This window comes from Amycolatopsis sp. H20-H5 (assembly GCF_035828755.1).
Lineage (GTDB): Bacteria > Actinomycetota > Actinomycetes > Mycobacteriales > Pseudonocardiaceae > Amycolatopsis.
The window spans coordinates 1-55726 of record NZ_JAYMZS010000017.1 but is presented as its reverse complement, the minus strand read 5'-3'; the positions used below and the strand labels follow the sequence as shown (position 1 = coordinate 55726).

The window sequence follows — 55726 nt, the reverse complement described above, 5'->3', positions numbered from 1 at the left end:
TTCGCCTCGAACGCACCGTCGACCACGGTCCCGGCGGACAAGGTGCCGGTGGTCGCCCAGTGGCAGCAGTGGAAGTCCCAGCAGCGGCTGACCGGCCCGAACGCCACGGCCGACTACGCCAACCCCGCGCAGATGAACCACTTCACGTGGTACGAGGCGCATGGGTGGACGCAGCCCTACCCGGGTGAGGACCAGGTCCACACCCCGGATCAGGTGCCGGGCGCCTACCTCCCGTCGGCGGCGTCCGACGGCTGACCGTTCGACCCCTGACAGGGCCCCTGGTCGCGTCACCGCGGCCAGGGGCCCTGTCTTTTCCCTGACGGCGTAACAAGGTCAGCCGAGGTCCGGCGGCACGTCCGGGTCGAGCATCGGCGCTCCGCCGTGTCGCCGCTCCCAGGAAACGCCCAGAAAAGACGGCCAGGCTGGCGGGATGCCCGGCAACCTCGACCAGCGTCCGCTGAGCGGCGAGACCACAATGACGACCACAATGACGACCACGATGACGACCACAATGACCCCCATGCTGCCGGTGAACGCGACCTCGCCCAGGGTGTTGCTGATCGAGGACGAGTCGCGGCTCGCGGACCTGCTCGCGAAGCTGCTGGCCGAGGAGGGCTACGACGTCGAGATCGCCGGAGACGGCCAGCGCGGGCTGCACCTCGGACTCACCCGTGCCTACGACGTGCTCGTGCTCGACCGGGGCCTGCCCGTGCTCGACGGGCTGGACCTGCTGACACGGCTGCGGCTCAAGGGCGTCACGACCCCGACGCTGGTGCTCTCCGCGCTGGGCAATCCGGCCGATCGGGTCGCCGGGCTCGACGCGGGCGCCGAAGACTACCTGGCCAAGCCGTTCGACATCGACGAACTCCTGGCCCGGCTGCGCTCACTGCGACGGCGGCACCTCGACACCGCCCGCACACTGCCCCTGCCCGGCGGGAGGCTCGACCTCGACACCCGGCTCGTCCAGACGGGCGCGTACCCGCCGGTGCGACTGTCCGAACGGGAATGCGCCCTGCTGGCGCTGCTGGCCGCCCGGCCGTCGCAGGTGTTCCCGCGCACGAGCCTGCTCAGGCTGGTCTTCGACGACGCCGACAGCAACGCCGTCGTCGACACCTACGTCCACTACCTGCGCCGCAAACTCGGCAAACACGTCATCGACACCGTGCGCGGCCGCGGCTACCAGCTCGGCACTCCGGCGTGAAGACGCCGAAGCGACGCTCGGCCGACGCGGCGATGCTGCGGAGCGCGTCGTTGCGGGTAGGTCTGCAGACCGCGGCCGCGGTCGCGGTGACCGTGCTCGTCCTCGTCGGCATCGCGGTGCTGGTCGTGCTGCGGGACCAGCACCGCCAGCAGGACGAGCTGCTCAGCGACACCGTCACCCGGGCCGACGACGTGACCGACCCGCCCGCCGGGGTGTGGCTGGTGCTCCAGGACGCGAGCGGCAGGCGGGTCAGCCCGGGGGCGCCCGCGGGCTTCCCGCTGGAAGCCGACCTGCGTGACACCGCCCAAGACGGCGTGACCCGCAACCACCACGTCAAGGTGGGGCCGGTGGAGTACCAGGTACTGACCCAGCGCGGGTCCGCGATCCTGGTGCAGGGCGTGCTCAGCCTCAGCGACGCGCACCGCGAACGCGGCAGGCTCATCACCGCGCTGTTGCTGTGCGGGGCGGCCGGGTTGCTCGTCGCCGCGCTCGCCGGTGCCTGGCTGGGCCGTCGCGCGGTCATCCCGCTCGCCCGCGCCCTCGCGCTGCAGCACCGCTTCGTCGCCGACGCCGGGCACGAGCTGCGCACACCGCTGACGCTGCTGAGCACCCGCGCGCAGCTCGTGCGTCGCGGCCTGCGCCGCAACGCCGACCCCGCCACCCTGCAGTCCGAAGTGGACGGACTCGTCGCGGACGCCGACCAGCTCGCCGCGATCCTCGAAGACCTCCTGCTGGCCGCCGATCCCCGCACCGGCGACGCCCACCGGCCCGTCGAGCTGCCGTTGCTGGTGGACCAGGAGATCGCGGCGGCCCGGCCACTCGCGCGCCAGCGGGATGTCACGGTCGACGTCGTCGCTTCGGGGACCGGTCCGCTCGTCGTCGACGGCTCCGAGACGGCCTTGCGCCGCGCGGTGAACGCCTTGGTGGACAACGCGGTCCGGCACGCGAACGGCGCGGTCCTGGTCACGATCGCCGGGGTGGGCAAGCAGGTGCGCCTGGACGTGGCCGACGACGGGCCCGGCATCGACCCCGCGATGCTGCCCACCCTGTTCGAACGGTTCGCGTCCGGTTCGGACGGACGCCGGGGCCACGGCCACCGCCGGTACGGGCTCGGGCTCGCCCTCGTCGCCGAAATCGCCGCCCGCCACGGTGGCACGGTGTCCGCTCGCACCGAGCGGGACGGGGCGGTGCTCAGCGTCTCGCTCCCCCGCGCCACCCCGTGAGTTCCCAGAAAACTCCCAAGATCCCCCGCCAGACTCACCCGGGACAGCAGACCACAGAAGCGGAGTCCTGCCATGCCCGTATTCCTCACCGGCCTGCCGGTGCACGTCCTGATCGTGCACGCGGTGGTGGTGCTGGTCCCCCTCGCCGTCGTGGGCGCCACGATCGTCGCGGTCTGGCCCGCCGCGCGCCGCCGGTACGGCTGGCTCACCGTCGGGCTCACCGCGCTGGCCGCCGCCTGCGTCCCGATCGCCACCGGCAGCGGCGAGGACCTGCGCGACCGGCTGGTCCCGACCGACCTGATCCGCACCCACGCCCAACTCGGCGACGAACTGCTCGTCTTCGTCCTCGCGCTGCTGATCCTGCTCGCCGCGCTCGTCACCGTCGATCACCGCCGCGGCCGGAACGCGGCGAAAGCCGCACTGGAGCAGGCCGAGCCCACGCGGGGCCCGCGCGCCATCGTGCTCGGCCTCGCCCTGCTCACCGTCGGCTTCGCGGTCACCTCCGGTGTCCAGGTGGTGCGTATCGGCGACTCCGGTGCGCGCGCCGCCTGGGCCGAGACACACTATGTCGCACCCGCGCCGCACAAGGGCCAGGGCTGACACCGCGTTTCCCACCCCACCCGACGACGAAGGACACCAGCGTTGAGCGTGATCGATATCGGCCAGGCCGTCATCCTCGGGATCGTGGAGGGCCTCACCGAGTTCCTGCCGGTCTCCTCCACCGGGCACCTCAAGATCACCGAGGGCCTCCTGGACATCCCGGTGGAGGACCACGCCGTGGTCGGCTTCACCGCCGTGATCCAGGTCGGTGCGATCGCCGCGGTCCTGGTGTACTTCTTCCGCGACATCGTCCGCTTCGCCGCCGCCTGGGGCCGTGGCGTCGCCCACCCGCAGGCACGGCAGAGCCACGACTACAAGTTCGCCTGGTGGGTCATCTTCGCCACCCTGCCCATCGTCGCCGCGGGCCTGCTGTTCCAGCCGCTCATCAAGGGACCGCTCGCGTCGCTGTGGGTCGTGGCGGGTTCGCTCATCGTGGGCAGCGCGCTGATGTGGGGCGCCGAACGGGTCGGCAAGCTCAACCGCGGCGAAGCGGACATCACGTTCGCCGACTCGATGATCGTCGGCGTGTCCCAGATCCTCGCGCTGCTGTTCCCCGGGTTCTCCCGGTCCGGCGCGACCATCTCCGTCGGCCTGATCCGCGACCTCGACCGCGTCGCCGCGACCCGCTTGTCGTTCTTCCTGTCGATCCCGGCCCTCACCGGCGCCGGGGTCTACGAGCTCAAGGACGCGCTCGGCGGCGGGCTCGACGTGCTCCCGCTGGCCGTGGGCACCGTCGTGTCGTTCCTCGTCGCGTACGCCTCCATCGCCTGGCTGCTGAAGTTCGTCGCGAAGCATTCTTTCAACGCCTTCGTGCTCTACCGCGTCGTCATCGGCGTCGTCCTGTTCGCGCTGCTCGGCACCGGCGTCCTCAACTCCTGACCGCGACGGGAGGGCGCCCGAGTGCCGCTAGTCAATGGGCAGGTGCGTTCCCGGCGTGTGTCCGAAGGTTCGGCGGAACACATCGATGAACGCGCTGGCGGAGGACCAGCCGCACGTGTGTGCCACGGCGGTCACCGGGCTGTTCCCGGCGAGCAGGATCAAGGCGTGGTAGAGCCGTAATTGGGTGCGCCACTGGGGGAAGGTCATGCCGAGATCGGCTTTGAACAGCCGCGACAAAGTGCGGTCGCTGGCACCGATCTGCCTGCCCAATGCGGCCAGGGTGCGACCGTCGGCCGGATCGGCGCGCAGGATCTCGCAGACCTCCTTCAGCCGGGGACTGGTCGGCGTGGGCAGATACAGCGGTTGCTGAGGCGAGGCGCGGAGTTGGTCGAGCAAGACAGTCCGCAGCCGGCCGCGCTCCGGGCTGTCGCCGTACGGAGTGCGCGTGTAGGCGAGGATCAGTTCCCGGAGCAGGGGACCGACGGCCAGCACCGTCGGCTTGGCCAGGTCCAGCGGGTTGTCCCGGGCGGGCAGGCCGACCAGGTGCAGTTCGAGCTCGCCGTAGGCCTGGTGTGCGTGCACGGTGCCGGCCGGTACCCAGATCGCACGGGTGGCCGGAGCGATCCACAAACCGGCGCAAGTCGTCACGACCAGCACTCCCCTGCCCGCGTAGACGATCTGGTGGTCGTCGTGGCGGTGGGCGTCGACGCCGGTTCCGGACGCCAGCGACCGGGCGCGGGTCGGCGCTACTGACTCGTGGCGGATTTCTGTCATTGATTGGCAGTTTATCGGAAGCGCGACAGGTAGCGCCAAGCTGACCATGATGATGTGTCCAGGAAAAAATCAATCATGCTGCTGTCGGCAGGCCATGCCTGCGTGGACATCTACCAGGGCTCGGTCGCGTCGCTCGTCCCGTTCTTCGTCGCCGAGCGGCACTACGGGTACGCGGCGGTCTCGGGCATCGTGCTCGCCGCGTCCCTGCTGTCCTCAGTGGCCCAACCGCTGTTCGGCCTGCTCACCGACCGCCGGGCGATGCCCTGGCTCCTGCCCGTGAGCACCATCCTCGGCGGATCGGGTATCGCGCTGAGCGGCTTGACCGGCTCGTACGCCCTGACGCTGGTGTTCGTGGCGGTGTCCGGCGTCGGGGTCGCCGCCTACCATCCCGAGTCGGCCCGCGTCGCGCGGCTGCTCAGCGAGGGCAGTCACAGCGCGATGGCCTGGTTCTCCCTCGGCGGCAACCTCGGCTTCGCCACCGCGCCGCTCATGGTCACCGCCGTCGTCGCCACCGGCGGTCTGCACCTTTCCCCGCTGCTTGTGGTGCCCGCCGCCGCCGGCAGCGTTCTGTGTCTCCCCGTCCTGCGCGCACTGGCGAAGACGACACCCGGACGATCCGGCACCGCGGTCGCGGTGATCACCGACGACAAGGTCTCGTTCGTTAAGCTGTCGCTGGCCGTCGTTTTCCGGTCCATCGTCTTCGTCGGCCTGAGCACGTTCATTTCGCTCTACGCCCAGCAACGCCTGGGCGGCAGCACGGCGGCGGGCACCGCGGCACTGTTCGTGCTCTATCTCGGTGGCGCGGTGGGGTCCGTGCTGGGCGGCAACCTCGCCAATCGCTGGGACCGGGTCGCCGTGTGCCGCTGGTCGTACCTGCTCACCGTCCTCGCGGTCGCGGGGACGGTGTTCATCCCCGGACCGGCGATCTATGTGTTCGTGGCATTGGCTTCCGTCGGCCTGTACGTCCCCTTCTCCCTGCAGGTCACCCTCGGCCAGGACTACCTGCCCTCGCACGTCGGCACCGCCAGCGGGATCACCCTGGGACTGGCCGTCAGCGTCGGTGGCCTGACCAGTCCGATCATCGGCGCCATCGCGGACGCGACCTCCTTGCGGATCGCCCTGATGCCCCTGATCTTGATGCCCGCGCTGAGCTGGTTGCTGTTCCGCACGCTGCCCGAGCCCGCCTTGCCCAAGCCCGTGGCGCGGGTACCGAGCCGGATCGGAACGTGATCCCTGGCGGCATCGTCAGTGCTGGTAGCCGGGGGGGCCGGGACGATACCCTCCACCCATGGCACCCCAAGAGGACAACGCGCCGACGGCCCCGGCGGGTGTCGACACGGACAAGCCGTCGGCGGCCCGCATCTACGACTGGTACCTCGGCGGGACCCAGAACTGGGCGGTGGACCGGGAATTCGGCCGGAAGGCCGTGCAACTCTGGCCGGGGATGAAGGCGATGGCCCGGCAGAACAGGGCCTTCATGAACCGGGTGGTGGAGGCCGCGCTGGACGCGGGCATCCGCCAGTTCATCGACCTCGGCTCCGGGGTGCCGACGGTCGGCAACGTCCACGAGATCATCCGGCGCCGGGTGCCGGACGACGAGGACGCCACCGTGGTCTACGTCGACTACGAACCGGTCGCGGCCGCTCACTCGACGCTGATCCTGGAGCGCGACGAGGCGACCGACTGGGCCGGGATCGTGCAACGCGACCTGCGCGACCCGGACGGGATCTTCGACGACGACACAACCTGCGCACTGATCGACTTCGAGGAACCCGTCTGCGTGATGCTGGTCGCGGTCATGCATTTCGTCGGCCCCGACGACAGTCCCGGCAAGGTCGTCGAGACCTACCGATCACATGTCGCGCCGGGCAGCTGGCTGGCCATCTCCCACGCCAGCACCGATGACGCACCGGAGAACGACGAAACGGCCGGCGTCCGCAAGATGATCGCCACCTACCAGAACACCAGCAACCCCATGTGGCTGCGGGATCGCGCCGAGTTCACCCCCTGGTTCGGCGACTGGGCCATGCTCGAACCCGGGGTCAGCCGCCTGCCGGACTGGCGGCCCACCAACGAGCCCCAGCCGGACGAACTCGAAGCCAGCTCATTCGGCTGGGGCGGGGTGGCGGAGAAGCCCCAGCCCTGAGGCAGCGTCCGGAAACTGATGTCATGTCGTCCAGTTTGGTGCCTAGTGCCGCGTTGACTGACGGGGACTTTCACGCGGTCTGTTCTGGTGAAGGGGACTTCGCAAGGTTGAGTCGAGGGAAAGTCTGCTTCAGTCGCGACCCCAGGTTTGCCGTGTGCCCTGATGGGAGCCTTCACGGCGTTTAACGCTGTCATGGTGGCCTTCAGGGGCACACATGAAACGGTCGTGGCGGTATGAAACGGGCGAATGGGCCGCTTTTTCATCCTTTGTGGAGGGTAGGCGGCTTCGAAGGACAGGCGCCCGAGGCTTCGAGCGGCGGCTGCTGCGACAGTTCTCAGACGCGTTCTGAGGCAGCTGACGGCCCGTCACCGGACGCGCCGGTTCGGACGCTAGGTGATATTCGTCGCGGTCGACGCGCCCAGAACGGCGCCGTACAAAACAAAAGTGTTGACCACCATGATGAACGACGGCTGGAGCCATCTGACAAAGGCAGGTTGCTGATTGGGCATCGCGTTTCCGTTGTCGTCGAGCGTCGTTTGTCCCGGCTGAGAAGCGAACAACGATACGAGCCCAAAGAAAAGGCACAAAGCGAAGGGGAACCATTGCCCGTGCAACGCACTCCACAATTGCTGGGCTCCGCCCCAGGCGGCGGTGATGGCACCGGTCATGACCGCGAAGTTGGCAAAAGACTGCACGGTGACGAAGTCACTGACACTCTTGGTCCCCTCGGGTGCGGCGCTTCCCAGATGACCACTGGTAGGTTCTGCCGCTAGGGTGGTCGTGGCGAAAATCTGGTCAATGGCCATGACATACCTCCGGCTGGAGCGAGTGCTGGGGTGGGTGTCAGCCGCGCACACGCCTCAGTAGGAATGCATGCCCGGAAGTCGACCAATGCGGAGCGGCCGTTACGACGGACCATCGTTCGTTACCGTTTGGGTGCCGAGCCGAGTCGCGAACTCACCGCTTATGTGCCATTCCCACACGGGCCGAAGACCCGGACCTCGTACCCAGCCGCGGATAGGACGAACATCGCGGCTCAGCGCACCATCTCCGCGGACCTGGTGCTTCGAGCCGCACGTTCGACGATGCGGATTGTTCCTCAGCAGGCCGGGTCCACGTGGGACGCGGCGTAGGACCGGCGGTAGGCGTTGGGGGTGAGTCCGACCGAGCCGCGCAGGTGCTTGCGCAGCAGGACCGGATCGGCGAAGCCCGCCGCGTCCGCCACCTCGTTGATCGGGAGTCCGGTCGCTTCCAGGAGTTGGCGGGCGTAGTCCACGCGGCGCTGGGTGACCCAAACGCGCGGGCTCTGCCCGACCTCGGAGCGGAACCGGCGGGTGAAGGTGCGGACGCTCATGTTCGCGTGCCCGGCCAAGTCGGCCGCGCACCCAGCTCGCCGGAGTCGGTGTGCACGGATGCGTGGCGCGTACGAACACAGGCGAAGTGGTCGTACGGCTGAACAGAAAATGAATACTGTTGCTTGCTTTAGTCCGTTAGATGGGTTTTGCGTGCAGCTTCAGTCATCTAAGGTGGCAGCAGCCTGACGCTCCCCACCACCGCCTGGAGGCTTACGCCATGGCCGACGAACCACGCACCGGACTCACCCGCCGCCGTTTCCTCGGCGGCGTCGCCGCGGCAGGCGCCCTCGGCGCGCTGCCGCCGGGGATGGCCGAAGCGCTGGCGGAACCCCGCCGCAGCGGCAGTCTCGCCGACGTCGAGCACGTGGTGGTCCTGATGCAGGAGAACCGCTCGTTCGACCACTACTACGGCACGATGAGGGGCGTCCGCGGCTTCGGCGACCGGTCCGCGCTCGTCCGGCCGAACGGCCAGGACATCTTCCACCAGCCCGACTCCGGGCGCTCCGACGGGAACTACCTGCTGCCCTTCCACGTCGACACCGCCAAGGTGGACGGCCAGGACCTCGGCGACCTCGGTCACGGCTGGGACGACCAGCACCGAGCGATCGCCGCGGGCGCCAACAACGCCTGGGTCGCGGCCAAGGGCGAGATGACGATGGGCTACTTCACCGACACCGACATCCCGTTCCACCGCGCGCTCGCGGACTCGTTCACCGTGTGCGACCACTACTTCTGCTCGGTGCAGGGGCCCACGACGCCCAACCGGCTCTACCTGTTCACCGGCACCATCGACGCCGACGGCCGCGCCGGTGGCCCCGCCAACTACAACCCGGCGGACTACAAACCGGTGTTCAGCTGGACGACCTATCCCGAACGCCTGCAGGACAACGGCGTCGCGTGGAAGGTCTACGCCAACAAGGAGGTCGGCGACGCGGGCGGCTCGTTCGTCGGCGACTACGGCGACAATCCGCTCTGGCTCTTCCAGGCCTATCACAACGACTACACGAGCGAACTGTCCACACGGGGCAGTGTCTTCAAGACCTGGGGGCCGGATTCGGGCAAGGGCAAGGACGTCGGGCACGTGCTCTCGGAGTTCACCGCCGACTGCGCGAGCGGCTCGCTGCCCCAGGTCTCCTGGATCGTGGCCCCCTACGGCTATTGCGAGCACCCCGAGGCCCGGCCGGTCGACGGCGCCGCGTACACCCAGGGGGTGCTGAACGCCTTGTGGGCCAACCCGAAACTGTGGGAGTCGACCGTCGTTCTGATCAACTACGACGAGAACGACGGCTTCTTCGACCACGTGGCACCGCCGATGGCGAACTCGGGGACGGCGGGCGAATACATCGGCGGCAAGTCGATCGGGCTCGGCGCCCGGGTGCCGATGACCGTCCTCTCGCCGTGGAGCCGGGGCGGCTGGGTCAATTCCCAGGTCGCCGACCACACCTCGGTGATCCGGTTCCTGGAGCAGTGGACCGGGGTGCATGAGCCCAACATCACGGCGTGGCGCCGGTCGATCTGCGGCGACCTGACCGGCTGTTTCGACTTCGGCACGGCCGACGTCAGGATCCCCATGCTGCCCGACACCTCGGCGCTGCGGAAACAGGCCGACGACACCCAGCGCAAGCTGCCGAAGCCGACGACCCCGCCGGTGGGCAAACAGCAGGCGCCCGTGCAGGAAACCGGGACCCGGCCCGCGCGGGCGCTCCCCTACCAGCCGCTGGTCACCACCGCGCTGAGCGCGGACAAGCAGCTACTGACCACCACCTTCGCCAACCAGGGCACCGCGGATCTGCAGCTCGTCGCGTACCGCGCCGACGGGCAGACCGACGGCCCCTGGTTCTACGACGTGGCCGCCGGAAAGCAGGTCAGCGACACCTGGCGGATCCAGGCGTACGGCGGCGGTAAGTACAACGTCGCCATGCACGGGCCCAACCGCTTCCGCTGGCAGTTCGCCGGGGACGCCAACAGCGCGGGCGCCGGGGTGGAGGTGAGCGGTGGCTACACCGCCGAGCACAAGCTGCGCCTGACGATGCGCAACAGCGGCACCACCACCGTCAAGGTCACCGTGAGCGCCGGTCACTACCGCACCGACGGGCCTTGGACGTACCCCCTCACCGCGGGCCAGACGCTCACCGACGACTGGAACGTGCTCGCCTACGGGCAGGGCTGGTACGACCTCAGTGCCACCACCGACGCGGACCCGAAATTCCTGCGCCGCTTCAGCGGGCACGTGGAGAACGGCGGGCCCGGCGTCACCGGCTGAGCGGTAGCGGAAGCCGAACACGCACGGCGGGTCGAGCACGGGGGCAAGGGCTTGGCGAATGCGTGGGCCAGTCGACCAGGCGGTGGTCCTGGAGGTACTCGGTCCGCGCGTTCGCCGCGCCCGGCGCCGGGATTTCGAGCGACACTCCTCCAGGCCGGACACTTACTACCGGGGAGTAGAAATATCCTACGGTAGCGTATGATTGTCCAGCGCAGAGGCGGGATCCCCCGTACGGAGGCGACGTGACGTCAGGGCAGAAACGCCGCGCCTACGCGGCGCGGGTACCGGCGGAACAACGCCGCTCCGAACTGCTCGACGCGGCCCTGCACCTCGTGGTCGCCCAGGGACATCACGCCGCGACCATGGACGCCGTGGCCCGCCAGGCGGGGGTCACGAAGCCGGTGATCTACGGGGTGTTCACGAGCCGGGCCGAACTGCTCGCCACCCTGCTGCGACGCGAGCAGAACGAGGCGCTCAAACAGTTGCTCGCCGCCCTGCCCGACCGGCTCGAACAGCGGCTGCGCGAGGAGCCTGCGGACCTGCTCGCCCACGTCCTCACCGCGTTCCTCGACTCGGTGCGGGAATCGGCCGACCGCTGGCACTGTGTCGTCCTGCCGATGCCGGACATGCCCGCCGAGTTCCACGCCGCCCGCGAACGAGCCAGGGCGCTGGTGCTCAAGCAGGTCGAGAACATGACCCAGACGCTGGTCGACTCCGGCACCGTCCCGGCGGGGCTCGACGCGGGCATCCTGGCCCACACCGTGATCACCCTGTTCGAGATGGCGGCCCGGCTCGTGCTCACCGACCCCGAACACTTCCAGCCGAGCCGGTTCCTCACGACCCTGCGCACCGCCGTCGGCCTCGCGACCGCGTAAGCCGCGAAGGACCGCTCAGTCTCCGACGCAGGGGACGGTGCTCAACCGGCGGACCGCGGCGGCGATCTCCCCTGGAGTCGCCTTGACCAACGACGTCACCAGCACGAACGAGCTGCCGTAGACCCGGAGCCGGGTTTTCGCGCCGAAGGTGGAGGTAGCCGAGCGGGACGGGCCGTACACGACCACGGACGGCACCCGCTGCCCCGGCCGGGGGACGAACACCACGACCCGGTCGCGGCGCGGGATAGTGAGCCAGGACGGCCGAAGTCGGCTGATTCGCACCTCCGCCAGCGCCGACCACGGCACGAGCGGCAGCCCCCGCACGGTCACCCCGTCCACGTCCAGCCGCGCCTGCCAAGGCTTGTTCCAGCTGCGGGCCAGGATGACCACCCCCGCGACCACGAGCCCGGCGAACAGCGAACCGGACGCGATCGCCAGCCAAGACGGGAGCTTGCCGGTCAGACCGGAAACGACGTCGAACACCAGCAATCCGGCAGAGATCGCCAGCGACGGCAGCAATCCGCGCCCCGATGGGACCAGCAGCAACTGTTCTTCCATCCTGTCCCCCACCAGCGAGACACTACCGGCCGTGGCGGGGTTGGGTGGGCGAGTCGCGAAGGGAACTTGTGGGACGCTCTGGTCCCTCAAGGTGGCCTTCAGAGGCACGCGGAACAGGATCTCCGGGCGAGCTTGAGGCCGTAATGGTCACATCACGAAGAGTATTCGGGCCTCCCCCTCTCGAATGACCACCTATACAGGTGGAACTCGCGAAGAAAAGCCCGCCGATTCCGGCAATTGTGACTGTGCGCGATCATTTCTTTCGAGACACGCCAATCGATCATCACGCTTTCGAGTGGTCCCCGGCGAGCGCTGGCTACTGTCGCTGGTCGCTGGGAGGCCCGCCGGACACGAGCCGTTTTGCCGGTGGCCACCTGCTTGATAGCTTCGAATTCGCTCGCTCCCCTTTCGTGGCCCTCCTGGTCAGCCGGAGGGTGCGCGCTTTCCGAAAGGTCTTGTGCGAGCAGCCTTTTCTGACTTTCTCGAAGGGATAATTCATGCGGGTAGACGTGCTGCGTACCGGAGGTGTGGTCAGCCTGGCCGCGACGGCGATGCTGGTCGCGAGCGTCGCTTCGGCTTCGGCGGACACCGCCGCGCCGGGTGAAGGTTCGGCTTACGGTGCGTCGGCCGCCGTTTCGCTGCTCCCCGGAATTCTGGACAACAAGGGGCTGACGGTGGACACCGGCAGACTCGCCCCGTCCACGACCGGCGGCCCGACCACGGCCTCCATCGTCGACGTCCCGCTCAAGGGCCTGGTGACGGCGAAGGTGATCACGAGCTCCGCGAAGCACAACAGCGAGACCGGGACGGTCACCTCGACGGCCTCCATCGTCGACGCGACGCTCCCCGTCCTCGCGGGTCTCGCCGGCAGCACGCCCAAGGCGAAGGTGATCAGCTCGAAGTGCGCCTCCACGGGCAGCGACGTCAGTGGCGTCTCCGAGATCGTCGGCCTGGACCTGGGCCGGATCGGGACGCTCCCGGTGGCCACCTCCCCGAACCAGGAGATCGGCATCCCGGGCGTGCTCCAGGTGATCGTCAACGAGCAGGTCCGCCACGACGACGGCAGCCTGACGGTCAACGCGCTGCACATCAAGCTGCTCGGCGGGAAACTGACCGACGCGCTGGGCTCCGGCGACATCGTGCTCGCCTCGGCGACCTGCGGCAAGGCCACCGGCAACGGCAGCCCGCCGCCCGCCACCACGAACCCGGCCCCCACGACCGGTCCCGGTCAGGTCAAGGTCGTCCCGGCGGGCGCCCCGCAGACCGGCGACGGCAGCCTCGCCATCACGGCCGAGGGCTGAGGCGGATGACGCACCCCGGCGTCCGGCGCGCACCGCGCCGGCTGGTGGCGATCCTGCTGGCACTGGTGGCCACGCTTTCGCTCGCCGCCTGTGGTTCCGATGCCGCGGCACCTTCCGCTCCCGCCGGTCCGGCTCCCGCGGCCACCGCCGTGGGCGCCGGTCTGGCCCGGTCGATCCCCAGCTGGGTCGAGGTGCCCGCCATCGCGGCCCGCTCCACGCTGGTGCAGCTGGGTCTCAACGCGGACAAGACCGTGCAGGTGCCGCCAGTCGACCAGCCGCTGCAAGCGGGCTGGTACCAGCACGGCCCGACACCCGGTGAGGTGGGCCCGTCGGTAGTCCTCGGGCACATCGACGGCAATCACCAGAAGGGCATCTTCTGGCGGCTGCACGAGGTGAAGACCGGGGACAAGGTGCTCGTGGGCCGTCAGGACGGCGGCAGCCTCACCTTCACCGTCACCAAGGTCGACCAGGTGGCCAAGAGCTCGTTCCCGACGGAAGCGGTGTACGGGAACACGGCCGACCCCGAGATCCGGCTGATCACCTGTGGCGGCGCTTTCGACTCCGCGGCGCACAGCTACCTGGACAACATCATCGTGTACGGCAAGCTAGCGAGCTGAACCCGGGTAGTCCTCGAGGTCGATGCGCGTGGCGAACCGGTCGGTCAGGTTGAGCATGGCGCGCAACAGGAACCTGGACTTGAACGTCCAGTTGCGCAGCTTCATCCTGATGCCGGTCGCGGGCGCGAGGAACGCCCCGGCGTTGCCCTGCCGGGAGATCTTGGCATAGTCGCGGAACTTCCGGTGGTAGGCCTCGAAGGCCACCCGGTGGTCCCCGTCCGCGTTCAGCAGCTCCCCGGCCAGCACGTAGGCGCCGACGAGGGCCAGGCCGGTGCCGAAGCCGCCCAAAGGTGCTCGCGTAGGCGGAGTCGCCCAGCAGGACGACCCGGCACCCGCGCCATCAGCTCGGGGATGCGCCACCGGCCACCGCGACAGGCGGCGAGCAGCAGGGCTTTCTGCCGAAGGTGCGTGGCTCCCCGCGCTCGAAGGTGACGTCCACGCCGGTCGCCGTCTCGGTCAGCGAGGTGACGGAGTCGCCGAAGACGTACTCGCAGTCGTCCGCCGTGCACTCGTGGAGCAGCGCGGACAGGTCGCCGCGGGTGATCTCCAGGTCGCCGCCGGTGAACTCGCCGGAGATGACCGCCAGCGGCTTGCCCTCGGAGTCGACGACGGTCTGGTCGTGGCCGCCGGTCTGGCGCCGCTCCACCTCTTCGAGGATGCCCATCCGCCGCAGGACCGTGCGGTGCGTGGTGCCCTTGAAGTCGACGGCCTGGCCGCCGGGACGCAACGCGGGCGCCTTTTCCACGACGGTGACGGTGCAGCCGTAGCGGTTGAGCCAGTAGGCGAGCGCGGGCCCGGCGATGCTGGCGCCGGAGATGAGGACTCGGGTGTTTTCCATGTCCCGCAGCGTCGCCGGGCCCGCTGACCGTCCGCTGGCGCTCCGCTGATGGCGGGTCAGCCGCGCTTGGCCGGTTCGGTCAGCACGCCGTAGGACTCCGGGCGGCGCGTCTCGAGGAACGGGAACAGCCCGAGCCAGTCTCGCCGCTGGTCCAGGTCGAGGGTGGCGACGAGGACGGCGTCGGCGTCGCGGGGCGCCGAGACCAGCACCCGGCCGTACGGGTCGGAGATGAACGACGAGCCGTAGAAGGTGATCGTGCCCTCGTCGCCCCAGCGGTTGGCCACCGCCATGAACGTCCCGTTGGCGATGCCGTTGCCCACGATCACCTGGCGCCACAGGGGTTCGGTGTCGAAGTCGGGGAAGTCGGGCTCGGAGCCGATCGCGGTCGGGTAGGCGAGCACCTCGGCGCCGCGCAGGGAGTACGCCCTGGCGAGCTCGGGGAACCACTGGTCCCAGCAGGTCGGGAGGCCGAGCCGGGCGCGATGCTCGCCGGGCAGGTCGAGCACCGGATGGGGCTCGCCGCCCGCCGGGCCCGGCCGGAAGTAGTGGTCCTCGTAGTACCCGGCGCTGATCGGGATGTGCATCTTGCGGGTGCGGCCGAGCAGCGCGCCGTCGGGCGCGACCAGGATGGCGGTGTTGTAGCCGAGCCCGTCGGGGCCGTCGGCGCGTTCGTAGAGCGAGGCGTGGACCGCGATGCCGTGGTCCGCCGCCGCCTTGGCCGCCATCGTGTACGTGGGCCCGGTGGCCAGGTCCTCGGCGGTGGCCGTCGCGTCGCCGTCGGGCAGCGTGTCCGCCGGATAGCGGGAAAGCGTCAGCTCCGAGAGGACCACGACCTGCGCCCCCCGATCCGCCGCGGTGCGGATCCCGTCGTCCAGCACGGCCGCGTGCTCGGCGGCGTCGGCGTGCCAGCGGGTCTGCACCACGGCCGCGACGAGCGGCGGGCGGGACCCCGGATGGACCCTGGCCGGGGACTGCTGGGGTGCGGAAGTGATGACACGCATGGGTTTCCTTGTCAGCTCGCGGGTTGTTGCTGGGTGATGCAGTGGATTCCACCACCGCGGGCGAAGATCGGCCGGGCGTCGACGAGTTCGACCGTCCGGCCGGGATGGGCACGGCGCAGGAGGTCCGCGGCGACGGCGTCGTTCGGATCGCCGAACACGCCGAGCACGACGACGCCGTTGGCCACGTAGTGGTTGAGGTAGGAGTAGTCGACGAACTCGCCATCGGCCGTGAGCACGGCGGGCGCCGGGATCTCGACGACCTCCAGGCGGCGGCCCCGCGCGTCCCTGCTCGTGGCGAGCACCTCGGCGATCTCCTTCGAGACGTCGTGGTCGGGATGCGCGGGATCGGCCTGGCGGTGCACCGCGACGACGCCCGGCCGCAGGAACGCGGCCACCAGGTCGACGTGGCCGCGGGTGCCGAACTCGCCGTAGTCGCGGGTCAGTCCCCTTGGCAGCCAGATCGCGGTGGTCGTGCCGAGCCGGGCGTGCACCTCGGCCTCGGCCCGCGCCTTCGTCCAGCCGGGGTTGCGGCCGGGGTCGAGCTGGACCGTCTCGGTCAGCAGGACGGTGCCCTCGCCGTCGACGTGCAGCCCGCCGCCCTCCGCGGTCAGCGCCGAGCCGGTGACCGGCTGCCCGGCCAGCCCGGCGACCCGGCGGGCCACGTCCTGGTCGCGGTCCCACGCCGCCCAGTCCTGCGCGCCCCAGCCGTTGAACCGCCAGTCGACGGCGGCGAGTCCGGTCGGGGAAGCGTGGTCGTGGACGAAGGTGGGGCCGATGTCGCGCATCCAAGCGTCGTCGAGCGGCACCTCGACGACGTCGACCCCCGGCCCGGCGAACGACCGCGCGAGCGCGGCCTGGCCGAGCCCGGCCACCAGGGTGACCGGCTCGTACCGAGCGACGGTGTTCGCCACCCGGGCCCAGACGCGGCGGGCCCCGGCCAGCTCGGGTGAGTCCTCGTCCCCGAAGGTGGCGTTCGGCGGCGGGAAGGCCATCCACGTGCGTTCGTGCGCCTCCCACTCGGCGGGCATCCTGATCATGGTGGCCTTCCCTCAGCCGAGCGCGGTCATCACGTGCTTGACCCGGGTGTAGTCCTCGAGCCCGTACATCGACAGGTCCTTGCCGTACCCCGAGCGCTTGAACCCGCCGTGCGGCATCTCCGCGACGATCGGGATGTGGGTGTTGACCCAGACGCAGCCGAAATCCAGCCGCTTCGTCAGGCGCATCGCCCGCGCGTGGTCCCGCGTCCACACCGAGGACGCCAGCCCGTAGTCGACGTCATTGGCCTCGCGCACAGCCTCGGCCTCGCCGGTGAAGCGCTGCACGGTGATGACCGGGCCGAACACCTCGTCACGCACGAGCTCGTCGCCCGGTCGCAGGCCGGAGACGACGGTCGGCGCGTAGAAGAAGCCCCGGTCGCCGACGCGCTCGCCACCGTGGTCCAGCACCGCGTGGTCGGGCAGCCGGTCGACGAACCCGCCGATCCGCGCCAGCTGGCCCGCGTTGTTGACCGGCCCGTACGTGACGTCCGGCTGGTCAAGGCCGCCGGTGCTCGCGGCGCGGGCCTGGTCGACGAGCGCGGCGAGGAATTCGTCGTGTGCGTCGGCGTGCACGAGGACGCGGGTGGCGGCGGTGCAGTCCTGGCCCGCGTTGAAGTAGCCCGCGGCCGCGATGGCCTCGGCGGCGGCGGGGAGGTCGGCGTCGGCGAACACGACGACCGGCGCCTTCCCGCCGAGCTCCAGGTGCACCCGCTTGACGTCCGCGGCCGCGGCGCCCGCCACCTCGATCCCGGCGCGCACCGAACCGGTGATCGACAGCATCGCCGGGGTCCGGTGCGTGGCCAGCGCCCGGCCGGTGTCCCGGTCGCCGCAGAGCACGTTGAACACGCCGGGCGGCAGGAACTCCGCCGCCACCTCGGCCAGCAGGACCGTGCTGGCCGGGGTGGTGTCGGACGGCTTGAGCACCACGGTGTTCCCGGCTGCCAGCGCGGGCGCGATCTTCCAGATCGCCATCATCAGCGGGTAGTTCCACGGCGTCACCTGCCCGCACACGCCGACCGGCTCGCGCCGGACGAACGAGGTGTGCCCGCTCAGGTACTCCCCCGCGGCCCTGCCCTCGAGCAGCCGCGCGGCCCCGGCGAAGAACCGGAGGTGGTCGATCACCATCGGCAGCTCTTCGGACCGCGTCAGCGCGTACGGCTTGCCGGTGTTCTCCGACTCCACCCGGACGAACTCCTCCGCCCGGCTCTCCACCGCGTCCGCGATCCGCAGCAGGGCCAGCTGGCGCTCGGCCGGGGTCGAGTCGCGCCAGTGCTCGAACGCCGTCGCCGCGGCGCCGAACGCGGCGTCCACATCGGACTGTCCGGAAAGGACGGAGGTGGCGTACACGGTGCCGGTCGACGGGTCGACGAGGTCAAGGGTGCGCCCGTCCGCGGCGTCGCTGTGCGCGCCGCCGACGAAGTTGCGGAAGGTCTGCTTGTCACTCATGGCTTTTCGGTGCTCCTGTGTGGCTGGTCGACGGCGGGGCGGGTCAGTCCTGGGGAATGGTCACCACCCACCGGTCCGGGTGCCGCCGGAGGTAGCACACCCAGTAGAGCGCCGAAACGGCGAGTACGGCGACGGTGATCCCGAGGTCGAGCAGGTTCTGCTGGACGAGCACGTAGGTCAGCGCCGCCATCGCGAGCACCGGGATGACCGGCCACCACGGCATCCGCCAGACGTCCGGCTTCCGGTGCTCGGCGCCACGGGCCCGCAGCGTGGCGCCCGCGATGCTCAGGTAGAGCGCGACCACCACGACCCCGGTCACGCCGCTCAGCGTCTCCACCGGCACGAAACACAGCACGGCCTCGCTCAGGCCGGCGACCAGGGTGGCCGCCCACGGCGCCCCGAAGCGGCGGCTGACCGTGCTCAGCGCGCGGTTCACCGCGGCGGGCCAGGCCTGGTCCCTGGCGGAGGCGTACACCACCCGCGAGTTCTGGATGACCATCACGATGACGGCGTTGACGATGGCCGCGGCGATGCACAGGCTGATCACCACGCCGACGGCCGAGTTGCTCCAGCCGATGACCATCGCGGTGAGGTCGCCGCCCGCCAGCGTCGCGATGTCCGGCGCGCCGACGGTGATGGCGACGACCGGGACGAGGATGACGAGCGCGCTGATCCCGAGTGTCCAGAACACCGTCCTGGACACGGTTTTGCGCGGTTCGCGCATCTCCTCGGCGAGGTACACCGCGGTGCTGAAGCCCTGCACCACGAACAGCGCGACGGCGAGACCGGCGATCACGGCCACCATCCCGAGGCCGCCGCCCCCGCCGAGGTCGGGACTCAGCAGCACGCTCGCCGGGCGGGCGGAGTGGGCGAACCCGAGCCAGGACACGACGGCGATCGCGAGGATCTCGATGGCGAAGAAGACCCCGGTGATCCAGGCGTTGGACCGTAGGTTGAGCAGCCCCATCAGGGTCGAGGCCAGCATGACGATCGCGCCGGCCACGGCGGGGTTGATGTCGAGCACGGGGCTGAGGTAGCCGGCCACGCCCACCGCGATGATCGGGGGCACGACCAGCACGACCACGAGCGAGAGCACGAAGGCCAGCCAGCCGGCGAACCGGTTGACGACCGTGCTGACCATCGCGTACTCGCCACCCGAGCTCAGCACCAGCGTGCCCAGTTCGGAATAGCAGAACGCGACGCCGATACAGAGCACGACGGCGAGTGCGATGGTTAGCGCCGTGCCCGTGCCGAGCGCGGCGAACAGCGGCGGCACGATGACGAACAAGGAGGACGCGGGAGTCACGCAGCTCAGCGTGAGCAGCGTGCCACCCCCGACTCCGATGGAGCGGGTGAGCGAGCGGGGACCCGAATCGGCAGGCACGGCTACTGCCGCTGGAGCCTTCGTGTGGGGCATGGGGAGATGTCCCTCCATCGGCGGCAACGATTCGACGAAGGGAACAGGACGGAATCAGTGTTGTCAACGCCACAAATTCAACGAAATCCGTTGTCGCTGGCCGTCGGGACCGTCGCTTTCGGTGACCAGATTTGCCGCACGGAAGTCACGTCGGGGATGATCCCGGACGTGAACAGTGAGGACGAGAACGCGAAGCGAGCCACGCCGCCGCCGCTCGACGACATCTCCAAGCGCATCATCGAGCAGCTGCAGGAAGACGGGCGGCGGGCCTACGCCACGATCGGCAAGGCCGTCGGCCTGTCCGAGGCGGCCGTACGCCAGCGGGTGCAGCGGCTGTCCGATTCCGGGGTGATCCAGATCGTCGCGGTCTCGGATCCCTTGCAGGTAGGGCTGTTCCGGCAGGCGATGATCGCGATCACGGTGGACGGCCCGCTCGAGCCGGTCGCCGACGCGCTGGCCGAGATGACCGAGATCGACTACGTCGTGCTGTGCGCGGGCCGGTACGACGTGCTGTGCGAAGCGGTCTGTGCCGACGACGACGCGCTCCTGGACCTCATCTCGAAGCGGATCCGCTCACTGCCGGGGGTGCGGCACGCGGAGACGATGGTCTACCTCAAGCTGCGCAAGCAGTCGTATCAATGGGGTAAACACTGATGACAACGAAATCCGAAGCAAGATCAGCTCTGACAGACAGAATCGACATTCATTTTACTTGATTGCAACCGATTCACTTGCCAGGACCGTGGCGGTCGTGCGATAACGGTGCTGTCCAGGTCGCCCCGGGCCCCTGTCCGGCGCGACCGCGCCGATCTTCGTGCGAGGAACCATGACCACCACCGCTGTCTCCCCCGTGGACCAGAACCGCCAGCTCGCCCGGTCGGCCCACGACCACCTCTGGATGCACTTCACCCGGCACTCCGGCTTCGCCGAGTCCGACGTACCCGTGATCGTCCGCGGCGAGGGCGCCTACATCTGGGACGCCGAGGGCAAGCGCTACCTCGACGGGCTCGCCGGGCTGTTCGCCGTCCAGGTCGGCCACGGCCGCGAGGAGCTCGCCGAAGCCGCCGCGGCCCAGATCCGCCGGCTCGCGTACTTCCCGTTGTGGGGACACGCCCATCCGGCCGCGATCGAGCTCGCCGACCGTCTCGCCGCCGACGCCCCCGGCGAGCTGAACCGCGTGTTCTTCACCGTCAGCGGCGGCGAGTCCGTCGAGACGGCCTGGAAACTCGCCAAGCAGTACTTCAAGCTGACCGGAAAACCCACCAAGCACAAGGTGATCGGCCGGTCGCTGGCCTACCACGGCACCTCGGCGGGCGCACTGTCGATCACCGGGATCCCCGGGGCGAAGGCCGACTTCGAGCCGCTGGTGCCCAGCACGACGCGCGTGCCCAACACCAACTTCTATCGCGCGCCCGAGCACGCCGACGACTACGTGGCCTACGGCCGCTGGGCCGCCGACCAGATCGCGCAGGCGATCGAGTTCGAGGGCGCCGACACCGTCGCCGCGGTGTTCCTCGAGCCCGTGCAGAACACGGGCGGCTGCTTCCCGCCGCCGCCGGGGTACTTCGAGCGGGTCCGCGAGATCTGCGACGCGAACGACGTGCTGCTCGTCTCGGACGAGGTCATCTGCGCGTTCGGCAGGCTGGGCCACGACTTCGGCGCCAAGCGCTACGGCTACCAGCCCGACATGATCACCACCGCGAAGGGCATGACCTCGGGCTACGCCCCGCTCGGCGCGGTGCTGGCGAGCGAACGGCTGATGGAGCCGTTCAAGCACGGCACCACCACGTTCATGCACGGTTCGACCTACGGCGGGCACCCGGTGTCCTGCGCGGTGGCGCTGGCGAACCTCGACCTGATGGAGCGCGAGGGCCTCTACGCCCACGTCCTCGGCAACGAGGACGCCTTCCGGTCCACTTTGGACAAACTGACCGACCTGCCGATCGTCGGCGACATCCGCGGCGCCGGGTTCTTCTACGGCATCGAGCTCGTCAAGGACAAGGCGACCAAGGAGACGTTCACCGCCGAGGAGTCCGAGCGCGTCCTGCGCGGGCACCTGTCCAAGGCGCTGTTCGACGCGGGCCTGTACTGCCGCGCCGACGACCGCGCCGAGCCGGTGATCCAGCTTTCCCCGCCGCTGATCTGCGGGCAGCGCGAGTTCGACGAGATCGAAGGCATCCTCCGCGGCGCCCTCACCGAAGCCTGGGCCCTGCTCTAGCAGGATGCCGGTCAGCCCCAGCCGCGACCAAGCTCGAGAAGTCCCTGAAGGCCACCATCACGGCGTTTTACGCCGTGATGGTGGCCTTCAGGGCACGACCGACTCGGTTATGGCGGGGTCTTCGGCCTCCCAGCGCAGCAGGTCGCCCGGCTGGCAGTCGAGCACCCCGCAGAGCGCGGCGAGCGTCGTGAAACGCACCGCCTTGGCACGGCCGTTCTTGAGCACCGCCAGGTTGGCGGGCGTGATCCCGACGCGGTCCGCGAGCTCGCCAACGGACATCTTCCGTTTGGCCAGCATCACATCGATGTCGACGGTGATCGGCATCAGATCACCTCGTCCAGCTCATCCCGCAGCTGCGCCGCTTCGCCGTCGCGCGCGACGACCCGGGCGAGCAGCATCCGCGGCACGCGCACGATGAGCGCCACCCCCAGGATGGCCACCCCGATCCCGCCCATGATGAGGGTGACGCCCGGGTCTTCCCGCTGGCCCGGCGCGTCGACCAGCACGAGCACGGCCCGCAGCGTCTGCACTGTCAGCTTTCCCATGACTTCGTCCTCCCATCGAGTTACGATGGGAATCTATCGATTTTCGATAGATTCGACCAGAGTTACCTCCATGGGCCGCTCGAAGAACGTCTCCAGCACCACGATCGTCCGCGTACCACTGACACCGTCGATGTCGAACAACCGCCTCAGCCCGGCCTGCAGGTCCGCGGTGGTCGCCGCGCGCATCTTGACCAGCACGGACGGTCCGCCCGCGACGATGTGCGCCTCCTCGACCGACGGGAGCGCGCGCAGCGCGTCGCCGGTCTCCTCGCCGCCCAGCCACGCGGTCGACTCGATCATCACGTACGCCAGCACACCTTTGCCCACGGCGACCGGGTCGACGTCGATGGTCGTGCGACGGATCACCCCGCGTTCGCGGAGCTTGCGCACGCGCTCGTGGGCCGCCGCACTCGAAAGACCCACGGCCTCCCCTAACGCGGCGTAGGAGCTGGTCGCGTCCTCCTGCAGACAGCCCAGCAGCGCCCGGTCCATGTCGTCCAAGACTCCTCCAAGAGCTACACCAGTCGGACATGAGCATGATATACCGGTTGAGGTACGGCATTTAGCCGACTAAACAGGATCTCATCTTGGGGACACCATGACCGCGTTACCATCAGCCGCGCTCACCTACGAGGTGGCGGACGAACGCTTCGCCCGCTTCGGCGGGGACGCCAGGGCCTACAAGCTCCACGAGGACAACCGGTGGGCCGAAGGCCCGGTCTACGTCCCGGCGGGCCGGTACCTGCTCTGGAGCGACATCCCGAACGACCGGATGCTGCGCTGGGACGAGACGACCGGCGTGGTCGGCGTCTTCCGCTCCCCCGCCGGGCACACCAACGGCCACACCCTCGACCGGTCGGGCCGCCTGATCAGCTGTGAACAGGGCAACCGGCGCCTCACGCGCACTGAGCACGACGGCACCGTGACAGTGCTGGCGGACCGGCACGAGGGCAACCGCTTCAACAGCCCGAACGACGTCGTGGTCGCGGCCGACGGCGGGATCTGGTTCACCGATCCCGACTACGGGATCATGAACGACTACGAAGGCTTTCGCGCCGAGTCCGAAACGGACGGCTGCCACGTCTATCGCGTGAACCCGGCCACCGGCGACGTGCAACGGGTCGCCGACGACTTCGTCAAGCCGAACGGGCTCGCCTTCTCCCTTGACGAAAGCCGCCTCTACATCGCCGACACGAGGGCCAACCACATCCGGGAGTTCACTGTGGGGCCCGGCGGGAAGCTCTCGGGCGGCGAGGTGTTCGCCATGTGCGAGACCGGCCGGTTCGACGGTTTCCGGCTCGACACGGCGGGACGCCTGTGGGCCGCCGCGGGTGACGGCGTGCACTGCTTCGCCCCGGACGGCAAGCTGATCGGGAAGATCAAGCTCCCGGAGGAAGCGGCCAACCTCACCTTCGGCGGCCCCAAGCGCAACCTCATGTTCGTCTGCGCCACGACCACGGTCTACGCGTTCATGACCGCGGCCACCGGCGTCAGCTGAACGGGTCGAGCGTGATGAACGCCTGCTGCGGGTTGCCGTCGTTCACCAGCGACTCGTAGTTGCCGACGTCGTCGAAGGCGAAGGCGTAGGCCTTGCCGTCGACCATCTGCGCGTGGATCTTGCGGGCGTACTGGTTGCTCACGGTGTCGGCGTAGAAGCTGGCCGGGCTCGTGTCGGGCTGGTTCGGGTTCACCAGCAGGGTCGCGCGGTTGTACCCGGCGCACAGGGTGCGGGAGATCGGCCCGCGCACGAGGTCGTTGGGCGCGTCGAGCAGCTTGTAGCAGCCGAAGATGCTGTCGGAGTCGGGTTTCTGGAACGAGGTGACGACCGCGCCGGAACTGTTGGTGAAGTTCATGACGTTGCCCGAGACCCGGCCGAAGTACTTCGTGTTCGGCTGGTCCCCGAACGGGGTCACCGTCAGGGTGGACGAGCTGTACTTCGACCACACCCGGTCGATGTAGTCGTTCAGCACCGTGGCGGGCAGCCCGCCGCCCTCGATGCCGTGTCCCGGCGCGAGCGCACGAAGCACGGTGCCGTCCGGCGCGGTCTGGATCAGGTTGGCCCAGCCGCCGGGCTGGTCGCGCAGCGCGGAGAAGAAACCGTTGTAGCCACCGGGTTTCAGGTGACCGGTGGTCTTGGTCGTGCCGTTGGCGAGCTGGACGCCGACGGCGTACGGGGCCGAGAACATGTCGACCTGCGTGCTGTTGATCCACAGGCCGCCGTCGTTGAGGGTGTACTCGGTCCAGTTGAACAGGATGTTCCGGTTGGGATCGCTCGGGTTCTGCACCGCGGGCTGCACGAGACCGCCCGTGGTCAGCTTGAACACCAGCTTCTGGCCGTAGGAGAAGTAGACGCGGCCGGAGAACTTGGGCAGCCGCAGCGTGACTGACTGGCCGTTGGCCGGTCCGGCGATGGAGGCGTCGGGCGCCGGGGTCGGCGGGTTGCCGCCGCCGGGCCACGGGTGGAACGTGCCGTTGCCGTCGGCCCAGCCCTGCTGGCCGGTCGTGAGCAGGGTCCCGAGGTCGTAGATGTAGAGCTGGTCGCCGCGCCCGGAGTTGTTCGTGATCTTGAGCGGGATGGTGGTGGGTACCGCTTCGGCCGGGGCCGCGACGACCACCGTCACCACCGCGGCGGCGGCCGCCATCGCGGCGAACAGCGCCGTCAACTTCTTCTTGGCGAACACGTGCGTCTCCTCCTCAGGTCAATTCCACGGGAGCGGAACAGCGCTCTGCGCGCTTGACCGGGAGGGAGGCGGTCCTCCGGGGCTCATCGAGGTGCGCTCCCAGGATCACGCCCCCGGCGAGGGGTTGTCAACCGGCTATTCGTTGTCTGTCAAGACATGTTCCGGCCGGGCCCGTCAACCAGGTCGTCGGCCGCGACGTAGCCGAAGGTCATCGCGGGCCCGACGGTGGACCCGTTCCCGGCGCAGCTGTGCCCCATCACCGCCGCGCTGGCGTTGCTCCGCCACGACCGAACCGTCCGCGCGGAGCACCCGCGCGCGGGCGCCGGTCCGCGGGCCGCTCTTGGTGCCCAGATCCCCCGGAACACGCCCGATCGGTGTAATGGTCGTAAACGCTGGCACCACGATGAAAGTCACTGTCCACACCGGACCGGTAGGCATTCGGCCCGGCGCGCACGCGAAGAGGTGGCCGGACGGCTGCCGCCCGGCCACCTCTGGTCCTTTGTGGACCGGCTAGCCGCGGATCAGCGGCGGCCCGAGCGGCAGCGCGGAGCCCCCGGTCGCCTGTGACGCCGCACTGAAGAACAGGTAGACGCCGACGGCGGCGAATCCGAACACCACGACACCCGCGATGGCCAGCGCACCCGCCGAGCCCTGCAGCGTGCCGATCAGCACGAACACCAGCGCGACCTCGATGAGCGCGAACAGGACCGTGTAGGCGAGCGGCAGCCGCAGGGTCGCCAGCGTGAGCATGCCGACGATCACCAGCCACGAGATCAGGAACACGGCCTGGGTGTCGACGACGGCGGTGGCGCCGATACCGAACCAGTTGTGCGTCAGGCCGAGCACGAGCAGCGCGTAGCTCAGCCAGAAGCCGGAGAAGATGCCGAAGACCCCGGCCACCGCGCTCTGCCCGGCGGCGGCCGACCAGACCGCGGCGATGAGCAGCCCGACCCCGGTGGCCGCGATGATGACGGCCAGCGAGGCGCCGACCGCGGCCGCGGGCCCGTAACCGATCAGGACGAGGGCCAGCGCGACCGAGCCCACGCTGAAGCTGGGGAGGCCGATCATCGCGGCCTCCTCGGCGCGCTGGGCGGGGATTCGGGGGACGCTTTCGGTACTGGCATCGAGGGTGGTCATGACGGGCTCCCTTTTCGGGCATCCGGAAGGTGCCGTGGGTGACGCGGCGGCACGCCCTCCGGTGTACCGCCGGGGTCCCCGGCGGCGGGTCTCATTTAGAGACGCAGATCACATTTTGGTCATTCTGACCAGGTCCGGCCGCGCACATGGGTGGTTCCCGCACCCGCTTGCGCCCTGCCACCAATCCGCGGGGCCACCGGCTCCGAATTCCCGTGATATGAGTGGACCGGCGAGCAACGACGGCGCCCGGGTCGCGGAGTCGCTGGCGACGAGCGTCCTGCTGCGCGTCCCCGCGCTGACCGACGACCTGGTGCATACGATCCAGGAGCAGAACCAGGGCTATCGCAGGATGAACGTAGTCCCCAGGGACGATCTCTGGCGCTCCTGCCACGACAACGTCACCCGGGTCCTGCAACTGCTCGCCGGGCTCGACAGCGAAGACGGCGCGGACGTGTACTACGACGCCGCCCAGGCGACCGGCCAGCGCCGCGCCCAGCAGCAGCTCCCGCTCGACGACGTGCTGCGCTCGTTCCGGCTCGGCGGCAGGCTGGTCTGGCAATACCTGATCGACGAGGCGCGAGCGGCGAGCACCGTCGGCACCGACGGCCTGCTCGACGTGGCGACCCGGGTCTGGGAGGTCGTCGACACTATCTCGTCGCAGGTGGCGGCCGCCTACCACGCCGCGGAACGCCAGCTCGTCCGCGCGGACGAGCAGCGCCGGGCCGCGCTGTGGGAGGGCCTGCTCCAGGGCCGGGCGACGGACGCGGCGTTCGCCTACGAGGCGAGCCGGATCGTGCGGCTCCCGGTCGACGGCCCGTACGCCGTCGTCTCCGCGGGCGGGCGGCAGGACAACGACGGACTGACCGACGCGCTCGGCGAGCGGCTCGAGGAACGCGGGATCCGGTCGGCCTGGCAGGCCCGCTCCGCCACCCTGGTCGGGCTGCTCGCCCTGCCGTTGTCCGCGACCGACGCCGCGGTGAAGGTCCTGCGGGGGATCCTGACCGGCCCGGTCGGCGTGTCACTGGTGGTCACCGGTCTCGCCGAGGTGGACCAGGCGTACCGGCAGGCGACGCTCGCGCGCCGCACGCTGCCGGCCGGCGGGCGGGCCATCGTGAGCCTGTCGGAACGGCTGCCGGAGGCCCTGCTGCTCAACTCCCCCGAACTCACGGAGCCGCTCGTGCGGCGCTGGCTCGGGCCGTTGCTCGACCTGCCGGCCCACGATCGGCGGATGTTGCTGCACACGCTGGAGACCTGGGCGTCCACCGCGGGTTCGACGATCCGCACAGCGGAGGCGCTGCATTGTCACCGCAACACCGTGATCAACCGGATGCACCGGATCGAATCGGTCATCGGACTGGAATTCAGCTCCGAAAACATTCCGGTCGAGCTCACCCTCGCCTTGCGTGCCCTGCCTTTCCTGAACGATCACCCGGCACCCGTGCGAAAGCCCGAACCCGCACCCAGGACTGTGCACAACGCACAACGTCGTTAGCCCGATAGTAGGCGTGGCGGTCATGGTTGCGAGGGTGTGTCCTGTGTAACACTCCGGCACAGAATAACTGCCTTTGCGGCTTCTCCCACGGTGTTGTTGGAGTCGTTCGAGTTTCGAGAGGACTGCCGATGGCGAATCATCGCCGCGCCCCCCGGCTGCCGGAAATCGAGCCGAAAGGCATCGACCGGCGCTATTTCCTGGGTTTCCTGATCGCCGCCCCGACGTTGGCCGTAGCCGCACAGGTCGGCGGCGCCGTGCTGGAGCCGGCCAAGGCCAGCGCCGCGATCCCCTCGCTGCCCCAGCCCGAGGACATCTTCGACCTGGGTGACCTGCAGAACCTCGCGGCGCTGCCGACCTCGGGCCTGATCTCGGTCCGGGTGAACGCCGACGGCACCGCCTCGTTCGCGGTGCACCGGGCCGAAGTGGGCCAGGGCATGACGACCGCGGTGGCGATGATGATCGCCGAGGAGCTGGACCTGCCGCTGAACAAGGTCAAGGTCACCCTCGCCGACGCCCGCCCCGAGCTGCTGCTCAACCAGCTCACCGGCGGCTCGAACTCGATGCGCAGCATCTACACCCCGGTCCGCACCGCGGCCGCCCTCGCGCGCCAGCAGCTGGTGGCCACCGCGGCGAGCCAGTGGAAGGTGCCCGCGTCGGAACTGCGCACCAGCAACGGAATGGTGACGCACTCCAGCGGCAAGAAGGCGAGCTACGGCTCGCTCACCAAGGCCGCCGCCGTGACGAAGACGGTCAGCGTCTCGACGCAGCTCAAGAAGGTGTCCGAGTTCAAGATCCTCGGCACCGCCCAGAATCGCATCGACGCCCGCGAAGCCGTCATGGGCGCCAAGAAGTTCACCCTCGACTACGAGGTGCCGAACGCGAAGCCCGCCATGGTGCGCCGGCCGCCGACGATCAACGGCACCGTCAAGTCCGTCGCGAACGCGGCGGCCGTCAAGGCGATGCCCGGCATCACTGACGTCGCGACCATCACCCACGGTGTCGCGGTGCGCGGGGAGACGTTCGGCCAGTGCATCGACGCGCTCAACGCGCTGGAGGTGACCTGGGGATCGGGCACGGTGGACAACGAGTCCGACGCGACCGTCCTCAAGAAGCTCAAGGCCGCGCAGCTCCCGCTGCTCGTGCCGGGGCTGCTGACCAAGTCGGTCGACGCGGAGTTCACCTTCGCCTTCGCCAGCAACAGCCCGCTGGAGCCCGGCACCGCGATCGCCGACGTCCGGTCCGACCGAGCCGAGATCTGGTCGTGCCTCAAGGTGCCGATCGTGGCGCAGCAAGAAATCGCCGCCAGCCTCGGACTCCCGGCGAGCGCGGTGAAGGTGCACGTGACGCAGGGCGGTGGCTCGTTCGGCAGGCACCTGTTCCACGACACCGCGAGCGAAGCGGCCGAGATCTCGAAGAAGATGGGCAAGCCCGTCAAGCTGATGTGGTCGCGGACCGACGACTTCCGCCAGGGCCGCACCCACCCCATGTGCGTCACGCGGGTCCGGGCGACTTACGCGCTGGGCAACGTGATCAGCTTCGAGCAGCGGCACACCAGCGTGCAGACCGACTTCAGCCACGGCCTCGGCGAGATGATCACCGCGACCGCGGCGAAACTGCCGGTCGGCGGCAACCTGAGCTTCGCCGAGACGATCTTCCTGCTGAGCCAGTCCTCGCCGTACAACTTCGGCGTCACCACGCAGCTGCTCAACGAGATCCCGCTGAAGTTCAACACCGGCAGCATGCGCAACATCTACTCGCCGAACGTGGTGACCGCCGAGGAACTGGTGGTCGACCAGCTGGCCGCGAAGATGGGCAAGGACCCGGTGCAGTTCCGCCGGGAGTTCCTCAAGGACGCGAGGATCCGCGCGGTGCTCGACAAGGCCGTCGAGGTCGGTGAGTGGGGCAAGGCCATGCCCGCCGGGACGGCGCAGGGCATCGCGGTGCACTCCGAGTACCGGGGTGCCGTCGTGGCACTGGTCGAGATCGACTGCCGGCCGGAGACGGTCAACCGGAAGATCACCGACGCGGTGACCGGCCCCCGGGTGACCAAGGCGCTCATCGTCGTCGACCCGGGTTTCGCGATCAACCCGCGCGGGCTCGAGGCGCAGATGATCGGCGGGATGAACGACGGCATCGCGATGTGCCTGACCTCCAGCCTGCACATGAAGAACGGCATCCCGCTGGAAGGCAGCTGGGACAACTACTTCTACACCCGGCAGTGGAACACGCCGTCCGACATGCAGGTGGTCGTCATGCCGAACACCTCGGACTCGCCCAGTGGTGCGGGCGAGCTCGGCGTCGCGCCGTCCTTCGCCGCGACAGCGTGCGCCTACGCCAGGGCGACCGGGAAGATGCCGACCTCGTTCCCGATCAACCACGGGACCCTCAGCTTCGAGCCGTACCCGCTGGAGCCGTCCACGCCGCCGTCGCCCACCAACGGCCTCGACACCGAAATCTGAGGAGAACCCCCTTGCCCAGTCACACTTTCAAGCTCAACGGCAAGATGGTGTCCGTCGAGGTCGCCGATGACGTGCGCCTGCTTTGGGTGCTGCGGGACATGCTCGGGGTCACCGGGCCCAAGTACGGCTGCGGGCTCAACGTCTGCAAGGCGTGCACCAGCCACATCAACGGCAAGGCCTTCAACCCGTGCTCGGTGCCGGTGTCGAAGATCAAGCCGACCGACGAGGTGACCACGATCGAGGGCCTGCCCGCGACGGTCGGCAAGGACCTGCACCCGATGCAGGAGGCCTGGCTCGACCTCGACGTCGTGCAGTGCGGGTACTGCCAGCCCGGCCAGATCATGGCCGCCGTGGCCAAGGTCCGCCAGGCCAAGGCGGCGGGCCGCGAGATCGTCGACGCCGACCTCGACGAGATCCGCAACATCTGCCGGTGCGGGACCTACTCGCGGATCCGGGAAGCGATCAAGGCGGGCGCCAAGAACATGTGACGCGCGCTCAGGACCCGCTCTCAGGACAGGGGCGCGGTGAGCTCGACCTGGATGCCGTCGGGATCGGTGATGGACAGCACCACGATCCCGAACGGCGCCAGCTCGGTCGGCTCACCGTGCTCGTGGCCCCGGGACTCGCAGAGGTCCCGGACGGCCTGCAGGTCTTTCGCCGCACCCACGCGGAAACTCACGTGGTCCAGCCCGACGCGCCGGGGATCGAACCGGTCGCCCGCGCGGGTGCGCGGCTCGTCGCACGGCCTGAGGCCGAGTTCGAGTTCGCCGTTGGTGAGCACGACGCCGCCCTGAAGGTTGTCCTTCGTCAGCCAGTAGCCGGGATCCGACAGCGGCGGCGGGCCGTCCACGGCCACGCGGAAGCCCAGCACTTCGGTGTAGAACGCCGTCGCCCGCTCGACATCGGTGACGGACAAGCGCAGGTGGTGCACCGAACCCACGGTGACGGCCATCTGTTCCCTGCCTCTCGGTCCTTTGTGGAATCGTCAGGCCCCCCTGACCGCCTGGGCGGCACCGTTCCCCGAACCGGTGCCGCCCAGGTTTCCGCGAGGTCAGTCCTTCTTGAACATGTCCTTGATCTTGCCCGCGGCGTCGCCGACGGCGTCCTTCACGTTCTCCACCGCGTCCTTGACACCGGCCTTCGCCTGGTCGCCCTTGCCCTCGGCCTGGAGCTGCTCGTCGCCGGTGACGTTCCCGGTGGCCTCCTTGGCCTTGCCGCCCAGGTCCTCGGCCTTGTTGCTGATCTTGTCGCCCAACGACATCGCGGGTCTCCCTCTGTGCGTCGCGGCGCCCCGGGCGGGTCGCCGTCTCGTCAGCAGGACACCGGTCCCGCCGGATTCGTCACGGACACCATCGGGTGATGACCGTCACGGGTGCTGCGGCCGTGACGAATCGGAGTCCGGTCGTGTCTTGGTGGTGTCGGCGCTCCCGAGGCGTCGTCCGAAGCCGACCTCCGCAGCCGAGAGGACCGCCACCATGGCCGGTGCACACAGGTGCCGCCGATGACCACGTCCACTGAGGTGGAAGCAAGACCCGGGGACGACGTCGCGCCGGAACTCGACGAAGCCACGCTCGTCGCCAGGGCCAGGGGAGGTGACGTGCGAGCTTACGAGCAGCTCGTGCGGCGCTACCAGGGACCGATGTACCGCCTCGCGGCGCGCATGCTGTCCAGCCGGAGCGACGCCGAGGACGTGGTGCAGGAGGTGTTCCTGACGGCCTGGCGCAGGCTCGGCCAGCTGCAGGAGGACGCCGCCTTCGTCGGCTGGCTCTACCGGACCACGACCAACCGGTGCCTCAACGTGATCCGGTCCAGGAAGCCCACCTCGGACGTCGAGCTCGACGAGCGCGAGTCGGCGAGCGCGACCGGCCGTCCCGAGCGGGCGGCCGAGACCAGCGGGCAAATGGCGGCGCTGAGCGCCGCCCTGGACCAGCTGACCGGCGAGCAACGGGCCTGCTGGTTGCTCCGGGAGGTCCACGGACGCTCCTACGACGAGATCGCCGAGGCGGTCGGCACGTCGAGTACCGCGGTGCGCGGACGAATCGCGCGAGCACGAGCACAACTGGCGGAGGTGATGGCGCCATGGCGGTGAACCAGACGACGAACCAGACGACGCAGAGCTACGCCCTGCCCTGCGGCCGCGACGTCGAGACGGTGTGGGAACGGCTCGGTGAGGTCGAAGCGGGCCGGGCGGACGCCCACGACATCGACTGCCGGCACTGCCGGGCAGCGCGGGAGAGCCTCAAGGTCCTGCGGGACCTTACCGGTGAGCTCGCCGCGGACGACAGCGAGCCGTCGCTCGACCTGACCGGCCGGATCATGTCCGCCGTCCGCGCCGAGGTGCGCCGGCACGACCTGGTCCCGCTGCCCACCGCCGAGCCGGGCGGCGTCCGAGTGAGCGAGCAGGCCGTGGCCTCGGTGCTGCGGTTCGCCGCCGACACCGTCGACGGCGTCCACGCCCGTCACTGCAAGGTGACCGCGGTGGACGGCTTCGCGGTCGAGGTGCGGATGAGCCTCGCGGTGAGCTACCGCGGGTTCACCGGCCACGCGCTCGAAGACGTCCGCGAACGGGTGACCGCTGCGGCCGGGGCGCGGCTCGGGGTCCGCCTCGCTCGTCTCGACCTCACCCTCGCCGACCTCTACGACGCCTGACCGGTGTCCCCCCGATCCGACCACCCGACCCCACCCGCCGGACGATCTCCGGCCGACAGCAAGGGACTGCAGCCGTGCTGACCATCGACGTCGCCGACACCGCGGGAGCGGTGTCCCGGGCGGAATGTGTGCTCACCGAACCGGTGATAGCCGCGATCGCCGTCCACGCCACCACCACGGTCGCCGGGGTGGTGCGGCTCGAACCCGGCCTCGCCGGGCTGGCCGGTTCGCTGGCCCGATCCGCCCGTCAGCGGATCAAGGGCCTCGACCCCGCCCCGACCGAAGGCGTGCGCGTCGAGGTCGACCGCGAAGACCCGGCCGGGCCTTGCGTCCGGCTGGAGATCGACCTGGTGACCTCCGCGCAGGACCAGGCGGCCGCGGTGGCGCAGGCGGTGCAGCGCGCCGTCACCCGCGCCGTCGCCGGTGCCACCGGGCTGGCGCTCGCGTCGGTCAGTGTGTCCATTTTGGACATCGACCCGGGTGCGGGCGGATGACGACCTCGAAGGCCGAGCTGGCCGGAATCCTGTTGACGGTGCTGAAAGGCGTCCCCGGGCTGCGGACGGCCACGCCCTCACCTGCCCAGACGTCGGCCGGGCTGCCGTGGGACCTGGAGCTGCTGGCCGTCGACGTCGAAGACGACCTGGTCGAAATCAGCCTCGTCGCGCTGGCCCTGCCGTTGCCGCCGCTGCTGCGCCGCGCCGAGCACGCGCTGCGCTCCGCGCTGGACGACACGGAGTGGGCGCCCGCGCGGCTGAGGTTGATCGTGACCGATCTCGACGCGGCGGCCTTTACGGCTCGTGGTTACCCGGAGCGGTTCGAGTCCTGAAACCGAAGCCCGTGCCGCTGAAGCTCCCAGCGGGCGAGCTCCGCGATCACCGCCGGGTCGCGGTCGCGCCAGCCGGTGGTGACCGCGCCCGCCGCGGCGAGGCGCGGGAGCGGTTGGGTCACCAGTGCCCGCAGCGCGAGGAGGTCCAGGCCGTCGTCCCCCAGCGCGCCGAGCCGGGCGGCGGCGCTCGCCGCGCGCACGAACCGCCAGCGCAACGGCAGCCAGGTGGCCAGCAGGAACAGCACCGGGATGGCGATCAGCAGGAAAGCCATCCACCACGCCAGGTTCTCCACCGCGTCGATCTGCCAGCGGCCCGCGTCGGCGAGCTTCGTCCCCGCGTCGGAGCCGGTGTGCAGCGCCTTGGCGAGGGCATCGCCGATCAGCGGCACCCCACCGGCGCTGTCGGCCGCCGAATCGAAGGTCCCGCGCAGGCCCGACCCGGCGTCGACGAGGCCGTCGCCAGGGGCCCGCAGCCGCAGCACCTCGGTGTGGACCCGGACCCCGAGCCACACCGCGAACCCGGCGAAGGCCAGTGCGAGCAGATCGGCGAGGAGCTGGGCTGAACGGCGGAGCGGGCGGTCGGCGTAGACCTTCATCGGTCACCCTTCGGCTGGGCCGGGTCATGAGCCACGGGAACATACCGCCTCCCCGCCGGGTCTGGACCACGTCTTCGGCGCGTGGTGGGATGCCTGACATGAACCGGTTCACGCGCGGCGCGGCGCTCCTGCTGACAGCGGTCCTGTGCACGGCAGGGGTGGTCACCGTCGCCCCCGGCGCCGCGGCAGCCGAAGCCGGGCCGGGCGCGTTGTCGCATTTCGGCCTGGCGCGCAAGGACTGCCTCGGCACCGCGCGGAACTCGTCGAGCAAGGTGTGGTTCACCGTGGCGGGCGGCGTGCTGTCCGACGTCTACGCGCCGACGGTCGACAACACCAACGTCGAATCCCTGCAGTTCGTGGTCACCGACGGCCGCGGCTTCACCGACCTGCAGACCCGGGACATGACCTACGCCATCCGGACCAGTGCGGGCGGCATGGCCTGCGAGGTCACCTCGACCGCGCGCAGCGGCCGCTACCGGCTCGTCACCGAGTACCTCACCGACCCCGCGCACGACAGCGTGCTGGTGCGCACGCGGCTCGATCCGCTGCACGGCTCCGGCGACGACCTCAAGGTGTACGTGCGGTTCGACGCCGGCATCAACGGCAACGGCGGGGGCGGGCCCGGCAACGGCGGCGCGGACGACGCCTCGGTCGACCGCGCGACGACCTCGCTGGTCAGCGCCGACCCGAACACCCGCACGAGCGCGCCCGCCCGCGACTACGGCGTGCCACTGGCCGCGGCGCTGCGCTCGGAACGGCGGTTCCTGTCCACCAGCAGCGGCTACGCGGGCACCGCGCGCGACGGACTGTCGCAATTGGACAAAGACCGGCGGCTCACCGACACCTCCCCGGCGGCCGGACACGGGAATGTGGTGCAGACCGCCCAGCTCGACCTGACCCCGCGCAAACCGCTGACGCTCGCACTCGGTTTCGGCGCCGACGCCCGTGCCGCCGTCGACACCGCCGGAGCGAGCCTGCGGACGCCGTACGAACGGAGCTATCGAGAGTACGCGCGCGGCTGGCAGGAGTACGACGCGCGGCTGACGCGGCTTCGCCACGGCGGCACCGACGCCTACCTGCAGTCGGTGAACGTGCTGAAAGCCAGTGAGGACAAGACTTTCCCCGGCGCGGTCGTCGCCTCGCTCGGCAGCCCGTGGGGGCAGGCGGTGAGCGCGGGCGACACCCCGGGCGGCAATCCGGTGTACTTCGGCTCGTACCGTGAGATCTTCGCCCGCGACCTCTACGAGAGCTTCTCCGGCCTGCTGGCCGCGGGCGATCTCGCCACGGCCAAGGCGACCGTCGGCTGGTTGTTCACCCGGCAGCAGCAGCCCGACGGCCGTTTCCCGCGCAACTCGCTGCTCAACGGCAAGAAGGCGCCCGACTCCGGCGGCGACCAGCTCGACGAGAGCGCGTACCCGATCCTGATGGCGTTGCAGGCCGGGCTCGACCGCGACCGGAACCTCTACACCGACCACATCCGCGCCGCCGCCGACTTCGTGGTCGCGCACGGCCCCTCGTTCGGCTCGGAGCGCTGGGAGGAACAGGGCGGCTACTCGCCTTCGACCATCGCCGCGGAGATCGCCGGGCTCGTCGCCGCGGGCGTGATCGCCGACCGCAACGACGATCCCGCCCGCGCCCGCGTCTACCGCGCGACGGCCGACCGGTTCCAGCGAAGCGTCAAGGGCTGGACCGTCACCAGCACCGGCCCGTACTCCCCCGGCGGCTATTTCCTGCGGCTGACGAAGAACGGCGATCCGAACTCGGCGGTGAGCTACAACCTGGGCAACGGCTCGGTGGAAGCCGACCAGCGCGCCGTCGTCGACGCGGGTTTCCTGGAGCTCACACGACTTGGCGTGCTGCCCGCGAACGACCCCGACGTCGTGAACTCGCTCAAGGTCGTCGACCAGGTCCTCAAGCGCGACACGCCAGCCGGGCCCGGCTGGTACCGCTACGGAACAGCGGCGCCGGGCAGCGAAGACGGCTACGGCGACTGCTACGAACCCGCCCCGCCGACCTGCGCGCCCACGGGGACGCCGTGGCCCGCGACCAACGCGGGCTCCGGCCACCTGTGGCCGGTGCTGGCCGGTGAACGCGGCGAACAGGCCGTCCAGTCCGGCGACCGGCGGGCCGCGGCGGACCTGCTGCGCGCGATGCGAGCCCAGACCGGCGGCACCGGACTGATCCCGGAACAGATCTGGGAGAACCCGCCGTCGGCCGCGTCGCCTTTCGGGACCGATCCCCGGACGGCGTCGATCGGCTTCACCCCGGGTTACTCCGTCGGCTCGGCTTCGCCGCTGAGCTGGGCGCAGTCGCAGTCCGTCCGGCTGGCCCGCGCGGTCGACACCGGCGCACTGCCCGAGCAGCCCGCCGAAGTCCGCGCCCGCTACGTCGACCACGCCCCGCCCGCGGCGATTCCCGTGACGCTCAGCGCCCCGGCCTCGGTGTCGACGGCGACCACCACAGTCACGGGCACCGCGCCGCCGGGCAGCAAGGTCGACGTCTCGGCGTCGGCGACCGACGCGGGCGGTACGGTCGTCGTCAGCACCCGGGCGGACTCCAGCGGGGCTTTCAGCGCCACGGTGCCGACGCCGCTGGGCGCGACTGTCGTGACAGCGGCGGCGACCGGCCGCGGCACCGGGTACGCCCAGCGGGTGATCAGCTCCGACTTCGTCACCGGCACGGTCCTGCTGGACACCGCCGATCCCAGCGGCGACGACAACGGCCCCGGCACGTACACCTACCCCACCGCGGGCGACTTCCACGCGGGCGCCTTCGACATCCAGCGGTTCCAGGTGATCGACTCCGGCCAGCAGGTCGTCCTGCGCACCCAGGTCCGGGACCTCACCCCAACCTTCGGCTCCGCACTCGGCGCCCAGCTGCTCACGATCTACGCCCACGACCCGGCCGCCACCGGCACCTCGACGGCCGCGCCCTACCCGAGCCGCAACTACACGATCGCGCCCGCGGACGCGTGGAGCCGCCGCATCGAGGTCCAGGGCTTCGCCGAACCGGCGGTGGTCGACGCCTCCGGCGCCGTCGTGGCCACCGCGGCGGTGCAAGCCAGCGAAGCCACGCGCTTCCTCACCGTCAGCGTCCCGAGGACCGCACTCGGCACACCCGGTCCCGGCTGGACGTTCTCCGTAGTCCTCACCGGCCAGGACGGCAACTCGGCGGACCAGGCGAGGCACGTCACCGCCACCGCGGAGGCCTACACGTTCGGGCTCTGCGCGAGCGCCTCGGCGAGCCCGGTCTGCGCGGCGAGTCCCGCAACCGCACCGAAAGCCATGGACGTCCTCACCCCGGCCGGGGTGAACCAGGCGGCCGAACTCGACCCGACCCGCGGCCCGGTCGTCGTCCGCGGTGTGCCGGTGGGTTGACCGCCAGTCCACGCCCGACGAACGGATGCTCGCCGGGCGTGGTGGTGTCTTCGCCATCCGCCGCCGTTCGGCCTACGCCCGGCCAGGCTCGGCCCGTCGGCTGGCGCGGGAGACCTTGGTACCGCGTGGTTCGCCGCACCGGCCACGATCAGGGGGGTCCACATGAGACTGTCTCCCGACCCGAACAGCGTCGACCACCTCCGGATGCCGATCGTCACCCCGCGCCGAAACCGGCGTCCGGCGGCTGGAAAGCCGCCGCACGGGAGTCGTCGAACTGCTCCGGGACGAATTCGGAAACCCGATCCGGCTGTCCGGGCTTCTGCGGCTCTACTGACCCTCGGCATGACGAAACCCCCAGCCCCTCTCCCGTTTCCGGGGAGCGGATGGGGGCTTCGTTGCGTTCAGAGGTGCGCTAGTTCCGCGGCCGGGTATGCGAGGTGCCAGCCGTTGCCGATCGTGCACGGGATGGGCTTGAGCCGCCCCTCGGACTTCTCGACGAATCGGTCCGCGAGCTCCCGCGTGGAAATGATGGCTCGTTCGTCACAGGCGCCGCAGAGGGGTGCCTCGCTGTAGGCGAATGGCTCGTTCATCCTCGTCCTGTTTCTCCGCATCCTGGGCAGGTTTCCTTGTGCGGGTTCCTGCTGCCGGTCTTGCGGTCAATCACGGTACCCATACCCAGCCCTGGCCATTGCATGCGGGGCAAGGCTTATCGTGATCACCCATAGTCATCACCTCCGAAAGAACGCCGGGCCCAGGAGCCTGGACCCGGCGTCTCCGCGCCCGCCTCAGAACACTGGCGCGGCCTGACCGGTCGACGAACTCGACCGGAGTGGACACCCAGCCACCTCGCCGTCGAGGGAGGAGACAGCGCGGTGGCTGGGCTGATCAGGGGGAGGTCTAACCGTCCCCGACGAACTCCTCGTCGTCCTCGTCGTCCTCTTGCTCGTCGTCCTCTTGCTCGTCGTCGACGGGACCGTCGCCGTCTGGGTCGTCGATCGAGCCGTCGAACGTCCTGCGCCAACTCATCACCGCGTCCGCTCGTGCCAGTGCTCGCAGTCCCATGCGAAGCCTCCCGACAGGTAGACCGTCTTACAGTGGAAGCAGGTGCGGGCCGCCAACTCGTGCGACGTCCAGTTCGCGCACTGCTCGGCCGTCACCCGGCCTTTCGTCGCGGACGGCAAGGGTGTTGCTTTGCTGCGGAACTCGACCGCGGTCATGTCGGCGACCCGTTGCGTGCTTCGCGGCAGCCCCGGCACACCTGGAAGCGGGTGTGCTTCGAGAGCGGCTGGTTGTCGACGTCGGAATGGACGTGATGTTCGGCCAGCAACTGGGTGGCCTGGCACCAGGGGATGAGCAGGCTGAAAGACGGGTCCGCGAGCTCCCGCTTCAGGTATTCGTGAGCGCCGCCGTGCGCCGTGTAGTACCGAACCGTGTAGTCATCGCCGGTGTCCTGCCGATTCGGTGCTGCCGCCACGACGGTCATCGCCGCCGCCGCTCTGCGTCCCGCAGATCCGCGAGGGTCTGCTCGACGTTCACGGCGATCACGCTGTCCTTGAGGATCGCGGTCCACTCCGGCGATGTCCGTGGTCAAGCCAGTGGTGACGGTGACCTTCCGGCCGGTGGAGTCGACGGTCCGCGTCGTCCTCGCCTGGTGCCATCCGAGTGAATCCATGGTCGCCCCTGACCCGTAGAGTTCAGCACCGGCACCGTGGACGGATGTAGACGCTGTTGACTACAACAGTGTCTACGGCGACCACACTTCAGGGCAATGGCCTGATCGAGTGACACGTGGGCCGCGGATCACGTGCCATATGCTCTGTTTCATGGCTGACCACGCGACTCCGAAATCACGCACGCTTGGCGCCGCGCTGCGCGAGGCGCGGGAGGCGAAGAAGATCTCGCTCCGAGGACTTGCCGGTGAACTGGAGCTCGATCCGAGCCGACTGTCCAAATGGGAAACCGGGAAGCAGGTCCCCAAGGACACCGTGGTCTCGCAGATCCTCACCCACCTGGGAGTTACCGGTGACCGCTACGACGAGATAGTCGCGATGACCGCAGGCGCCGACGCGGGCACATGGCTTGCCGTGACGCTGCCCGAGCAGCGGCAGCATCTCGCCGCGCTGCTGGATCTTGAGGCCACCGCGAAAATGATCACCTCGGTGTCGCCGCTACTGATCCCGGGAGTACTCCAAGAGGGTGAATATGTGCGGGCGATCATGTCAGCCGGGGACCTGCCATCCGGTGAGATCTCCACGCGCGTCGCGACACGGCTGGGCCGCCGCGACACCATTGCGCGTCGAACGCCAGCGCAGTTGCGTGCGTTCATCGGTGAAGCTGCGCTTCGTCAGGTGATCGGCAGCCGGACGGTCATGGAGCACCAGCTGAGTCATTTGCTGCTGGAAGCGGAACGCCCGAACGTCGAGATCAGGGTGGTGACGTTCGACAGCGGATGGCACTCCGGGCTTGAGGGGCCGTTCTCGCTGATAGACCCGAGGCCAGGCGAGGGAATCGTGCCGGTTGTGCACATCGAGAACAGGCGGAGTGGGCTGTTCCTGCACGAGGTCGAAGATGTGGCCACGTATCGGCAAGCCGTCGATACCGTGGTCCAAGCGGCGATGAGTCCCGCCGACACGAAGGGACTCATCGCCGATGTCATCAAGGAGATGAGGACAAGATGAGGATACCGGGAGGCCCCGACAACTGGCGAAAGTCCAGTCGGAGCCAGCCGAGCGAGAACTGCGTCGAGGTCGCGCTTGGTTCGAAGGTCGGCGTGCGTGACACCAAGGACCGGCCGGGCGGCCAACTCGCCATCACCGGCCCCGCGTGGGCCGCGCTGCTCGACGGACTGAAGACCGCGCACTAGCGCACAGACCCGCCCCGGCACACCTCAGAAGTGCTGGGGCGGTTCTGTCTGCCTGTCGCTGACTGGGAATAGTGCGCCGCATCAGCCTGTTGAAACCCCTGGTCGGCGCGTCACCGTGTCCCCCGGGCTCACCCCATTGCCTTCGCGGAGTTCCGTTCGGCTGGAACCGCGAGGCGCCTTTTGCCGAGAGGCGAACCGGAAGCGCCGACCACGTGAAGAACGATGGCCCCACCAGGCTCCGGTGGGGCCATCCTCTCGTTCCGGGAACGAGGTTCAGTGGTGGCCGTAACGCGGCACCACCGCGTAGACCTCGAGGTCCTTCGGCGCGCCCTTCGCGCGGAACCGGCGGCGCCGCCGCACCGTGAACCGGCCGCCGTCGATGCCGCCCAGCGTCGAACCGGTGATCAGGACCTCTCCCCCGCTCGCGGCGTCGGCGACCCGCGCCGCCACGTTGACGTCGACCCCGAAGTAGTCGCGGCCGACCCGGCGCGGACGTCCGGAGTGCAGCCCGGCGCGCAACTGGGGCCGGTAGCCATCGATGTCGACGGCACTGACCGCGACCCCCGCTTCGTGCGCGGCTTCGACCGCCGAGGTTGCGTCGCCGAAGACCGCCATCAAGCCGTCGCCGAGACCCTTGACCACTTTGCCGTGGTGACGGTCGATGGAGACCGCCGTCACGTCCGACACCTCGCGCAGCAGGCGCAGCGCCTGATCGTCACCCACTTCGAGCGCCCATGACGAGAACCCGACAAGGTCGGTGAACAGCACGGTGATCTCGGTGTCCGCGCCGAGCCCGACGCGAGTGCCGCTGAACGCCTGCCAGACCTGCACGGCCGCCAGGCCCAGCTCGCGCAGCACGCTGGGCTGGTCGGCCCTGGCCTCGCCGAGCAGCCGCGCCACCCGATCGGAGGGATGCCCGGCCGTGGTGGACAGCGAGTCGCCGAGCGTGCTGTCGCCCGGCACCAGCCCCCGGACCAGCCGTGCGGTCCTCACCAGCCCGTTCCGGCTGTCGGCTCCCCGCAGGAAACTGCCCATGCCGGAGCGGCCGGGGGCTTGCTCGGGCACGCGGTCCTCGGTCACCCCACGGAGTCTACTGGTGAGTAGCCCCCGCCCGCCAGGATGTCGCCCACCGGCCACCGGCGGTTCACCCGCAGGGCGATTCGCGGTGTCGCGCGATCACTAGTCTCGGCCCTCGCGCCAATGGGTTCGGCTGAGAGGACGCCGTGGACGAGCAGGAATGGCTGGACGATTTCCAGCGCCGGGTCGGGGACATGCGCACGAAGAGCTTGCTGCTACAGGGAAAGCTCAGCCGTGCCGAGGGAACGGCCCAGTCGGGGAACGGCCTGGTGTCGGTGACGGTCACCCCCAGCGGGGCGCTGAAGAACCTGCACATCGACGACCGCGCGGTGCGCCAGGGCGGTGCCGCGCAGCTCACCGCGATGATCATGGAGACCTACGGCAAGGCGCAGCGTCAGGTGTCCCGCGAGGTCGCGGACGCACTGGAGCCCTTGGCGGGCGGCAGCGAGATGATGCAGGTGGTCCGCAGCTTCCTGCCGCCGCCCGAAGAACCCGAGACCCCGGAAACACCCGAACCACCACCTCCGCCACCGCCTCCCGCGCCGCCGCGCCCGCAGACCGGCCCATCGCCGACCCCGCAGGCCGCGCCGCCCCGTCCGCCGCGTAGCCAGCCGGACGAAGACGACCTTCAGCCGTGGTGACGGGCGCGGGCTTCACCGTCGACCCAGCGGTGTTGGAGACCTACGCGACCGGGCTCGAGGAGCGCGGCGGCCGGGTGAAGGGCGCGGCGGACAAGGTGTCGACGGTCAACGGCGGCGACATCAACGCGTTCGGCGTCGCGGTGGGGCAGGTGCTCGGCATCCCCACCCGGATCGCGCTCGGCGTGCTGCACGACCAGGTCGCGTCCGCCGCCAAGGCCTTCACCGACCAGACCGCCAACGTGCGCGCGGCGGCGGCCAAGTACCGCGACACCGAAGGCGACCACACCGCCGCGTTCTCCGGAGAACAGCCTTGAGCGAAACCTCGACGTTCAACCCCACCGCCGCGCCCGACTTCGGCGCCGGGGTGGTGATCACCGACGCCAACAAGTTCTCCGGAGCCGGTTTCCTCGACTCGTACACCTTCCTGATCAAGAGCTGCCAGGACATCCAGACCGCCGACGATTCCGACAAGGCCGCGCTCGGCGTGGCGATCGGGCTCGGCGCGGTGGCTTCCGTGGTGGACACGGTCAAGCTCGTGCTCAACCCGCTGGGCAGCCTCATCTCCGCCGGGCTCGGCTGGCTGATCGAGCACGTCAGCTTCCTGCGCGAGCCGCTCGACATGCTGATGGGTGATCCCGACCAGATCCAGCTGCTGAGCCAGGAAGTGCACACCATCGCGGCGTCGATCCGCAAGATCGGTGAGGATCAGACGGCGTCCCTGACCGGCGACATCGCGGCCTGGCACGGCGACGCGGCGGACGCGTTCACCGCCCGGATGAAGGAACTGTCCGCGGACCTGGACAGCAAGGCCCACGGCACCGACGTCGTCGGGTACCTCATCCAGACCAACATGGCGATCATCGCGGCCGTCCGCGGGTTGTTCCGCGACCTGGTCACCACGGTGCTCGGCGACATCATCTCGACGATGCTGATCGCACTGGCCACCGCGCCCTTCACGTTCGGCGCGTCGCTGGTGGCGGGCGTCACCTGGTGCGTCACCCAGGCCACCCTGACCGCGACGTCGATGGCCTCGAAACTCGCCGCGGTGATCGCCCAGGCCACCCGCTCGGCGGGCCGCCTCGGCGACCTGGTGAAGCTGCTCAAGACCCGCCCCGGCGCGAGCGGCGCGGCAGGCCACGGCGGCGGCGACATCCCCCTGCGACCGGCGCCGCCCACCCGTCCGGTGCCACCGCCACCGGCCCCGACCCGGCCGCCACCGCCCACGCACCCCGCGGACGACGACGTACCCCCACCGCCCACGCGTCCCGCCGACGACGTCCCGGCACCACCCCCGGCGCGTCCCGGGGACGACGCACCGCCGCCCGGCCGTCCCGCGGACGACGACGCGTCCAGCTACCACACGGCGCACGAAGACACACCGCCACCGAGTCCGCGTCCCAGCGTCGACGACGCGCCACCACCGGGTCGTCCCGCGGACGACGACGCTTCGAGCTACCACACCGCGCACGAAGACACACCGCCACCGAGTCCGCGTCCGAGCGTCGACGAAAGCCCGCCGCCGAGCACACATTCCGGCGACGACGCCACCCCTGAACCGAGCCCGAGGCCCAGCGGCGACGGCACCCCGGAGCCCGGCCCGCGCCCCAGCGGCGACAGCGACGCACCGGCACCGCCCCCGGCCGCACCCGTGCCCTGGACCAAGAACCACGAGACCTGGCTCAAGGAGCATCAGCCCGACGCCTGGGCGAAGTACAAGTCCGAGGAGAACTGGCTCAAGGACAACCATCCCGAGTCGTTCAAGCTCTTCAAGCAGTGGATCGCGGACTCCGACAGCGCCAAAGAGATCTGGGCCTGGCCGATCAAGGGCACCCAGGAGGTCGTCAAACAGCTGCTCGATATTCAGAAGACGGCTGCAACCGGCTGGGCCGCGGACCACAACGGCTGACCACCCGGGTCAACGATGGAAGCCGCGTGTGCTCCCGGTTGACCGCGTCAATATCGCTGCCCTGTCACGGAAACCCTTGTCCAAAGCCACACCAAGCTGATCGAACTCCAGCATCCACGCATCCGCACGACCCAGATCCCTTTCCGCAGCAAGAAGGCATGACACTGTCGGGCTCGCACGGCGAGACCCCTCGACTCTCCGTGCCTGGCGGCGACCGGCGCCCAGCGGCTCTACAGTGACAAGGTGGCTGTACAGGATCGGCATATCCGGCGAATATCGACTGGTCAGGATGATCAAGCGAAGGGGACTGTCGTGGAGTTCCTGCTCCTCGGCCCGGTCGAGGTCCGATCAGGGACCGTGCACCTGCAGCTGGCCTCACAGCGGCAACGGGCACTGCTCGCCGCTCTCCTGCTGACGCCCAACGTCGTGGTCCCGCCGCCCCGGTTGATGGAGGTGATCTGGGGCGAGACCGCGCCGACCTCGGCGCCGGCGAACCTCCGGAACCACGTCTCGCAGCTGCGGCAGCGCCTTGCCACGCTGGAAGACGGCGCACAGCGGATTTCCGCTCGTGCGGGCGGGTACCTGATCGAGGTCCAGCCGGAGGAGGTCGATGTCGCCCGGTTCGATCGGCTCGCCGAGTCCGGCCACCAGGCGCTTCGTACCGGCGACGACAAGCACGCAGCCGAGCTGCTGGGGCAAGCGCTGGCGTTGTGGCGGGGACGACCGCTGGCCAACCTGCCGGCGACCGCGGTGACCGAAAGTGAGGCACAACGGCTGATCGACGCCCGGCTGTCGGTCGTCGAGAACCACGGCCGCGCCAGGTTGAACCTCGGTGCGTGCACAGCTGTGGCGGGCGAACTGCGCCGGCTGGTCGTCGACCACCCGTTCCATGAACGACTCTGGGCACTGCTGATGCTCGCGCTGGCCGGCGCCGGGCAACAGGCCGCGGCGCTCGATGCCTACGACGCGATCCGCGGTCGCCTGGCCGCTGACCTGGGCGCCGATCCTGGTCCAGACCTGCGCGAGGCGCAGCTGGCCGTCCTCCGGCAGCAGACGACCCCCAGCGCGTCGTCCGCAACTCCGCCCGCGGAGACCACCACGCCCACCCGTGGTGGTGCCGTCGGCTCGGCAGAGTCGAGTGGGCGCAACTGTCTTCCCCGTGATCTTGCGGACTTCACCGGGCGGGACAGTGAACTCGCCCGCCTGGTGGCGTCCGCTGATGACTGTGCTTCCGTCTACACGGTCGACGGGATGGCGGGGGTCGGTAAGACCGCGTTCGCCGTCCACACCGGCCACCTGCTCGCCGAGCGGTTTCGCGACGGTGTGCTCTTCGTCGACCTGCAAGGCCACAGCGCGGGGAAAGTGCCGCTGACCGCGGACGAGGCTCTCGACGTTCTGCTGGGGCAGCTCGGCATCGCGACGATCGGTGACGCCAAAGCGCAGTGGCGGGCGAAGACCGCGGCGCTGCGGCTGCTGGTCATCTTCGACAACGCCGTCGACGAGGCTCAGGTGGCCCCGCTGGTGCCCGCCGGTCCCGGCCTCGTGATCGTGACGAGCCGGGCCAGGCTGCCGAACCTCGCCGGAGCACGGCCACTGTCGCTGGCCGTGCTGGCCGCGGAGGAAGCCGCGGTGTTCTTCGCCCGTCTGGTGGGCACCGACAGAGCGGCCGCGGAACCCGAGGCCGTGGCACACATCGTCCGCCTGTGCGCGGGCCTGCCGCTCGCGCTGCGGCTGTCCGGGGCCCGGCTGGCGCACCGGACGGCCTGGCCGATCGCGCATCTGTCCGCGCAGCTGGCCGACGCCCGCTGGCGGCTGCCGAAACTGTTCGCCGACCGCGAGGTGGCGCTGGCGTTCCGCATGTCCCACGAGCAGCTGCCACCCGGTGACCAGCAGGTCTTTTACGCCCTGGGCAGGCATCCCGGCGCTGACGCGGACACCGCGGTCCTCGCGGCCATGACCGGCCTGCCGGTGGAGCGGGCCGACGACGCCCTGCAGAGGCTGGTCGATGTCCATCTGGCCGAGGAACCCGTGCCCGGCCGCTACCGTCAGCACGACCTCCTCAGGCAGTACGCCCGCGGTCTGTCCGACGACCCGCAGATGACCGAGAAGCTGCTGGACCACTACCTGAGAGCCATCACGGACGCGGCGGCGCACCTCGACGGCAACGGCCAGGAGGCCGCGGCGGCGCGCGCTTGGCTGATGGCCGAGCGCAGCAACCTCCTGGCCGCGACGCACTGCGCCGCGGCCGAGGGATACAGCAACCACGCCTGGCGGCTGGCCATCTCCTTCTGGCACTTCCTGGGCCGCAACCTCGCCGGTGACCCGATCGAACTGCTCGAGCAAAGCCTCGCCGCGGCCCAGGAAACAGCCGAGGGCGGCGAAGGCCTGCTGAACACCCTGCTGGCACTGGCCCACTGGTCGGCCGGTCACACCTCGCGCACCTACGATCTGCTGACCGCGTCGGCGAAGCAGCAGGACAACAACACCGAGTCCCACGCGCACACGCTCGCCCTGCTCGGCCTGATACACCTGCAACGCGGCGCCCACGCGCGGGCAGCACACCATGCCCAAGCCGCGTTCGACGAGCTCGCCGAACTCACGCAGCTGTCCCCGCTCGGCATCGACGCCAAAATCATCACCTTCTGGACCCGCGGTGTCGTGCTCGGCCTCAACGGCGAGCATGACACCGCGCTGGTCTCCCTGCGAACGGCCTACGCCGCCTGCGAGGAATTGGGCCGCCAGAGCCCCAACGACCACGTGCTCACCGCGCTGGCGCGATGCCTCATCGCGCTCGGCGCCGCCGAAGAGGCCCTCGGCCACCTCCGTCAGGCACGCGAGCTGCGGCAGCGGATCGGCGACAAAGAAGGCGAAGCCGAAACGCTGGTCCTCATCGGAACAGCACAACGCTCGGCCGGACATCCCCACGACGCCCTGGAACCACAACGTGCCGCGGTGACCATGCTCGACAACGACGCGCGGCTGCAAGCACACGCCCGGATCGAACTCGGCCAGACCCTCGCCGCGCTCGGCAGCGACACCGAGGCCATCGGGCACTACGAGCTCGCCCTCACCCTCGCGGTCCACGGCGATCACCTTCACGAACAAGCCCAGGCACACCACGAACTCGCCCTCACCGGCAACGACCCCCAAACAGCCCGGAAACACCAGCGGGCCGCAGCGGAAATCGCCACCCGGCTCGACCTGGAACACCCGAAATCGCTACCCCACCTACGCCCCGCCGGCTGGTGAACCCGCACCGCCAGGCCGTCGTCCGTGAATCACGGCAACCTCCCGATATGCTGCCCGGGTGGCTACTTGGCGTGATCTGACGACGTACATCCGGCAGGAGTTCCGCGTCATGCGAGACGAGCCCGACGAGATCCGGATCAGGATCTCCTTCGGTTCCGACCCGGACACCGAGGAGCGGGCCCAGGTGGTCATGGTGGCCAGGGAGATCTTCGACAAGAAGGAGGAGTGGGTCCAGATCGCGACCCCCTTCGCCCGCGTCGACGAGGTGGATCTGCGCTCCGTGCTCGAAGAGGTCGGCAACACCACCGTGGTGGGCGGGATCGTGATCATGGGCGAGCACGTGGTGCTCCGGCACTCGCTGCCGCTGATCAACCTCGACATCAACGAGTTCCTCGACCCGCTCGAACTAGTCGCGGGCTCGGCCGAACTGCTCGAACAGCAGTTCACCGGCCGCGACGACTACTGAGCCGCGGGTCCACAAAGGATCATCGGGCCACCGGGTCCGGTGGTGCCATGGGCCAGGTGTCGTCGTTGAGCAGCCGTTTGACCACCTTGCCGGTCGCGTTGCGCGGCAGCTCGTCGACGAAGTAGACGTCGCGCGGCACCGCGAACCGGGCCAGCCGCTGGTGGATGTAGGAGCGGACGTCGTCGGCGGCGAGGCGGCTGCCGGGGCGCAGCACCAGGTACGCGGCGAGGCGCTGGCCGAACTCCGGGTCCGGCACCCCGACCGCGGCCGCCTCGTAGACCTGGGGCAGCGCCATCAGCGCCTCCTCGACCGGGCGCGGGAACACGTTCTCCCCACCGGACACGATCATCTCGTCCGCCCGGCCCGTGACGAACAGCCTGCCGCCGGCGTCCAGGTAGCCGACGTCGCCGGTGGCCATCAGCCGGTCCGCCATCGGCAGGGTGCCGCCGTCGGTGTAGCCGTCGAACAGCATGTCGTTGCCGACGAAGATCTGGCCGTCGACGCCGGGCGGGACCGGGCCGTTCTCGCTGTCGAGGATGGCGACCTCGGTGCCGGGCGGGCAGCGGCCCGCCGTCGTCGGCGCGGCGCGCAGGTCGGCCGGGTCGGCGATGCTCGCCCACGACACCTCGGTCGAGCCGTACAGGTTGTAGAGGATGTCGCCGAAGGCGTCCATGAACGAGGTGACCAGCGAGCCGGACAGCGCCGACCCGCTGCTCGCGACCACGCGCAACGACGAGAGGTCGTAGCGATGGCGCACCCGCTCCGGCAGGTCGAGGATGCGCCGCAGCATGATCGGGACGGCGAACAGCACGTCGCACCGGTGCTCCGCGATCGTGCGCAGCGTCTCCTCGGCGTCGAACAGCCGGACCAGCGAGAGCGACGCGCGCACCGCCATGCCGATCTGCATCCCCGCCAGGCCCCAGGTGTGGAACAGCGGCGCCGCGACGACGATCCGGTCGCCCGCCCGCATCGGGATCCGCGCGAGGATGGCCGCCGCCGAGCCCAGTCCCTTCGGGGTCGGCCTGCGGGCGCCCTTGGGCACCCCGGTCGTCCCGGAGGTGAGCACCACGATCCGGCCCGGCCGATCCACCGGTTTCAACCGGGTCGCGGGGGCGTCCTGGATCAGCTCGTCCACCGTCGGGTAGCCGCTGTCCGCCTCCGGCCAGGTGCTGAACCGGAGGAAGTCGCCGGGCGCCCGTTCGATCGTCCCGGCGAACTCGTCGTCGGCCAGCACCACCTTCGGCTGGTGACGGCCGATGACCTTGGCGACGGCGGTGGCGGACAGGCCGGTGTTGAGCAGCAGCACGTCGGCGCCGAGCTTGCCGCAGGCGATGAACGCCTCGACCATCGCGGTGTGGTTGCGGCACATGAACGCGACGCGGTCGGCCGCACGCACGCCCTGCCCGGCGAGCGCGTTCGCCAGCCGGTTGCTGCGCTCGTCCGTCTCGGCGAACGTGCGGACGCTGCGCTCGTCGTGCAGCGCCAGCTCACCGGGCGCACGCGCCGCGGAGGCCTGGTAACCACCCGCCACCGTCGCTCCCCAGCGCGCCAGTGAGGACAGCTGCCGGACGACCTTGTCCGGGCGGCCGGGCGAAAGCACCCCGGCACGAACCAGGATGGAGGCGGTGCCCAGCGTGGTCGCCTTGGCGTCGTCGCGCAGGTGCGGGCTGCCGGACGGCCGCCCCGACAGGTGCTCGCCGATGCGCAGCCCGATCTCGCGGACCCCGCGCCGGACCGAGCCCGGCGAACCCAGGTCCGCGAACGAGGCGGGCACCGCGGGCATCATCAGCCGCACGACGAGCTCGGTGCGCTCGCCCCCGAGATCACGCAGTTCGAGCGAGACCCAGTGCCGCTGGTCGTTTTCGCCGCTCCACACGACGTGCTCACCGGCGCGGTGGACCCCGGCGTGGATCGAGACCTCGAGGAGCACGCCGCGCTGCGGAGTGAGCCTGATCAGGCATCGGGGACCGCGTCCGCGCTCGGCGGGCACGACCACCTCGCACCAGCTGATGGCGGGCACGAATCTGGAGTACAGCTCCGGGGCGCCGACCACCTCCCACACCCGGCGGGGAGAGTGCTCGATCACCGAGCGTGCCTCGACTACCTCGTCTCGCATCAGTTCTCTTCACCGCCGCGCACGTTGGGCGCTCGCCGGCGGGGTACCGCGAAACCGGCGAGGCGTTCAAGTCGGGCGACCGTATCAGCAAACGGCCGACACCCCTAGCCCGAACGGTCGACTGTATGCAATAACGCCGGGCGTCAGCTGACGCCGATCAACGGTTCGGTGCCCGGCGGCAGCTGGTCGGCGCGCCCCAAAAAGCTCGTGATCGCGTCCCGCAGGGCTCGCACGGCGCGGGACGGTTCGACGTCGCGGCGGTAGGCGAGCCGCACGATCCGGCTCAGTCCCGGGGCGCTGAACCGCCTCATCGCGAACCGGTCGCCGACCACCGTGCTCGGCACGACGGCGAGTCCGATCCCCGCCTTCACGAACTCGAGCACCGCGTCCATCTCGCCACCCTCGATCGCGAACGTCGGCTCGAACCCCGCTGCCCGGCAGGCCGACACCGTCGCCTCCCGCAGGTCGTAGCCCCGCCGGAACATCACGAGCGGCCGCCCCGCCAGCTCCAGGATCCGCATCCGCCCGGAGGCGACCGGGAGCGGCGCGTCCTTCGACGAGATCACCACCAGTTCCTCGACGAACAGCGGCAGCATCGACAGCCTCGCGTCGTCGTGCACCCGCGAGTCGACGACCATCGCCAGGTCCAGGGCGCCCTCGGACAAGGCCGTCTGCAGGTCACGCGAACCGCCCTCGTGGAGCACGAGCTCGATTCCCGGGTACTCGCGCCGGAAGGCGGCCAGCATCGTCGGCAGCAGCCCGGTGCACAGGCTCGGGGTCGCGCCGAGCCGGACCCGGCCGCGGCCCAGCTGGTCCAGCTCCCGGATCGCCCGGTAGGCGGTGTCGGTCTCCGCCAGGATTCGGCGGGCGATCGGCAAGAGCGTCTCCCCCGCCTCCGTCAGGGAGACATTGCCGCGGATGCGGTGGAACAGCGTCGCGCCGATGTCGCGCTCCAGCGCCTTCACCTGCTGCGACAGGGAGGGCTGGGCGACGCGCATCTGCTCGGCCGCCCGGGTGAAGTGCCGCGCGTCCGCGACCGCGACGAAGTAGGCGAGCTGCTGGAACTGCATGAGCCCATAATAGCCATTGCCTCTCGAATCGAGAGCTAGCATGTGTTTATGCCCCTGAAGGCCACCTTCACGGCGTATTACGCCGTGAAGGTGGCCTTCAGAGGCATTTCCAGCGATGATAGTCATACGCTCTCGATTTGAGAGTTAGGATGTGTTTGCCCTCTGGACAATCGCGGCCTACCGTCGGTTCTCGTGGTAGTTGATCTCGCACCGGCCGCTCCCGTGCGGCGCAAGCGTTCCGCCGCCCGCCTTTTCTGGGACTCGACGATCGGCAAGAAGGCGGTCATGGCCGTGTCCGGACTGCTGATGCTCGCGTTCCTGCTCGTGCACATGGCGGGAAACCTCAAGATCTTCTTCGGACAGGCGGAATTCGACAGCTACGCCGGCTGGCTGCGCACGATCGGCGAGCCGGTTTTGCACAGCAGCTGGTTCCTGTGGCTGCAGCGCGCGGTCCTGCTGGCCGCGCTCGTCGCACACGTCACCGCGGCGGCCCAACTGTCCAAACGGGACCTGCGGGCCCGGCCGACACGTTACGTCCACGGCCAGCGCGCGAAAGCGACGTTCGCCACCCGCACGATGCGCTGGGGCGGCGTGATCCTCGCGCTCTACATCGTGTGGCACATCCTCGACCTCACGGTCGGCGTGGCCAACCAGGACTTCGTGGCCGATCACCCGTACCACAACATCGTGGCGGACTTCGGAGTCTGGTGGGTCAACCTGATCTACATCGTCGCGCTGCTGTTGCTGGGACTGCACATCAACCACGGCTTCTGGAGCGCGGCACAGACGCTCGGGCTCACCCGGCCGTCGCGGGCGCGGGCGGTCAAGGTGCTCGGCTCGACGCTGGCGGTCGTGATCACCGCCGGTTTCCTGATGGTCCCCGTCGGCGTGATGACAGGATTGGTGGGCTGACATGCTCGACTACACGATCGGCGAGCCGATCGCCGACACGAAGGCCCCGGACGTCCCGGTGGAACACCAGTGGGAGCGCCGGAAGTTCGAAGCCAGGCTGGTGAACCCCGCCAACCGGCGCAAGCACCGGATCATCGTGGTGGGCACGGGCCTGGCGGGCGGCGCGGCGGGCGCGACGCTGGCGGAGCAGGGCTACCAGGTGGTCCAGTTCTGTTTCCAGGACTCCCCCCGCCGGGCGCACTCGGTCGCGGCGCAGGGCGGCATCAACGCCGCCAAGAACTACCGCAACGACGGCGATTCGGTGTACCGCCTGTTCTACGACACGGTCAAGGGCGGCGACTTCCGCTCCCGCGAGTCCACTGTGTACCGGCTGGCGCAGGTCTCGGCGCAGATCATCGACCAGGCCGTCGCGCAGGGCGTGCCGTTCGCGCGGGAGTACGGCGGCCTGCTCGACACCCGTTCGTTCGGCGGGGTCCAGGTGCAGCGCACGTTCTACGCACGCGGCCAGACGGGCCAGCAGCTTCTGCTCGGCGCGTACCAGGCGCTGTCGCGCCAGATCGACGCGGGCAACGTCGAACTGCACGCCCGCACCGAGATGCTGGACCTGGTCGTCGTCGACGGCAAGGCCCGCGGCATCGTGGCGCGCGACCTGGTCACCGGCGAGGTCGAAACCCACCTCGCCGACGCCGTCGTCCTCGCGACCGGCGGCTACGGCAACCTGTTCTACCTCTCGACCAACGCCAAGGGTTCCAACGCCAGCGCGATCTGGCGCGCCCACAAACGCGGCGCCTACCTGGCCAACCCGTGCTACACGCAGATTCACCCGACCTGCATCCCGCGCTCGGGTGAGCACCAGTCGAAGCTGACCCTGATGAGCGAGTCGCTGCGCAACGACGGCCGCATCTGGGTGCCCCGGCGGAAAGGCGACAGCCGCCCGCCCAACGAGATCCCCGAGGACGAGCGCGACTACTACCTCGAACGGCTGTACCCGAGCTTCGGCAACCTGGTGCCCCGCGACATCGCCTCACGCGCCGCGAAGAACCAGTGCGACGAAGGGTTCGGCGTGGGCCCCGGCGGCCTCGGCGTCTACCTCGACTTCGCCGACGCGATCGCGCGGCTGGGCCGCCCGGCGATCGAGGCCCAGTACGGCAATCTCTTCGACATGTACGAGCGCATCACCGCGGAGAACCCGTACGAGGTCCCGATGCGCATCTACCCCGCGATCCACTACACGATGGGCGGGCTGTGGGTCGACTACGACCTGCAGAGCACGGTCCCGGGCCTGTTCGTGATCGGCGAGGCGAACTTCTCCGACCACGGCGCGAACCGGCTCGGCGCGTCCGCGCTGATGCAAGGCCTGGCGGACGGCTACTTCGTGCTGCCGTCGACGATCAACGACTACATAGCGCGCGGCGGTTTCGACACCGTGGCGGCGGACGACCCCGCCGTGCGCCAGGTCGAAACCGAGGTGACGGATCGGCTGCGCCGGCTGCTGTCGGTCGACGGCAGCCGGACGGTCGACTCGTTCCACCGCGAGCTGGGCATGCTGATGTGGGAACACTGCGGCATGGCGCGCACCGCGACCGGCTTGCGCAAGGCCCTCGACCGAGTCCCCGAACTGCGTGCGGAGTTCTGGCGCGAGGTCCGCGTCCCTGGCACCGGCGAGCAGCTCAACCAGGAACTCGAGAAGGCCAACCGGGTCGCGGACTTCCTCGAGTTCGGCGAGCTCCTGCTGCTCGACGCGCTGACCCGTGAGGAGTCCTGCGGCGGCCATTTCCGCGAGGAACACCAGACAGCGGACGGCGAAGCCCAGCGCGACGACGAGAACTTCGGCCACGTCGCGGCTTGGGAGTACGGCGGCGAGTCCCCCGTGCTGCACAAGGAAAACCTGGTCTTCGACCGCGTCCACCCGACCCAGCGGAGTTACACGTGAAGCTCACCGTGCGCATCTGGCGCCAATCCGGTCCGGACACCGAGGGTGCCATGGTCGACTACCCGGTCGACGGCATCAGCCCGGACATGTCCTTCCTCGAGATGCTCGACGTCCTCAACGAGGACCTCATCGTGGAAGGCGAGGAGCCGGTCGCGTTCGACCACGACTGCCGTGAGGGCATCTGCGGCTCCTGCGGCGTCGTGATCAACGGCCGGGCCCACGGCCCCGAACAGACGACCACCTGCCAGCTGCACATGCGGGCGTTCCGCGACGGCGACGTGATCGACGTCGAACCGTGGCGCGCCAAGGCTTTCCCGATCATCAAGGACCTCGTGGTCGACCGGTCCGCCTTCGACCGCATCGTGGCGTCCGGCGGCTACGTCACCGCGCCGACGGGCAGCGCCCCCGACGCGCACGCCACCCCCGTGCCCAAGGCGGACGCGGACCTGGCGTTCGACAACGCGACCTGCATCGGCTGCGGCGCCTGCGTGGCCGCCTGCCCAAACGGCTCCTCGATGCTGTTCACCTCGGCCAAGGTGACCCACCTGAACCTGCTCCCGCAGGGTCAACCGGAACGGGAACGGCGGGTGCTCGACATGGTGGCGACCATGGACGACGCGGACTTCGGCGGCTGCACGAACACTGGTGAGTGCGTCGCGTCCTGTCCGAAAGGGATCCCGCTGTCGAGCATCGCCAACCTCAACAAGGAGTTCCTTCGCGCCACCCGCAAGGGAAAGTAGGCGGCGGAAGAGCCCGTGGAACCGGCCCTCCCGCTAACCGATCTGCAGATCGACGCAGGCGTAGAACGCGTTGGCCGTGTCGGCGATGTTCCAGACCGCGAGCAGCTTCTGCTTGCCCGTCGCCGTGCCGAGGTTGACGCTGTGCGAAACGGTGGCACCCGGGGTCGCGCCCTTGTCGTCGAACACCGCGACGCGGGTGCCGCCGACGTAGTACTCCCAAGTGCTGGTGCGGTGCTGGGCGGTCAGCTTCCAGGAGAACGTCGTCGTGCGGGCGACCGGCGTGACCTTCCAGCCCTTGGCGTCGTTGTCCAGCTCGGCGAACCGCGAGTTCCCGCCACTGCAACTGCGCAGGCCCTTCGGCCCTTCGACGCTCTGCGGCTCGTACTTGATCGCGCCGCAGGAGACCGTGCCCGAAGCGCATTGCGCCTGCCTGCTCGGCGGAGTGGAGATGTAGCCGTGCGCGCTGGCCGTTCCCGCGGGCAGCGCCACCAGGAAGATCGGGATCATCGCCGCACCGGCCGCGGCGGAGAGGAGCTTTCGCTTGACGTCCATGCCAACTCCTTTTCGACACCCACGGCCGCTGCCCCCTGTCGGCGGCTCGGACCGGCGACCGGTCAGAGGCAGGGGCCAGTGCAGCGGGAACTTGAACGGGAGGGATCCCATCGGCCGGGCCGGCTCTGCGGGCAGCTCCGGCGAGAGGTGCCGATGTGGTCTAGACCATAACGGAATGGGGCGTTTCGGTCAAGAGTTGGCAAACACCCGGCACTGTCGGTGATGACCGGACTTCCTGGCGCGCCACACCGGAATCGGCGCGGGGCGCTACCGTCGGATCAGACTGTGCTGTTCGTGGACGGGTGGTTCGGCCCGGAGCCGGAGGACTGGGTGGCCCGGCTCGACGAAACCCTGGCGATCCTCGCCGTCAGCTCCGACGATCGCTGGCTCACGCCAGAACGCGCCCGGTCCTTCGCCAAGGACTGGGGCACGCGACTGGTCGACGTCGGCCCGGTGGGGCATCTGACCGGCGCCCACGGCCCGTGGCCCGCGGGCGAGCCGCTGCTCGCCGAGCTCCTCGGCCCAGCGGATACGACGTTCCAGGACCCCGATCGAAGCTGACTCCCCTTCGGCCAGCGCGCCCCTGTGTGAAGCCTCTGAAGGCCACCTTGAGGGACCTAGAGTCCCTCTAGGTGGCCTTCAGGGGCAAAGGGGACCGCGGCGGCGGCCCGGCCACCGAGAGCACCGCCG

General features: G+C 69.8%; 57 protein-coding genes and 2 pseudogenes (1 of these 59 cut by a window edge). 33 read left to right on the top strand and 26 right to left on the bottom strand.

Annotated features, from left to right (window positions below):
• On the top strand, window positions 1-255 hold the 3' portion of the coding sequence (locus QMK34_RS13040) for an alkaline phosphatase family protein (RefSeq protein ID WP_326414123.1). It extends 2493 nt beyond the left edge of the window; the window shows 255 of its 2748 coding nt (coding positions 2494-2748); its start codon lies off the left edge, out of view; the stop codon is at window positions 253-255.
• A gap of 78 nt (window positions 256-333) precedes the next feature.
• Here the strand turns inward: QMK34_RS13040 and QMK34_RS13035 are convergent, their stop codons facing one another.
• On the bottom strand, window positions 334-522 hold the full coding sequence (locus QMK34_RS13035) for a hypothetical protein (protein ID WP_326414121.1): 189 nt from the start codon (window positions 520-522) through the stop codon (window positions 334-336).
• Between QMK34_RS13035 and QMK34_RS13030 the strand changes: the two genes are divergently transcribed.
• The 4 genes from QMK34_RS13030 to QMK34_RS13015 all read left to right on the top strand — a co-directional run bounded on the left by QMK34_RS13030 (window position 521) and on the right by QMK34_RS13015 (window position 3903).
• Window positions 521-1201 carry a response regulator transcription factor gene (locus QMK34_RS13030; protein ID WP_326414119.1) on the top strand — a complete coding sequence of 227 codons (681 nt, stop codon included), beginning with the start codon at window positions 521-523 and terminating at the stop codon, window positions 1199-1201. The two genes, QMK34_RS13035 and QMK34_RS13030, sit on opposite strands and share 2 nt — an antisense overlap.
• Window positions 1198-2424, top strand: coding sequence for a sensor histidine kinase (locus QMK34_RS13025; protein ID WP_326414118.1), 1227 nt, complete (start codon window positions 1198-1200; stop codon window positions 2422-2424). Before QMK34_RS13030 ends, QMK34_RS13025 begins: the two co-directional genes overlap by 4 nt.
• A gap of 72 nt (window positions 2425-2496) precedes the next feature.
• Complete coding sequence (locus QMK34_RS13020) at window positions 2497-3024, top strand: DUF2231 domain-containing protein (RefSeq protein WP_326414117.1); 528 nt, start codon at window positions 2497-2499, stop codon at window positions 3022-3024.
• A 48-nt stretch (window positions 3025-3072) separates the two neighbouring features.
• Entirely contained in the window at window positions 3073-3903 is an 831-nt protein-coding gene (locus tag QMK34_RS13015; protein WP_326414199.1) for an undecaprenyl-diphosphate phosphatase, read from the top strand.
• A gap of 27 nt (window positions 3904-3930) precedes the next feature.
• Here the strand turns inward: QMK34_RS13015 and QMK34_RS13010 are convergent, their stop codons facing one another.
• Complete coding sequence (locus QMK34_RS13010; RefSeq protein ID WP_326414115.1) at window positions 3931-4677, bottom strand: AraC family transcriptional regulator; 747 nt, start codon at window positions 4675-4677, stop codon at window positions 3931-3933.
• Between the two features lie 75 nt (window positions 4678-4752).
• Here QMK34_RS13010 and QMK34_RS13005 point away from each other — a divergent pair, with 75 nt between their 5' ends.
• Together QMK34_RS13005 and QMK34_RS13000 are read left to right on the top strand one after the other, a co-directional pair.
• Window positions 4753-5907, top strand: a complete 1155-nt coding sequence (locus QMK34_RS13005; protein WP_326414114.1) for an MFS transporter — start codon at window positions 4753-4755, stop codon at window positions 5905-5907.
• A gap of 58 nt (window positions 5908-5965) precedes the next feature.
• Entirely contained in the window at window positions 5966-6823 is an 858-nt protein-coding gene (locus tag QMK34_RS13000) for an SAM-dependent methyltransferase (RefSeq protein ID WP_326414112.1), read from the top strand.
• Window positions 6824-7212: 389 nt separating this feature from the next.
• Here QMK34_RS13000 and QMK34_RS12995 read toward each other — a convergent pair whose 3' ends face one another.
• Window positions 7213-7629: a hypothetical protein gene (locus tag QMK34_RS12995; protein WP_326414111.1), complete on the bottom strand. Its 417-nt coding sequence runs from the start codon at window positions 7627-7629 to the stop codon at window positions 7213-7215.
• A gap of 293 nt (window positions 7630-7922) precedes the next feature.
• Entirely contained in the window at window positions 7923-8195 is a 273-nt protein-coding gene (locus tag QMK34_RS12990; protein WP_326414110.1) for a helix-turn-helix domain-containing protein, read from the bottom strand.
• 200 nt (window positions 8196-8395) lie between these two features.
• Here QMK34_RS12990 and QMK34_RS12985 point away from each other — a divergent pair, with 200 nt between their 5' ends.
• Window positions 8396-10441 carry a phosphocholine-specific phospholipase C gene (locus QMK34_RS12985; RefSeq protein WP_326414109.1) on the top strand — a complete coding sequence of 682 codons (2046 nt, stop codon included), beginning with the start codon at window positions 8396-8398 and terminating at the stop codon, window positions 10439-10441.
• A 242-nt stretch (window positions 10442-10683) separates the two neighbouring features.
• Window positions 10684-11316, top strand: coding sequence for a TetR/AcrR family transcriptional regulator (locus tag QMK34_RS12980; protein WP_326414108.1), 633 nt, complete (start codon window positions 10684-10686; stop codon window positions 11314-11316).
• A gap of 15 nt (window positions 11317-11331) precedes the next feature.
• Here QMK34_RS12980 and QMK34_RS12975 read toward each other — a convergent pair whose 3' ends face one another.
• Window positions 11332-11886: a hypothetical protein gene (locus QMK34_RS12975; RefSeq protein WP_326414107.1), complete on the bottom strand. Its 555-nt coding sequence runs from the start codon at window positions 11884-11886 to the stop codon at window positions 11332-11334.
• Window positions 11887-12371: 485 nt separating this feature from the next.
• On the opposite strand from QMK34_RS12975, the gene QMK34_RS12970 reads away from it, so the two are divergent.
• Together QMK34_RS12970 and QMK34_RS12965 are read left to right on the top strand one after the other, a co-directional pair.
• Complete coding sequence (locus QMK34_RS12970) at window positions 12372-13175, top strand: choice-of-anchor P family protein (RefSeq protein ID WP_326414106.1); 804 nt, start codon at window positions 12372-12374, stop codon at window positions 13173-13175.
• A gap of 5 nt (window positions 13176-13180) precedes the next feature.
• Window positions 13181-13792: a class F sortase gene (locus QMK34_RS12965; RefSeq protein ID WP_326414105.1), complete on the top strand. Its 612-nt coding sequence runs from the start codon at window positions 13181-13183 to the stop codon at window positions 13790-13792.
• Here the strand turns inward: QMK34_RS12965 and QMK34_RS47820 are convergent.
• The 5 genes and pseudogenes from QMK34_RS47820 to QMK34_RS12935 form a co-directional block, all read right to left on the bottom strand.
• Window positions 13781-14630 (bottom strand): annotated as a pseudogene (locus tag QMK34_RS47820) (FAD-dependent monooxygenase). The gene QMK34_RS12965 and the pseudogene QMK34_RS47820 sit on opposite strands and share 12 nt — an antisense overlap.
• A gap of 56 nt (window positions 14631-14686) precedes the next feature.
• Entirely contained in the window at window positions 14687-15631 is a 945-nt protein-coding gene (locus QMK34_RS12950) for a nitrilase-related carbon-nitrogen hydrolase (RefSeq protein ID WP_326414102.1), read from the bottom strand.
• Between the two features lie 11 nt (window positions 15632-15642).
• Entirely contained in the window at window positions 15643-16668 is a 1026-nt protein-coding gene (locus QMK34_RS12945) for an agmatine deiminase family protein (RefSeq protein WP_326414101.1), read from the bottom strand.
• A 12-nt stretch (window positions 16669-16680) separates the two neighbouring features.
• On the bottom strand, window positions 16681-18114 hold the full coding sequence (locus tag QMK34_RS12940; RefSeq protein WP_326414100.1) for a gamma-aminobutyraldehyde dehydrogenase: 1434 nt from the start codon (window positions 18112-18114) through the stop codon (window positions 16681-16683).
• Between the two features lie 43 nt (window positions 18115-18157).
• The gene (locus tag QMK34_RS12935) at window positions 18158-19420 is read right to left on the bottom strand and encodes an APC family permease (protein ID WP_326414099.1); all 1263 of its coding nucleotides are present in this window, start codon (window positions 19418-19420) and stop codon (window positions 18158-18160) included.
• Between the two features lie 267 nt (window positions 19421-19687).
• On the opposite strand from QMK34_RS12935, the gene QMK34_RS12930 reads away from it, so the two are divergent.
• Window positions 19688-20185, top strand: coding sequence for an Lrp/AsnC family transcriptional regulator (locus tag QMK34_RS12930; protein WP_442785146.1), 498 nt, complete (start codon window positions 19688-19690; stop codon window positions 20183-20185).
• A gap of 172 nt (window positions 20186-20357) precedes the next feature.
• Window positions 20358-21749: an aspartate aminotransferase family protein gene (locus tag QMK34_RS12925; RefSeq protein ID WP_326414097.1), complete on the top strand. Its 1392-nt coding sequence runs from the start codon at window positions 20358-20360 to the stop codon at window positions 21747-21749.
• Window positions 21750-21836: 87 nt separating this feature from the next.
• Here the strand turns inward: QMK34_RS12925 and QMK34_RS12920 are convergent, their stop codons facing one another.
• Genes QMK34_RS12920 through QMK34_RS12910 form a run of 3 tightly spaced genes read right to left on the bottom strand, consistent with a single transcriptional unit; the run spans window position 21837 to window position 22786 of the window.
• A complete protein-coding gene (locus tag QMK34_RS12920; protein WP_326414096.1) occupies window positions 21837-22073 on the bottom strand; it encodes a helix-turn-helix domain-containing protein in 237 nt (78 codons plus the stop codon).
• On the bottom strand, window positions 22073-22294 hold the full coding sequence (locus tag QMK34_RS12915) for a DUF2975 domain-containing protein (protein ID WP_326414095.1): 222 nt from the start codon (window positions 22292-22294) through the stop codon (window positions 22073-22075). Before QMK34_RS12915 ends, QMK34_RS12920 begins: the two co-directional genes overlap by 1 nt.
• 33 nt (window positions 22295-22327) lie before the next feature.
• Window positions 22328-22786 (bottom strand): Lrp/AsnC family transcriptional regulator, encoded by a 459-nt coding sequence (locus tag QMK34_RS12910; protein WP_326414198.1) that lies wholly within the window; start codon window positions 22784-22786, stop codon window positions 22328-22330.
• Window positions 22787-22892: 106 nt separating this feature from the next.
• On the opposite strand from QMK34_RS12910, the gene QMK34_RS12905 reads away from it, so the two are divergent.
• Entirely contained in the window at window positions 22893-23792 is a 900-nt protein-coding gene (locus tag QMK34_RS12905) for an SMP-30/gluconolactonase/LRE family protein (RefSeq protein ID WP_326414094.1), read from the top strand.
• Here the strand turns inward: QMK34_RS12905 and QMK34_RS12900 are convergent.
• From QMK34_RS12900 to QMK34_RS12890, 3 genes and pseudogenes are all read right to left on the bottom strand, one after another.
• Window positions 23785-24975, bottom strand: coding sequence for a glycoside hydrolase family 64 protein (locus QMK34_RS12900; RefSeq protein ID WP_326414093.1), 1191 nt, complete (start codon window positions 24973-24975; stop codon window positions 23785-23787). The two genes, QMK34_RS12905 and QMK34_RS12900, sit on opposite strands and share 8 nt — an antisense overlap.
• Before the next feature lie 149 nt (window positions 24976-25124).
• A pseudogene (locus QMK34_RS12895) lies at window positions 25125-25338 on the bottom strand (3-oxosteroid 1-dehydrogenase); the annotation flags it as partial.
• A gap of 147 nt (window positions 25339-25485) precedes the next feature.
• Window positions 25486-26112: a GPR1/FUN34/YaaH family transporter gene (locus tag QMK34_RS12890; RefSeq protein ID WP_326414092.1), complete on the bottom strand. Its 627-nt coding sequence runs from the start codon at window positions 26110-26112 to the stop codon at window positions 25486-25488.
• A 217-nt stretch (window positions 26113-26329) separates the two neighbouring features.
• Here QMK34_RS12890 and QMK34_RS12885 point away from each other — a divergent pair, with 217 nt between their 5' ends.
• The 3 genes from QMK34_RS12885 (at window position 26330) to QMK34_RS12875 (ending at window position 30551) form a co-directional block, all read left to right on the top strand.
• Window positions 26330-27604: a PucR family transcriptional regulator gene (locus QMK34_RS12885; protein ID WP_326414090.1), complete on the top strand. Its 1275-nt coding sequence runs from the start codon at window positions 26330-26332 to the stop codon at window positions 27602-27604.
• Between the two features lie 128 nt (window positions 27605-27732).
• Window positions 27733-30063, top strand: coding sequence for a molybdopterin cofactor-binding domain-containing protein (locus tag QMK34_RS12880; RefSeq protein WP_326414089.1), 2331 nt, complete (start codon window positions 27733-27735; stop codon window positions 30061-30063).
• An 11-nt stretch (window positions 30064-30074) separates the two neighbouring features.
• Entirely contained in the window at window positions 30075-30551 is a 477-nt protein-coding gene (locus tag QMK34_RS12875; protein WP_326414088.1) for a (2Fe-2S)-binding protein, read from the top strand.
• Window positions 30552-30571: 20 nt separating this feature from the next.
• On the opposite strand, the gene QMK34_RS12870 is transcribed toward QMK34_RS12875, so the two are convergent.
• Complete coding sequence (locus QMK34_RS12870; protein WP_326414087.1) at window positions 30572-31015, bottom strand: VOC family protein; 444 nt, start codon at window positions 31013-31015, stop codon at window positions 30572-30574.
• Between the two features lie 99 nt (window positions 31016-31114).
• The gene (locus tag QMK34_RS12865; RefSeq protein ID WP_326414086.1) at window positions 31115-31324 is read right to left on the bottom strand and encodes a CsbD family protein; all 210 of its coding nucleotides are present in this window, start codon (window positions 31322-31324) and stop codon (window positions 31115-31117) included.
• Between the two features lie 240 nt (window positions 31325-31564).
• Here QMK34_RS12865 and QMK34_RS12860 point away from each other — a divergent pair, with 240 nt between their 5' ends.
• From QMK34_RS12860 to QMK34_RS12845, 4 genes are all read left to right on the top strand, one after another.
• On the top strand, window positions 31565-32152 hold the full coding sequence (locus tag QMK34_RS12860) for an RNA polymerase sigma factor (protein WP_326414085.1): 588 nt from the start codon (window positions 31565-31567) through the stop codon (window positions 32150-32152).
• Window positions 32143-32712 carry an Asp23/Gls24 family envelope stress response protein gene (locus tag QMK34_RS12855; protein ID WP_326414084.1) on the top strand — a complete coding sequence of 190 codons (570 nt, stop codon included), beginning with the start codon at window positions 32143-32145 and terminating at the stop codon, window positions 32710-32712. The genes QMK34_RS12860 and QMK34_RS12855 overlap by 10 nt, the downstream gene beginning before the upstream one ends.
• Before the next feature lie 74 nt (window positions 32713-32786).
• Window positions 32787-33206, top strand: a complete 420-nt coding sequence (locus tag QMK34_RS12850) for an Asp23/Gls24 family envelope stress response protein (protein ID WP_326414083.1) — start codon at window positions 32787-32789, stop codon at window positions 33204-33206.
• The gene (locus tag QMK34_RS12845) at window positions 33203-33538 is read left to right on the top strand and encodes a hypothetical protein (protein ID WP_326414082.1); all 336 of its coding nucleotides are present in this window, start codon (window positions 33203-33205) and stop codon (window positions 33536-33538) included. The genes QMK34_RS12850 and QMK34_RS12845 overlap by 4 nt, the downstream gene beginning before the upstream one ends.
• Here the strand turns inward: QMK34_RS12845 and QMK34_RS12840 are convergent.
• A complete protein-coding gene (locus QMK34_RS12840) occupies window positions 33514-34134 on the bottom strand; it encodes a hypothetical protein (protein ID WP_326414081.1) in 621 nt (206 codons plus the stop codon). The genes QMK34_RS12845 and QMK34_RS12840 overlap by 25 nt on opposite strands.
• Window positions 34135-34232: 98 nt before the next feature.
• On the opposite strand from QMK34_RS12840, the gene QMK34_RS12835 reads away from it, so the two are divergent.
• A complete protein-coding gene (locus QMK34_RS12835; protein ID WP_326414080.1) occupies window positions 34233-37511 on the top strand; it encodes a glucodextranase DOMON-like domain-containing protein in 3279 nt (1092 codons plus the stop codon).
• A gap of 401 nt (window positions 37512-37912) precedes the next feature.
• On the opposite strand, the gene QMK34_RS12830 is transcribed toward QMK34_RS12835, so the two are convergent.
• From QMK34_RS12830 to QMK34_RS12820, 3 genes are all read right to left on the bottom strand, one after another.
• Window positions 37913-38101, bottom strand: coding sequence for a hypothetical protein (locus tag QMK34_RS12830; RefSeq protein WP_326414079.1), 189 nt, complete (start codon window positions 38099-38101; stop codon window positions 37913-37915).
• Window positions 38102-38408: 307 nt separating this feature from the next.
• Window positions 38409-38573, bottom strand: a complete 165-nt coding sequence (locus QMK34_RS12825) for a hypothetical protein (RefSeq protein ID WP_326414078.1) — start codon at window positions 38571-38573, stop codon at window positions 38409-38411.
• 151 nt (window positions 38574-38724) lie between these two features.
• Window positions 38725-39183 (bottom strand): hypothetical protein, encoded by a 459-nt coding sequence (locus tag QMK34_RS12820; protein ID WP_326414077.1) that lies wholly within the window; start codon window positions 39181-39183, stop codon window positions 38725-38727.
• A 151-nt stretch (window positions 39184-39334) separates the two neighbouring features.
• Between QMK34_RS12820 and QMK34_RS12815 the strand changes: the two genes are divergently transcribed.
• Window positions 39335-40189, top strand: a complete 855-nt coding sequence (locus QMK34_RS12815; RefSeq protein WP_326414075.1) for a helix-turn-helix domain-containing protein — start codon at window positions 39335-39337, stop codon at window positions 40187-40189.
• Complete coding sequence (locus QMK34_RS12810) at window positions 40186-40374, top strand: DUF397 domain-containing protein (RefSeq protein WP_326414074.1); 189 nt, start codon at window positions 40186-40188, stop codon at window positions 40372-40374. Before QMK34_RS12815 ends, QMK34_RS12810 begins: the two co-directional genes overlap by 4 nt.
• 273 nt (window positions 40375-40647) lie before the next feature.
• Here the strand turns inward: QMK34_RS12810 and QMK34_RS12805 are convergent, their stop codons facing one another.
• Complete coding sequence (locus QMK34_RS12805) at window positions 40648-41454, bottom strand: adenylate/guanylate cyclase domain-containing protein (RefSeq protein ID WP_326414073.1); 807 nt, start codon at window positions 41452-41454, stop codon at window positions 40648-40650.
• 143 nt (window positions 41455-41597) lie between these two features.
• Here QMK34_RS12805 and QMK34_RS12800 point away from each other — a divergent pair, with 143 nt between their 5' ends.
• The 5 genes from QMK34_RS12800 (at window position 41598) to QMK34_RS12780 (ending at window position 47713) form a co-directional block, all read left to right on the top strand.
• Window positions 41598-42092, top strand: coding sequence for a YbaB/EbfC family nucleoid-associated protein (locus tag QMK34_RS12800; RefSeq protein WP_326414072.1), 495 nt, complete (start codon window positions 41598-41600; stop codon window positions 42090-42092).
• The gene (locus QMK34_RS12795; protein ID WP_326414071.1) at window positions 42089-42406 is read left to right on the top strand and encodes a hypothetical protein; all 318 of its coding nucleotides are present in this window, start codon (window positions 42089-42091) and stop codon (window positions 42404-42406) included. Before QMK34_RS12800 ends, QMK34_RS12795 begins: the two co-directional genes overlap by 4 nt.
• On the top strand, window positions 42403-43998 hold the full coding sequence (locus QMK34_RS12790; RefSeq protein ID WP_326414070.1) for a hypothetical protein: 1596 nt from the start codon (window positions 42403-42405) through the stop codon (window positions 43996-43998). Before QMK34_RS12795 ends, QMK34_RS12790 begins: the two co-directional genes overlap by 4 nt.
• A gap of 312 nt (window positions 43999-44310) precedes the next feature.
• On the top strand, window positions 44311-47247 hold the full coding sequence (locus QMK34_RS12785) for an AfsR/SARP family transcriptional regulator (RefSeq protein WP_326414068.1): 2937 nt from the start codon (window positions 44311-44313) through the stop codon (window positions 47245-47247).
• Window positions 47248-47305: 58 nt separating this feature from the next.
• A complete protein-coding gene (locus QMK34_RS12780) occupies window positions 47306-47713 on the top strand; it encodes a hypothetical protein (protein WP_326414067.1) in 408 nt (135 codons plus the stop codon).
• Window positions 47714-47732: 19 nt separating this feature from the next.
• Here the strand turns inward: QMK34_RS12780 and QMK34_RS12775 are convergent, their stop codons facing one another.
• Window positions 47733-49829 (bottom strand): AMP-binding protein, encoded by a 2097-nt coding sequence (locus QMK34_RS12775; protein ID WP_326414065.1) that lies wholly within the window; start codon window positions 49827-49829, stop codon window positions 47733-47735.
• A gap of 143 nt (window positions 49830-49972) precedes the next feature.
• Window positions 49973-50899, bottom strand: a complete 927-nt coding sequence (locus QMK34_RS12770; RefSeq protein WP_326414064.1) for a LysR family transcriptional regulator — start codon at window positions 50897-50899, stop codon at window positions 49973-49975.
• A gap of 192 nt (window positions 50900-51091) precedes the next feature.
• On the opposite strand from QMK34_RS12770, the gene QMK34_RS12765 reads away from it, so the two are divergent.
• The 3 genes from QMK34_RS12765 to QMK34_RS12755 are packed head-to-tail and all read left to right on the top strand — an operon-like array spanning window position 51092 to window position 54484.
• Entirely contained in the window at window positions 51092-51811 is a 720-nt protein-coding gene (locus QMK34_RS12765) for a succinate dehydrogenase cytochrome b subunit (protein WP_326414063.1), read from the top strand.
• 1 nt (window position 51812) lies between these two features.
• On the top strand, window positions 51813-53744 hold the full coding sequence (locus QMK34_RS12760; RefSeq protein ID WP_326414062.1) for a fumarate reductase/succinate dehydrogenase flavoprotein subunit: 1932 nt from the start codon (window positions 51813-51815) through the stop codon (window positions 53742-53744).
• Window positions 53741-54484, top strand: a complete 744-nt coding sequence (locus QMK34_RS12755) for a succinate dehydrogenase/fumarate reductase iron-sulfur subunit (protein ID WP_326414061.1) — start codon at window positions 53741-53743, stop codon at window positions 54482-54484. Before QMK34_RS12760 ends, QMK34_RS12755 begins: the two co-directional genes overlap by 4 nt.
• 33 nt (window positions 54485-54517) lie before the next feature.
• Here the strand turns inward: QMK34_RS12755 and QMK34_RS12750 are convergent, their stop codons facing one another.
• The gene (locus QMK34_RS12750; protein ID WP_326414060.1) at window positions 54518-55036 is read right to left on the bottom strand and encodes a lytic polysaccharide monooxygenase auxiliary activity family 9 protein; all 519 of its coding nucleotides are present in this window, start codon (window positions 55034-55036) and stop codon (window positions 54518-54520) included.
• Between the two features lie 285 nt (window positions 55037-55321).
• Here QMK34_RS12750 and QMK34_RS12745 point away from each other — a divergent pair, with 285 nt between their 5' ends.
• Complete coding sequence (locus tag QMK34_RS12745) at window positions 55322-55597, top strand: alpha/beta hydrolase (protein WP_326414058.1); 276 nt, start codon at window positions 55322-55324, stop codon at window positions 55595-55597.
• The last annotated feature ends 129 nt before the right edge of the window (window positions 55598-55726 follow it).

Coding starts and splice junctions, on each gene's coding strand:
- QMK34_RS13030 (WP_326414119.1), top strand. CDS start 521: ATGCTGCCGGTGAACGCGACCTCGCCCAGGGTGTTGCTGATCGAGGAC.
- QMK34_RS13035 (WP_326414121.1), bottom strand. CDS start 522: ATGGGGGTCATTGTGGTCGTCATCGTGGTCGTCATTGTGGTCGTCATT.
- QMK34_RS13020 (WP_326414117.1), top strand. CDS start 2,497: ATGCCCGTATTCCTCACCGGCCTGCCGGTGCACGTCCTGATCGTGCAC.
- QMK34_RS13010 (WP_326414115.1), bottom strand. CDS start 4,677: ATGACAGAAATCCGCCACGAGTCAGTAGCGCCGACCCGCGCCCGGTCG.
- QMK34_RS13005 (WP_326414114.1), top strand. CDS start 4,753: ATGCTGCTGTCGGCAGGCCATGCCTGCGTGGACATCTACCAGGGCTCG.
- QMK34_RS13000 (WP_326414112.1), top strand. CDS start 5,966: ATGGCACCCCAAGAGGACAACGCGCCGACGGCCCCGGCGGGTGTCGAC.
- QMK34_RS12995 (WP_326414111.1), bottom strand. CDS start 7,629: ATGGCCATTGACCAGATTTTCGCCACGACCACCCTAGCGGCAGAACCT.
- QMK34_RS12985 (WP_326414109.1), top strand. CDS start 8,396: ATGGCCGACGAACCACGCACCGGACTCACCCGCCGCCGTTTCCTCGGC.
- QMK34_RS12970 (WP_326414106.1), top strand. CDS start 12,372: ATGCGGGTAGACGTGCTGCGTACCGGAGGTGTGGTCAGCCTGGCCGCG.
- QMK34_RS12965 (WP_326414105.1), top strand. CDS start 13,181: ATGACGCACCCCGGCGTCCGGCGCGCACCGCGCCGGCTGGTGGCGATC.
- QMK34_RS12950 (WP_326414102.1), bottom strand. CDS start 15,631: ATGCGTGTCATCACTTCCGCACCCCAGCAGTCCCCGGCCAGGGTCCAT.
- QMK34_RS12945 (WP_326414101.1), bottom strand. CDS start 16,668: ATGATCAGGATGCCCGCCGAGTGGGAGGCGCACGAACGCACGTGGATG.
- QMK34_RS12940 (WP_326414100.1), bottom strand. CDS start 18,114: ATGAGTGACAAGCAGACCTTCCGCAACTTCGTCGGCGGCGCGCACAGC.
- QMK34_RS12930 (WP_442785146.1), top strand. CDS start 19,688: ATGATCCCGGACGTGAACAGTGAGGACGAGAACGCGAAGCGAGCCACG.
- QMK34_RS12925 (WP_326414097.1), top strand. CDS start 20,358: ATGACCACCACCGCTGTCTCCCCCGTGGACCAGAACCGCCAGCTCGCC.
- QMK34_RS12920 (WP_326414096.1), bottom strand. CDS start 22,073: ATGCCGATCACCGTCGACATCGATGTGATGCTGGCCAAACGGAAGATG.
- QMK34_RS12915 (WP_326414095.1), bottom strand. CDS start 22,294: ATGGGAAAGCTGACAGTGCAGACGCTGCGGGCCGTGCTCGTGCTGGTC.
- QMK34_RS12910 (WP_326414198.1), bottom strand. CDS start 22,786: ATGGACCGGGCGCTGCTGGGCTGTCTGCAGGAGGACGCGACCAGCTCC.
- QMK34_RS12905 (WP_326414094.1), top strand. CDS start 22,893: ATGACCGCGTTACCATCAGCCGCGCTCACCTACGAGGTGGCGGACGAA.
- QMK34_RS12890 (WP_326414092.1), bottom strand. CDS start 26,112: ATGACCACCCTCGATGCCAGTACCGAAAGCGTCCCCCGAATCCCCGCC.
- QMK34_RS12885 (WP_326414090.1), top strand. CDS start 26,330: ATGAGTGGACCGGCGAGCAACGACGGCGCCCGGGTCGCGGAGTCGCTG.
- QMK34_RS12880 (WP_326414089.1), top strand. CDS start 27,733: ATGGCGAATCATCGCCGCGCCCCCCGGCTGCCGGAAATCGAGCCGAAA.
- QMK34_RS12870 (WP_326414087.1), bottom strand. CDS start 31,015: ATGGCCGTCACCGTGGGTTCGGTGCACCACCTGCGCTTGTCCGTCACC.
- QMK34_RS12865 (WP_326414086.1), bottom strand. CDS start 31,324: ATGTCGTTGGGCGACAAGATCAGCAACAAGGCCGAGGACCTGGGCGGC.
- QMK34_RS12860 (WP_326414085.1), top strand. CDS start 31,565: ATGACCACGTCCACTGAGGTGGAAGCAAGACCCGGGGACGACGTCGCG.
- QMK34_RS12855 (WP_326414084.1), top strand. CDS start 32,143: ATGGCGGTGAACCAGACGACGAACCAGACGACGCAGAGCTACGCCCTG.
- QMK34_RS12845 (WP_326414082.1), top strand. CDS start 33,203: ATGACGACCTCGAAGGCCGAGCTGGCCGGAATCCTGTTGACGGTGCTG.
- QMK34_RS12840 (WP_326414081.1), bottom strand. CDS start 34,134: ATGAAGGTCTACGCCGACCGCCCGCTCCGCCGTTCAGCCCAGCTCCTC.
- QMK34_RS12835 (WP_326414080.1), top strand. CDS start 34,233: ATGAACCGGTTCACGCGCGGCGCGGCGCTCCTGCTGACAGCGGTCCTG.
- QMK34_RS12830 (WP_326414079.1), bottom strand. CDS start 38,101: ATGAACGAGCCATTCGCCTACAGCGAGGCACCCCTCTGCGGCGCCTGT.
- QMK34_RS12825 (WP_326414078.1), bottom strand. CDS start 38,573: ATGGGACTGCGAGCACTGGCACGAGCGGACGCGGTGATGAGTTGGCGC.
- QMK34_RS12820 (WP_326414077.1), bottom strand. CDS start 39,183: ATGGATTCACTCGGATGGCACCAGGCGAGGACGACGCGGACCGTCGAC.
- QMK34_RS12815 (WP_326414075.1), top strand. CDS start 39,335: ATGGCTGACCACGCGACTCCGAAATCACGCACGCTTGGCGCCGCGCTG.
- QMK34_RS12810 (WP_326414074.1), top strand. CDS start 40,186: ATGAGGATACCGGGAGGCCCCGACAACTGGCGAAAGTCCAGTCGGAGC.
- QMK34_RS12775 (WP_326414065.1), bottom strand. CDS start 49,829: ATGCGAGACGAGGTAGTCGAGGCACGCTCGGTGATCGAGCACTCTCCC.
- QMK34_RS12770 (WP_326414064.1), bottom strand. CDS start 50,899: ATGCAGTTCCAGCAGCTCGCCTACTTCGTCGCGGTCGCGGACGCGCGG.
- QMK34_RS12760 (WP_326414062.1), top strand. CDS start 51,813: ATGCTCGACTACACGATCGGCGAGCCGATCGCCGACACGAAGGCCCCG.
- QMK34_RS12750 (WP_326414060.1), bottom strand. CDS start 55,036: ATGGACGTCAAGCGAAAGCTCCTCTCCGCCGCGGCCGGTGCGGCGATG.